General features: G+C 49.6%; 35 protein-coding genes and 3 pseudogenes (2 of these 38 cut by a window edge). 20 read left to right on the top strand and 18 right to left on the bottom strand.

Features of this window, described 5'->3' with window-relative positions:
• The 4 genes from AC27N8_RS00770 to AC27N8_RS00755 all read left to right on the top strand — a co-directional run.
• A protein-coding gene (locus AC27N8_RS00770; RefSeq protein ID WP_487067872.1) for an amino acid adenylation domain-containing protein crosses the window boundary here: on the top strand, positions 1–3779 show its 3' portion. 5377 nt of this gene lie to the left of the window's left edge; the window shows 3779 of its 9156 coding nt (coding positions 5378–9156); its start codon lies beyond the left edge, outside the window; its stop codon occupies positions 3777–3779.
• A gap of 98 nt (positions 3780–3877) precedes the next feature.
• Positions 3878–12886 carry an amino acid adenylation domain-containing protein gene (locus AC27N8_RS00765; RefSeq protein WP_487062964.1) on the top strand — a complete coding sequence of 3003 codons (9009 nt, stop codon included), beginning with the start codon at positions 3878–3880 and terminating at the stop codon, positions 12884–12886.
• The gene (locus tag AC27N8_RS00760) at positions 12879–17534 is read left to right on the top strand and encodes a non-ribosomal peptide synthetase (protein ID WP_487062962.1); all 4656 of its coding nucleotides are present in this window, start codon (positions 12879–12881) and stop codon (positions 17532–17534) included. The genes AC27N8_RS00765 and AC27N8_RS00760 overlap by 8 nt, the downstream gene beginning before the upstream one ends.
• Positions 17535–17648: 114 nt before the next feature.
• Positions 17649–19517: an ABC transporter ATP-binding protein gene (locus AC27N8_RS00755; RefSeq protein ID WP_487062960.1), complete on the top strand. Its 1869-nt coding sequence runs from the start codon at positions 17649–17651 to the stop codon at positions 19515–19517.
• A 12-nt stretch (positions 19518–19529) separates the two neighbouring features.
• Here the strand turns inward: AC27N8_RS00755 and AC27N8_RS00750 are convergent, their stop codons facing one another.
• On the bottom strand, positions 19530–20870 hold the full coding sequence (locus AC27N8_RS00750; protein ID WP_487062958.1) for a cytochrome P450: 1341 nt from the start codon (positions 20868–20870) through the stop codon (positions 19530–19532).
• Positions 20871–21457: 587 nt separating this feature from the next.
• On the opposite strand from AC27N8_RS00750, the gene AC27N8_RS00745 reads away from it, so the two are divergent.
• From AC27N8_RS00745 to AC27N8_RS00730, 4 genes are all read left to right on the top strand, one after another.
• Positions 21458–22039: a hypothetical protein gene (locus AC27N8_RS00745; RefSeq protein WP_487062956.1), complete on the top strand. Its 582-nt coding sequence runs from the start codon at positions 21458–21460 to the stop codon at positions 22037–22039.
• A 145-nt stretch (positions 22040–22184) separates the two neighbouring features.
• Entirely contained in the window at positions 22185–23969 is a 1785-nt protein-coding gene (locus AC27N8_RS00740) for a non-ribosomal peptide synthetase (protein ID WP_487062954.1), read from the top strand.
• Between the two features lie 99 nt (positions 23970–24068).
• A complete protein-coding gene (locus AC27N8_RS00735) occupies positions 24069–25820 on the top strand; it encodes an NAD(P)/FAD-dependent oxidoreductase (RefSeq protein ID WP_487062952.1) in 1752 nt (583 codons plus the stop codon).
• A gap of 19 nt (positions 25821–25839) precedes the next feature.
• On the top strand, positions 25840–27045 hold the full coding sequence (locus AC27N8_RS00730; protein ID WP_487062950.1) for a cytochrome P450: 1206 nt from the start codon (positions 25840–25842) through the stop codon (positions 27043–27045).
• 444 nt (positions 27046–27489) lie between these two features.
• On the opposite strand, the gene AC27N8_RS00725 is transcribed toward AC27N8_RS00730, so the two are convergent.
• Positions 27490–28173, bottom strand: coding sequence for a TetR/AcrR family transcriptional regulator (locus AC27N8_RS00725; protein WP_487062948.1), 684 nt, complete (start codon positions 28171–28173; stop codon positions 27490–27492).
• Positions 28174–28351: 178 nt separating this feature from the next.
• Between AC27N8_RS00725 and AC27N8_RS00720 the strand changes: the two genes are divergently transcribed.
• Positions 28352–29257: an alpha/beta fold hydrolase gene (locus tag AC27N8_RS00720; protein ID WP_487062946.1), complete on the top strand. Its 906-nt coding sequence runs from the start codon at positions 28352–28354 to the stop codon at positions 29255–29257.
• A gap of 109 nt (positions 29258–29366) precedes the next feature.
• On the opposite strand, the gene AC27N8_RS00715 is transcribed toward AC27N8_RS00720, so the two are convergent.
• The 4 genes from AC27N8_RS00715 to AC27N8_RS00700 form a co-directional block, all read right to left on the bottom strand.
• The gene (locus tag AC27N8_RS00715; RefSeq protein WP_487062944.1) at positions 29367–29972 is read right to left on the bottom strand and encodes a dihydrofolate reductase family protein; all 606 of its coding nucleotides are present in this window, start codon (positions 29970–29972) and stop codon (positions 29367–29369) included.
• A 244-nt stretch (positions 29973–30216) separates the two neighbouring features.
• The gene (locus AC27N8_RS00710) at positions 30217–31059 is read right to left on the bottom strand and encodes an alpha/beta hydrolase (RefSeq protein ID WP_487062942.1); all 843 of its coding nucleotides are present in this window, start codon (positions 31057–31059) and stop codon (positions 30217–30219) included.
• A complete protein-coding gene (locus AC27N8_RS00705) occupies positions 31056–31493 on the bottom strand; it encodes a MarR family winged helix-turn-helix transcriptional regulator (RefSeq protein WP_487062940.1) in 438 nt (145 codons plus the stop codon). Before AC27N8_RS00705 ends, AC27N8_RS00710 begins: the two co-directional genes overlap by 4 nt.
• A gap of 110 nt (positions 31494–31603) precedes the next feature.
• The gene (locus tag AC27N8_RS00700; protein WP_487062938.1) at positions 31604–31771 is read right to left on the bottom strand and encodes a hypothetical protein; all 168 of its coding nucleotides are present in this window, start codon (positions 31769–31771) and stop codon (positions 31604–31606) included.
• A gap of 142 nt (positions 31772–31913) precedes the next feature.
• Here AC27N8_RS00700 and AC27N8_RS00695 point away from each other — a divergent pair, with 142 nt between their 5' ends.
• Both AC27N8_RS00695 and AC27N8_RS00690 read left to right on the top strand, forming a co-directional pair.
• Entirely contained in the window at positions 31914–32132 is a 219-nt protein-coding gene (locus AC27N8_RS00695; protein ID WP_487062936.1) for a hypothetical protein, read from the top strand.
• Positions 32133–32964: 832 nt separating this feature from the next.
• Positions 32965–34176: a class I SAM-dependent methyltransferase gene (locus tag AC27N8_RS00690; protein ID WP_487062934.1), complete on the top strand. Its 1212-nt coding sequence runs from the start codon at positions 32965–32967 to the stop codon at positions 34174–34176.
• A 51-nt stretch (positions 34177–34227) separates the two neighbouring features.
• Here the strand turns inward: AC27N8_RS00690 and AC27N8_RS00685 are convergent, their stop codons facing one another.
• From AC27N8_RS00685 to AC27N8_RS00675, 3 genes and pseudogenes are all read right to left on the bottom strand, one after another.
• Positions 34228–36108, bottom strand: a complete 1881-nt coding sequence (locus AC27N8_RS00685; RefSeq protein WP_487062932.1) for an ABC transporter substrate-binding protein — start codon at positions 36106–36108, stop codon at positions 34228–34230.
• A 168-nt stretch (positions 36109–36276) separates the two neighbouring features.
• Positions 36277–37145: pseudogene (locus AC27N8_RS00680) on the bottom strand (IS982 family transposase).
• A 286-nt stretch (positions 37146–37431) separates the two neighbouring features.
• A complete protein-coding gene (locus AC27N8_RS00675) occupies positions 37432–38850 on the bottom strand; it encodes a glutamate-cysteine ligase family protein (RefSeq protein WP_487062930.1) in 1419 nt (472 codons plus the stop codon).
• A gap of 261 nt (positions 38851–39111) precedes the next feature.
• On the opposite strand from AC27N8_RS00675, the pseudogene AC27N8_RS00670 reads away from it, so the two are divergent.
• Positions 39112–40329, top strand: a pseudogene (locus AC27N8_RS00670) (IS110 family RNA-guided transposase).
• A 252-nt stretch (positions 40330–40581) separates the two neighbouring features.
• Here AC27N8_RS00670 and AC27N8_RS00665 read toward each other — a convergent pair.
• The 6 genes and pseudogenes from AC27N8_RS00665 to AC27N8_RS00640 form a co-directional block, all read right to left on the bottom strand.
• The gene (locus tag AC27N8_RS00665; protein WP_487062928.1) at positions 40582–41400 is read right to left on the bottom strand and encodes an alpha/beta fold hydrolase; all 819 of its coding nucleotides are present in this window, start codon (positions 41398–41400) and stop codon (positions 40582–40584) included.
• Between the two features lie 529 nt (positions 41401–41929).
• Positions 41930–42181 (bottom strand): annotated as a pseudogene (locus AC27N8_RS00660) (Tn3 family transposase); the annotation flags it as partial.
• Between the two features lie 1353 nt (positions 42182–43534).
• A complete protein-coding gene (locus AC27N8_RS00655) occupies positions 43535–43981 on the bottom strand; it encodes an RNA-guided endonuclease InsQ/TnpB family protein (RefSeq protein ID WP_487062926.1) in 447 nt (148 codons plus the stop codon).
• A 30-nt stretch (positions 43982–44011) separates the two neighbouring features.
• A complete protein-coding gene (locus AC27N8_RS00650; protein WP_487062924.1) occupies positions 44012–44806 on the bottom strand; it encodes an RNA-guided endonuclease InsQ/TnpB family protein in 795 nt (264 codons plus the stop codon).
• A 61-nt stretch (positions 44807–44867) separates the two neighbouring features.
• Positions 44868–45062, bottom strand: a complete 195-nt coding sequence (tnpA, locus tag AC27N8_RS00645; protein WP_487067870.1) for an IS200/IS605 family transposase — start codon at positions 45060–45062, stop codon at positions 44868–44870.
• Positions 45063–45228: 166 nt separating this feature from the next.
• Complete coding sequence (locus AC27N8_RS00640; protein ID WP_487062922.1) at positions 45229–45564, bottom strand: hypothetical protein; 336 nt, start codon at positions 45562–45564, stop codon at positions 45229–45231.
• Between the two features lie 499 nt (positions 45565–46063).
• Between AC27N8_RS00640 and AC27N8_RS00635 the strand changes: the two genes are divergently transcribed.
• Together AC27N8_RS00635 and AC27N8_RS00630 are read left to right on the top strand one after the other, a co-directional pair.
• On the top strand, positions 46064–46498 hold the full coding sequence (locus AC27N8_RS00635; RefSeq protein WP_487062920.1) for a hypothetical protein: 435 nt from the start codon (positions 46064–46066) through the stop codon (positions 46496–46498).
• A 149-nt stretch (positions 46499–46647) separates the two neighbouring features.
• Positions 46648–47940 carry a tetratricopeptide repeat protein gene (locus AC27N8_RS00630; RefSeq protein ID WP_487062918.1) on the top strand — a complete coding sequence of 431 codons (1293 nt, stop codon included), beginning with the start codon at positions 46648–46650 and terminating at the stop codon, positions 47938–47940.
• Positions 47941–48138: 198 nt separating this feature from the next.
• Here AC27N8_RS00630 and AC27N8_RS00625 read toward each other — a convergent pair whose 3' ends face one another.
• Both AC27N8_RS00625 and AC27N8_RS00620 read right to left on the bottom strand, forming a co-directional pair.
• Positions 48139–49092, bottom strand: coding sequence for a GNAT family N-acetyltransferase (locus AC27N8_RS00625; RefSeq protein ID WP_487062916.1), 954 nt, complete (start codon positions 49090–49092; stop codon positions 48139–48141).
• 356 nt (positions 49093–49448) lie between these two features.
• Positions 49449–50351: a response regulator gene (locus tag AC27N8_RS00620; RefSeq protein WP_487062914.1), complete on the bottom strand. Its 903-nt coding sequence runs from the start codon at positions 50349–50351 to the stop codon at positions 49449–49451.
• 446 nt (positions 50352–50797) lie between these two features.
• Between AC27N8_RS00620 and AC27N8_RS00615 the strand changes: the two genes are divergently transcribed.
• The 3 genes from AC27N8_RS00615 (at position 50798) to AC27N8_RS00605 (ending at position 53312) form a co-directional block, all read left to right on the top strand.
• Positions 50798–50947, top strand: a complete 150-nt coding sequence (locus AC27N8_RS00615; RefSeq protein WP_487062912.1) for a recombinase family protein — start codon at positions 50798–50800, stop codon at positions 50945–50947.
• A 1347-nt stretch (positions 50948–52294) separates the two neighbouring features.
• The gene (locus AC27N8_RS00610; RefSeq protein WP_487062910.1) at positions 52295–52915 is read left to right on the top strand and encodes a pentapeptide repeat-containing protein; all 621 of its coding nucleotides are present in this window, start codon (positions 52295–52297) and stop codon (positions 52913–52915) included.
• 67 nt (positions 52916–52982) lie between these two features.
• Entirely contained in the window at positions 52983–53312 is a 330-nt protein-coding gene (locus tag AC27N8_RS00605) for a hypothetical protein (RefSeq protein ID WP_487062908.1), read from the top strand.
• 625 nt (positions 53313–53937) lie between these two features.
• On the opposite strand, the gene AC27N8_RS00600 is transcribed toward AC27N8_RS00605, so the two are convergent.
• The gene (locus AC27N8_RS00600; RefSeq protein ID WP_487062906.1) at positions 53938–55248 is read right to left on the bottom strand and encodes a toll/interleukin-1 receptor domain-containing protein; all 1311 of its coding nucleotides are present in this window, start codon (positions 55246–55248) and stop codon (positions 53938–53940) included.
• 286 nt (positions 55249–55534) lie between these two features.
• On the opposite strand from AC27N8_RS00600, the gene AC27N8_RS00595 reads away from it, so the two are divergent.
• The 3 genes from AC27N8_RS00595 to AC27N8_RS00585 form a co-directional block, all read left to right on the top strand.
• The gene (locus tag AC27N8_RS00595; RefSeq protein ID WP_487062904.1) at positions 55535–56533 is read left to right on the top strand and encodes a toll/interleukin-1 receptor domain-containing protein; all 999 of its coding nucleotides are present in this window, start codon (positions 55535–55537) and stop codon (positions 56531–56533) included.
• 78 nt (positions 56534–56611) lie between these two features.
• Positions 56612–57484, top strand: a complete 873-nt coding sequence (locus AC27N8_RS00590) for a pentapeptide repeat-containing protein (protein ID WP_487062902.1) — start codon at positions 56612–56614, stop codon at positions 57482–57484.
• A 15-nt stretch (positions 57485–57499) separates the two neighbouring features.
• Positions 57500–57671, top strand: partial view of a toll/interleukin-1 receptor domain-containing protein gene (locus AC27N8_RS00585; RefSeq protein WP_487067868.1) — the start only. The gene runs 224 nt beyond the window's last position; 172 of the gene's 396 nt are visible here — the first part of the coding sequence; it begins with the start codon at positions 57500–57502; its stop codon lies beyond the right edge, outside the window.

Raw genomic sequence — 57671 nt, 5'->3', positions numbered from 1 at the left:
AGGATATTGCCATCGGCACTCCCATTGCCAATCGCACACGCCAGGAACTTGAGGGACTCATCGGGTTCTTCGTCAACACCCTGGTCCTGCGCTGCAATCTCACCGACGATCCCACCTTCTTGCAGGCGTTGCAACGAATACGTGAAGTCACGCTGGAGGCTTACACCCATCAAGATCTCCCTTTTGAACAGATTGTGGAAGAGCTGCAACCGGAACGGACGCTTGGACACAACCCTCTCTGTCAAGTCCTCTTTCAGCTCCAAAACGCTCCCTACCAACCATTAACCCTACATAATCTTACACTACAACGCCTGGACTCAGATAATCAGACGGCTCGCTTCGATCTGGCCTTCTCTCTGGTCGAAGCGAAAGAAGGTTTGCTCAGCCGTTGGGAATACAACACAGATTTATTCACAGAGCAAACAATTATAGATATGGCGACTCACTATCAAATGCTCCTCACCAATATCGTTGATAAGCCGACACATCCTTTATTGACACTCCCATTTTTAGGAGAAAGCGAACAACAACAGTTAATCATAAAACAGAATACGATTTCTCGCATATTCGCAGGCGAGTTCTACATACATCACCTTTTTGAAGAACAAGTACGCTTGCATCCAGACGCTATCGCGCTTGTCATCCAACAGACACATATCACCTATGGTGAACTAAACCAGTATGCAAACCGTCTGGCTCATCTTTTACGTCATCATGGCATCGGCCCTGAAAAACGCGTTGGAGTTTGCCTGACACGTTCATCTGACATGATTATTTGTCTGTTAGCAATTCTCAAGGCTGGAGCAGCTTACGTTCCGCTTGACCCGGATTATCCATCTGAACGGCTCGCATTCATGTTTCACGATGCAAATATCTCGCTACTACTCACGCAACTCCATCTACAAGATCATTTTACATCGTTTCACGAACAACAAGACAATATACCGATATTTTATACCGATGATCTTTGGTCCATGGTCATTCCAGAACAGACACCAACAACAAACATTCTCCTTCCAGTGATGACCAGCCTGCCTGCATACATCATTTATACATCCGGATCAGAGGGTCAACCAAAGGGAGTTGTGATTGAACATCACAGTTGTCTTGTTTTACTTACCTGGGCACGTGATACTTTTACAGAACTTGAACGAGCTCGGGTGCTTGCGACAACTTCTATTTGCTTCGATTTATCAATTTTTGAGATCTTTGTGCCTTTAAGCTGGGGAGGAATGATCCTACTTTGCGAGGATGCTCTCCATGTCCCCATTACCTACGCGAAGCATGGACCAACATTACTTAACACGGTGCCATCCGCAGCAACTGAGTTAATACGCATCAAAGGAATTCCCGATTCCATTCATACAGTTAATCTAGCGGGAGAACCTCTTCCTCAAGAGTTGGTGCAGCAGCTTTACGATAATGGACATATAAAGCGCGTCTATAACCTTTATGGCCCTTCGGAGGACACAACTTATTCAACTGCATCTTTGGTTCCTATGGATAGCCAGCGTCCCACGATTGGGAAACCAATTACAAATACACAGGCATATGTACTCGACGCAAATATACAATTGGTTCCTGTTGGTGTCCCTGGTGAGCTCTATCTAGGAGGAGACGGTCTTGCACGTGGCTATCATAATCGTGCGGATCTGACAGCTGAACGTTTTGTCCCTCATCCATTCAGCACAATACCCGCTCAACGCCTCTACCGCACCGGCGATCGCGTCCGCTGGCTCCCTACGGGTGAACTCGAATTCCTTGGTCGCTTTGATCATCAAGTGAAGATCAGAGGTTATCGCATTGAGCTCACAGAGATCGAAAGGGTTTTAATGCAGCACCCGGCAGTGCGAGAGTGCGTGGCAATAGTACGCAAGGATCAACCAGGAGACTCTCGCCTGGTTGCCTACATTCAACCTGGCACCGTGAATGCTCTTGATGCGCTCAAAATTTCGAGTACCTGGTTACAAGATCATGTTCATCACTGGCAAACAGTTTTCGATGAACAGATCGCAAGTTCTACGCCAAGCACAATTGATCCAGCATTTAATGTGTCAGGCTGGATCAGCAGCTATAGTGATCAGCCTCTCTCAGAACGAGAAATGAGAGCCTGGCTGGAGGATACCCTGGCTCCGTTGGAAGCGCTGGGAGCTCGCCACATCCTGGAGATTGGCTGTGGCACCGGACTGCTCCTCACCCGCCTGGCTCCTCAGGCTGAGGTCTATTATGGCACCGACTTCTCTCCTGTTGCCCTACAGCATTTGCAAACACAATTGACATCTCAGGGACCGTGGCGAGAGTATGTCCACCTCTTTGAACAGGCCGCCGATCAGGTGCACACGTTACCCATCGCCGCCGGCTCGCTGGATCTGATTATCCTCAACTCGGTTGTACAGTACTTCCCAGACGCTGCCTATCTGCGTCAGGTGCTCCAGGATGCCCTGACCCTGCTAGCTCCCGGCGGCGTGCTCTTCCTCGGCGATGTGCGCAGCCTGCCCCTACTCGCCACCTACCATACCGCCGTCCAGCTGGCACACGCCCCCGATACACTAACCCGAGCTCAACTCCAACAGCGTGTACAACGACAGGTCCTGGTAGAAGAAGAACTGGTGCTCGCCCCAGGCTTCTTTGTGCACTGGGCGCAGCAGCAGCCGGCGATTGCTGATCTGCAGCTCTGGCCCAAAGGCGGGCACGAGCACAACGAGCTGACCCAGTTCCGCTATCAACTCCTGCTGCGCACCCATGCGCCACAGGTTGCAAAAACAACGCCAGCCGAGCCAACACCGGAAGATCCGCAGGGGACCTGGTGGACATCGTCGCTCACGCCGCAGACCTGGCCTGAGCTGGAGCACACCTTGCAGGACCAATCACCCACCTGGTTGGGCATCCGTGATGTCCCCAACGCCCGTCTCAGTTCCCTGCTGGCGGCCAGGCGCTGGCTTAGTAGCACCTCCGGGCCGCAGACGCTGGGGGAATGGCGTGTCATGCAACGCTCCCAACCGGAGCCGGGCATCGAACCGGAAGCGCTACGAGCCCTGGGAGCACACCTGGGCTATCGGGTTCACTTCAGCTGGCTCTGCCATGATGAGCAGGGACGCTATGATGTCCTCTTCGTCCGTCCCACGTACTCACCTGAGCATTTATGGCGTTCTTCAGGCTCTCTACTCCCACCAAACGATGCAGATCTCCACCAATACATAAATAGCCCCCAAACAGGACAATTGTTACGAACATTGACTCCTCAATTACGTCAATATGCACAACGATATCTTCCAGATTATATGATTCCTTCCGCTTTTGTTATGATAACCTCCTGGCCGCTCACACCAAATGGCAAGCTTGATCGTCGTATGTTACCGCCACCCGAATGGTCCGAGCGCCCAATCTCAGCAGAGTCTCTCGTCTTGCCACGCACACCACTAGAAGAGGTTATGGCAGAGATCTGGCAGCAAGTGTTAGGTATCGAGCAAGTAGGTGTAGAGGACGACTTCTTCGCTCTGGGTGGTCATTCTCTGCTGGCTACCCAGGTCATTGCCCGTCTCCGCGAGACACTTCATATAGACATTCCTTTACGCACTCTCTTTGAAATGCCTACTATTGCGAGTATTTCGTCCACGCTGACAAGCATATATGCTCAAGAAGATACCGATCTCACCAGCTTAATTAGATCAATCAAGCAAAAAAAGACCGAGCAGATCTTCTCTCAATTAGAAGCTCTTCCAGAAGATGAAATTGATGCTCTACTCAGCCAATTATTGTTAGAGGAGAATAATGAATGAGTGAAATTTCCCCAAGAGACTTGAAGAAGTTATCCGTTTATGAAAAAAAATCTTTACTTGCTCGGATGCTCTCTAATAAAACGGGGAGTTCACGGGTCATGCCATTATCCTTTACACAACAAAGGCTCTGGTTCCTTACTCAGCTTGAGCCAATGAACCCTTTCTACAATGTACCAATTGCCTTGCGTCTTTCTGGTCACCTGCAAGTAGCAGAACTTGAAGGGAGTTTACTTGAGATCATACGCCGACACGAAGCTCTACGCACGATCTTTATTCAAGAAAACAAGCAACCACTGCAACGGATTTATTCCTTTGAGCAGCTACCAGCCTCGCTCTTGCGTCTGCATGATCTCAGCGCCTTGCCTCTATCTCAACGAGAAGAGCAAATGGAACGTCTCATCCAGCAAGAGGCCCGGCGTCCATTTCAACTCTCCCATGATCTTATGCTACGTGCCCAACTTTTGCGTCTCCATCCCCAGGAGCATGTGCTACTCTTAACTCTGCACCACATTGCCTCCGACGGTTGGTCTATTGGCATCCTTCATCAGGAATTGAGCACCCTCTATAATGCATCAATCTATGCGTTATCCTCCCCACTGGCTCCTCTGCCAATGCAATATGTAGACTTTGCACTTTGGCAAAGACAATGGCTAAAAACTGAAGAGTTTACCTCTCAATTGCGTTACTGGCGCGATCAGTTGTCAGGACTAAAGCAAATTGAGTTACCAGGTGATTACCCACGTCCTGCCATTCAGACATTTCGCGGTGCGTATCAACGCTTCAAATTAACGAATGGCCTTACAGAGCATCTCAAAATGCTCAGTCAACAGCAAGGTGTCACGCTGTTTATGACCCTACTAACCGCCTTTGCCACCTTGTTGGCACGCTATAGTGGGCAGCAGGATATTGCCATCGGTACCCCCATTGCCAATCGCACACGCCAGGAACTTGAGGGGCTCATCGGGTTCTTCGTCAATACCCTGGTCCTGCGCTGCAATCTCACCGACGATCCCACCTTCTTGCAGGCATTGAAACGAATACGTGAAGTCACGCTGGAGGCTTATACCCATCAGGATCTCCCTTTTATGAAACTAGTTGAGGAGTTGCAACCGGAACGGACGCTCAGTTACAATCCTCTCTGCCAGGTAATTTTTCAACTCCAAAATACCCCTCGACAGCCTCTTTACTTTAATGGATTAACACTCAAACATTTTGAAGCGGACAATCAAACAGCCCGTTTTGATATGACTCTCACAATGCTTGAAACGGAACAGGGTATTACAGGGAGATGGGAATATAATACGGATCTGTTCAGCGCACAGACGATCGAACGGATAGTTGAACATTATCAGACGCTGCTGACAGCGATTGTCGAGGAGCCCGAATGTCCACTTTCCCGACTCTCGATGCTCAGCGAGAGCGAATGCACGCTACTGCTTCAGGACTGGGGCCAGTCCTCTGTGCCCGCTCCCACTGCCTCGGAAGATCTCACGCAGCGCCTGGCGCTCCTGGTCGCCCGCCAACCCGATGCGATCGCCCTTGTCCAGGATGGACAGGCGCTCAGTTATGCGCACCTCCTGGCCCGGGCCACGCAGTATGCCCATCTGCTTCGTCTGGCCGGCGTCACCTCCGAACGCACCGTTGGCCTCCTGCTGCCTCGCTGCCTCGATCAACTCCTGCTCGTCCTGGCGATCCGCCTGGCTGATGGCATCTGTGTCCCCCTGGAGGAGCATCTCCCCCTTGAACGGCTCCGCTTCCAGATCGAGGACGCCCACCTGCACCTGCTCCTGACGCGACAGGAGACCCTGTCTACGCTCCCAGCCCTCCCCTGTCCCGCTCTCCTGCTGGAGCACATGATCACTGCGTCCTCCGCCCAGCCCACCACCCCCGTCCCTACCTGCTCCGATCCAGAGTCGGCCGTCTCCTTCTTCTACACCTCCGGCTCGACTGGCCAGCCCAAAGCCGTCGTGACGCGCCAGCAGGGACTCCTGCGCCTGAGCCAGGATCCCCTCTTTGCCGCGATCGGCTCCGGCGATCGGGTTCTGCAGTATGCTCCGCTGGCCTTCGATGCCTCCTCCTTCGAGTTCTGGGTCTGCCTGCTGCAGGGTGCCTGCCTGGTCTTGGCTCCGGCTGGCACCCTCTCCCTGGGGGAACTGGCGCGCCTGCTGCAGCGCGAGCAGATCAGCATCCTCTGGCTCACCGCCGCCCTCTTCCAGCAGATGATCCAGCAGGAACGAGCCTCCCTGCTCCCGGTGCGTCTCCTGCTGGCGGGCGGCGATGCCCTGGATCCCCAGGCCGTCCAGACCCTGCTGGCCCAGCGCTCTGATCCCCAAACCCGCCTGCTCAACGGCTATGGTCCCACCGAGAACACCACCTTTACCACCTGTGCCCTCCTGCAGCCTACCCCGCTCCCCGCTCCCCATGTCCCCATCGGCCGCCCCCTGCTCGCCACCAGCGTCTACGTGCTTGATGCCCAGTTGCAACCCGTGCCCATCGGCGTCCCGGGCGAGCTCTACACCGGCGGCGATGGGCTGGCGCGTGGCTATCTGCACCAGCCCGCCCTCACCGCCGAGCGCTTCCTGCCCCATCCCTTCAGCCAGGAACCCGGCGCACGCCTCTACCGCACCGGCGATCGCGTCCGCTGGACCACGCAGGGGGAACTGGAGTTCCTGGGACGGCTAGATCAGCAGGTCAAGGTGCGCGGCCATCGCGTCGAACTGGAGGAGATCGAGGCAACCCTGGCTCGCTCGCCGGAAGTCCTGACCTGTGTCGTCCAGCTCCAGACCGAGACCAGTGGCGATCCCCGCCTGGTCGCCTATCTGGAGCCCCGCCGCGAGGCTCGCGCCACGCTGCAGGATAGCCAGCAGGCGGTGGAGCACTGGCGTCATCTCTACGAACAAACCTATACCCCGAGCGGGACCCCAATCGACCCACGCTTCAACACCACCGGCTGGGTCAGCAGTTACAGCGGGCAGCCCCTCTCGGAGCAGGAGATGCTGGCCTGGCTGGAGGAGACGCTGTCCCCGCTGGAAGCGCTGGGAGCTCGCCGCATCCTGGAGATTGGCTGTGGCACCGGACTGCTCCTCACCCGCCTGGCTCCTCAGGCCGAGGTCTATTATGGCACCGATTTCTCCCCGGTGGTGCTGCAGCAAGTGCGGGCGCATGTGGCGTCGCAAGCAACCTGGGGAGACCGGGTCCAGCTCTTTGAGCAGACCGCCGATCAGGTGCGCACGCTGCCCATCGCCGCTGGCTCGCTGGATCTGATCATCCTCAACTCGGTCGTGCAGTACTTTCCTGATGCCGCCTATCTGCGTCAGGTGCTCCAGGATGCCCTGACCCTGCTGGCGCCCGGTGGCGTGCTCTTTCTCGGCGATGTGCGCAGCCTGCCCCTGCTCACCACCTATCATACCGCTGTCCAGGTAGCACATGCCCCCGAGACCCTGACGCGAGCCCATCTCCAGCATCACATCCAGCGCCAGGTGCTGCTGGAGGAAGAACTGGTGCTGGCTCCGCGCTTCTTTGTGCACTGGGCACAGCAGCAGCCGGCGATTGCCGATCTGCAGCTCTGGCCCAAAGGCGGGCACGAGCACAACGAGCTGACCCAGTTCCGCTATCAACTCCTGCTGCGCACCCATGCTCCCCAGGCTGAGGACAAAGTCAGCGCTGAACCAGCGTCAGACGATCCCCAGGGGACCTGGTGGACAACATCGCTCACGCCGCAGACCTGGTCCGTGCTGGAGCACACCTTGCAGGCCCCCTCCCGCACCTGGCTGGGCATCCGCGATGTCCCCAACGCTCGTCTCAGTTCCCTGCTCGCCGCCACCCGCTGGCTCAGCGGTACCACCGGACCACAGACGCTGGGGGAATGGCACGCGTCGCAGCACACCGACCAGGAGCCAGGCATCGAGCCGGAAGCGCTACGAACCCTGGGAGCGCACCTGGGCTATCGCGTCCAGTTCAGCTGGCTCCGCCACGACGAGCAGGGACGCTATGATGTCCTCTTTGTCCGTCCCACCTGCTCATCTGTTCCGGTCTTTCCGACGCTCCATCTGCGAGAGGACCGACTGGCAGAACAGCCAACCACCAACTTTCCTCAGGAAGGGCAACGCCTGCGCACCCTCCCACTGCGGCTACGACAGGACGCGCTGGAGCAGTTGCCCGACTATATGGTTCCGGCCACCTTTGTGCTGATGCCCTCCTGGCCACTCACCCCCAACGGCAAGCTGGATCGGCGTGCCCTGCCACCACCGCTCTGGTCGGAGCGTCCTGCCGTTGCCCAGGCCCTGATCCTGCCACGCACCCCGCTGGAAGAGATTGTCGCCGAGATCTGGCAACAGGTGCTGGGAATTGCCCAGATTGGCGTGGATGATGACTTCTTTGCCCTGGGTGGTCACTCGCTGTTGGCTACCCAGGTCATTGCCCGTCTCCGCGACGCCCTTCAGCTTGAACTGCCTCTGCGCACCCTCTTCGAGGCTCCCACCATTAGCCAGTTCGCCCAGCAACTGGACCGAGTAATCCATGCTCAGCACGGTATCAGTGCTCCTCCACTGCTCCCTATCGATCGGCGGCAGCCCCTTCCTCTTTCTTTTGCGCAGCAGCGGCTCTGGTTCCTGGATCAACTCGTCCCGGGAAACGCTTTCTACAATGTCCCGATCGCCTTACGCCTTGCGGGACCCCTCCAGGTGTCTGCGCTTGCCCGCAGTCTGCAAGAGATCGTCCGACGGCACGAGGCGTTGCGAACACACTTTGTCCTGGTCCAGAGTCTTCCGATGCAACAAATACGCCCGCTGGATCACCTCCCGACCTCGCTCTTGCGTCTGCATGATCTCAGCGCCTTGCCTCTGCCTCAACGAGAAGAGCAGATGGAGCGTCTCATCCAACAAGAGGCGCGACATCCATTTCAACTCTCCCATGATCTTCTCTTGCGTGCCCGGCTCCTGCGCCTCCATCCCCAGGAACATGTGCTGCTCCTGACTCTGCACCATATTGCCTCCGACGGTTGGTCCATGGGTATCCTTCATCAGGAACTGAGCACGCTCTATAACGCTTTTGAACAGCAACAGCCCTCACCACTTCCTCCCCTCGCGATCCAATACGCAGACTTTTCACACTGGCAAAGGACCTGGTTGCAGGGTGATGTGCTCCAAACCCATCTGGATTACTGGAGCACACAGCTACGTGGACTCCCTCCCTTGCTCCTCCCACAGGACTTCGCGCGTCCCACCGTGGAAACCTTTCGAGGAGCGCGTCAGCATATGCTGATTCCACACGCGCTGGTCACCCGGCTCAAAACGCTCAGCCAACAGCAGGGTGTCACACTGTTTATGACCCTGTTGACTGCCTTTGCCACCTTGCTGGCACGCTATAGTGGGCAACAGGATATTGCCATCGGTACCCCCATTGCCAATCGCACACGCCAGGAACTTGAGGGACTCATTGGGTTCTTCGTCAACACCCTGGTCCTGCGCTGCAATCTCACCGACGATCCCACCTTCTTGCAGGCGTTGCAACGAATACGTGAAGTCACGCTGGAGGCCTACACCCATCAAGATCTCCCCTTTGAACAGATCGTGGAAGAGCTGCAACCGGAACGGACGCTTGGACACAACCCTCTCTGCCAGGTCCTCTTTCAGCTCCAAAATACGCCTCGGTCAAATATTTCTTTTAATAAATTAACGCGACAGCACTTCGATGCGGATAATCAAACAGCTCGTTTTGATCAGGTCTTCTCACTTATTGAGACAGATCAAGGAATAGCAGGTATTTGGGAATATAATACGGATCTGTTCAGCGCACAGACGATTGAACGGATGGTTGAACACTATCAGACGCTGCTGACAGCGATTGTCGAGGAGCCCGAATGTCCACTTTCCCGACTCTCGATGCTCAGCGAGAGCGAACGCACGCTACTGCTTCAGGACTGGGGCCAGTCCTCTGTGCCCGCTCCCACTGCCTCGGAAGATCTCACGCAGCAACTGGCGCACCTGGTCGCCCGCCAACCCGATGCGATCGCCCTTGTCCAGGATGGACAGGCGCTCAGTTATGCGCACCTCCTGGCCCGAGCCACGCAGTATGCCCATCTGCTCCGTCTGGCCGGCGTCACCTCCGAACGCACCGTTGGTCTCTTGCTGCCTCGCTGCCTTGATCAACTCCTGCTCGTCCTGGCGATCCGCCTGGCTGACGGCGTCTGTGTCCCCCTGGAGGAGCATCTCCCCCTTGAACGACTCCGCTTCCAGATCGAGGACGCCCACCTGCACCTGCTCCTGACGCAACAGGAGACCCTGTCTACGCTCCCAGCCCTCCCCTGTCCCGCTCTCCTGCTGGAGCACATGATCACTGCGTCCTCCGCCCAACCCACCACCCCCGTCCCTACCTGCTCCGATCCAGAGTCGGCCGTCTCCTTCTTCTACACCTCCGGCTCGACCGGCCAGCCCAAAGCCGTCGTGACGCGCCAGCAGGGACTCCTGCGCCTGAGTCAGGATCCTCTCTTTGCCGCGATCGGCTCCGGCGATCGGGTTCTGCAGTATGCTCCGCTGGCCTTCGATGCCTCCTCCTTCGAGTTCTGGGTCTGCCTGCTGCAAGGTGCCTGCCTGGTCCTGGCTCCGGCTGGCACCCTCTCCCTGGGGGAACTGGCGCGCCTGCTGCAGCGCGAGCAGATCAGCGTCCTCTGGCTCACCGCCGCCCTCTTCCAGCAGATGATCCAGCAGGAACGAGCCTCCCTGCTCCCGGTGCGTCTCCTGCTGGCGGGCGGCGATGCCCTGGATCCCCAGGCCGTCCAGACCCTGCTGGCCCAGCGCTCTGATCCCCAAACCCGCCTGCTCAACGGCTATGGTCCCACCGAGAACACCACCTTTACCACCTGTGCTCTCCTGCAGCCTACCACGCGACCTGCTCCCCATGTCCCCATTGGGCGTCCCCTGCTCGCCACCAGCGTCTACGTGCTTGATGCCCAACTGCAACCCGTGCCCATCGGCGTCCCGGGCGAGCTCTACACCGGCGGCGATGGGCTGGCGCGTGGCTATCTGCACCAGCCCGCCCTCACCGCCGAGCGCTTCCTACCCCATCCCTTCAGCCAGGAACCCGGCGCACGCCTCTACCGCACCGGCGATCGCGTCCGCTGGACCACGCAGGGGGAACTGGAGTTCCTGGGACGGCTAGATCAGCAGGTCAAGGTGCGCGGCCATCGCGTCGAACTGGAGGAGATCGAGGCGACCCTGGCTCGCTCGCCGGAAGTCCTGACCTGCGTCGTCCAGCTCCAGACCGAGACCAGTGGCGATCCCCGCCTGGTCGCCTATCTGGAGCCCCGCCGCGAGGCTCGCGCCACGCTGCAGGATAGCCAGCAGGCGGTGGAGCACTGGCGTCATCTCTACGAACAAACCTATACCCCGACTGGGACCCCGATCGACCCACGCTTCAACACCACCGGCTGGGTCAGCAGTTACAGCGGGCAGCCCCTCTCAGAGCAGGAGATGCTGGCCTGGCTGGAGGAGACCCTGGCTCCGCTGGAAGCCCTGGGAGCACGCCGCATCCTGGAGATTGGCTGTGGCACCGGACTGCTCCTCACCCGCCTGGCTCCTCAGGCCGAGGTCTATTATGGCACCGATTTCTCCCCGATGGTGCTGCAGCAAGTGCGGGCGCATGTGGCGTCGCAAGCAGCCTGGGGAGACCGGGTCCAGCTCTTTGAGCAGACTGCCGATCAGGTGCGCACGCTGCCTATCGCCGCTGGCTCGCTGGATCTGATCATCCTCAACTCGGTCGTGCAGTACTTTCCTGATGCCGCCTATCTGCGTCAGGTGCTCCAGGATGCCCTGACCCTGCTGGCGCCTGGCGGCGTCCTCTTCCTCGGCGATGTGCGCAGCCTGCCCCTGCTCACCACCTATCATACCGCTGTCCAGGTAGCACATGCCCCCGAGACCCTGACGCGAGCCCATCTCCAGCATCACATCCAGCGCCAGGTGCTGCTGGAGGAAGAACTGGTGCTCGCCCCAGGCTTCTTTGTGCACTGGGCACAGCAGCAGCCGACGATTGCCGATCTGCAGCTCTGGCCCAAAGGCGGGCACGAGCACAACGAACTGACCCAGTTCCGCTATCAACTCTTGCTACGCACCCATCCCGCTCAGCCACTGGAGGAAGCAACAAAAGCGGCAGCAGACGATCCCCAGGGGACCTGGTGGACGACATCGCTCACGCCGCAGACCTGGCCTGAGCTGGAGCACACCTTGCAGGACCCCTCCCGCACCTGGCTAGGCATCCGCGATGTCCCCAACGCTCGTCTCAGTTCTTTGCTCGCCGCCACCCGCTGGCTCAGCGGTACCACGGGACCGCAGACGCTGGGGGAATGGCACGCGTCGCAGCACGCTGACCAGGAGCCAGGCTTCGAGCCGGAAGCGTTGCGAGCCCTGGGAGCGCACCTGGGCTATCGCGTCCAGTTCAGCTGGCTCCGCCACGACGAGCAGGGACGCTATGATGTCCTCTTTGTCCGTCCCACCTGCTCATCCGTTCCGGTCTTTCCGACACTCCATCTGCGAGAGGACCGACTGGCAGAACAGCCAACCACCAACTTTCCTCAGGAAGGGCAACGCCTGCGCACCCTCCCACTGCGGCTACGACAGGACGCCCTGGAGCAGTTGCCCGACTACATGGTTCCGGCCACCTTTGTGCTGATGCCCTCCTGGCCACTTACCCCCAACGGCAAGCTGGATCGGCGTGCCCTGCCACCACCGCTCTGGTCGGAGCGTCCTGCCGTTGAACAGGCTCTAATCCTGCCGCGTACCCCGCTGGAAGAGATTGTCGCCGAGATCTGGCAACAGGTGCTGGGAATTGCCCAGATCGGTGTGGACGATGACTTCTTTGCCCTGGGTGGTCACTCGCTACTGGCCACCCAGGTCATTGCTCGTCTGCGCGACGCCCTTCAGCTTGAACTGCCTCTGCGCACCCTTTTCGAGGCTCCTACTATTGCTGCGTTTACAGAACACATCGTACAGCAATTCTTGCAAAATATAGATGAAGATATGCTGGGCGATATTGAACAATTATCTATAGATGAAACACAAATTCTTCTTCAAAAGGAACAAGATATATTCGAGAAAGAGGACATGAATGGATGATATAACAAAACGCATAGGTAACCTCGATCCTGAAAAGTTAAAATTGCTTCTACTGAAAGCGAGTAAAAAGACAACCGCTAACGCGCTGCCCACGACCATTGTGCGCAGAAAAAATCTAGAGAGAGCGCCGCTTTCTTATGCGCAACAGCGACTCTGGTTTTTAAATCAACTAGCCCCTGCTAATCCCTTTTATAACGTACCACTTGTTTTACGTCTGAAAGGCCCAATACAGACACAAGCATTAGAACAGAGTATCTATGAAATATTACTGCGGCATGAAACATTACGCACAACATTTATCTATGATCAAACTGAGCTTGTGCAAAATATTCTCCCCTCAACAAGTCTCAACACTCAGCCCTTACTCATCTTAGATGTGAGTCACTTACCAGACAAACGGCGAGAGCAAGAAGTACAACATCTCATTCTCCGAGAAGCGCGTCAACCATTTGACCTGGCGCAGGATTTGATGTTACGCGCACGGTTACTACGCATTGGAGAACAAGAGCATGTTTTGTTACTAACGTTGCACCACGTATCCTGTGACGGTTGGTCTTTAGGGATTATTCATTACGAAATAAGTACCCTTTACAACGCCATCATAGATCACCAACAATCACCATTAACGCCATTACCTATTCAGTACGCAGATTTCTCGCAGTGGCAGCGATACACGTTACAAGGAGAAATTCTTACCTCTCACTTAGATTACTGGCGAAAACACCTATCACATTTACCACAACTTGAAATACCTTATGACTATCCTCGCCCAGCAATCGAAACCTTCCGAGGGGCTTATTGCCGAGTTCGTATTTCTCTATTACTAACGCAACATTTGAAAGAGCTCAGTCAACGATCAGGTACAACCTTGTTTATGACGCTTCTGACAGCCTTTGCGACGTTATTAGCATTTTATACAGGGCAGGTGGATTTAGCGATAGGGACTCCTATCGCTAATCGAACCCACAAAGAGCTTGAAGGTCTCATCGGATTCTTCGTCAATACGCTGGTCATTCGTTGCAACCTGACAGGTGATCCGACATTTCTTCAAGCATTACAACGTGTGCGAGAAGAGACACTTGGTGCCTACACGCATCAAGATCTTCCCTTTGAGAAAATTGTTGAGGAGCTACAACCGGAACGGACACTCAGTCACAATCCACTTTGCCAGGTCCTCTTTCAGCTTCAAAATACGCCTCGTCAATCTTTTGCGTTTAAGAATCTCAGTATACGAGCTTTTGATACCGATAATCAGACCGCACGCTTCGATCAAGTCTTCTCTTTATCTGAAAGCGATCAAGGACTCATTGGAAGATGGGAATATAATACAGATCTGTTCAGCGCACAGACGATCGAACGGATGGTTGAACACTATCAGACGCTGCTGGAAGCCATTGTCGCACACCCGGAGCATCCACTTTCCCAACTCTCGATGCTCAGCGAGGCCGAACGCACGCTATTGCTCCAGGACTGGGGCCAGTCCTCTGTGCCCGCTCCCACTGCCTCGGAAGATCTCACGCAGCGCCTGGCGCTCCTGGTCGCCCGCCAACCCGATGCGATCGCCCTTGTCCAGGATGGACAGGCACTCAGTTATGCGCACCTCCTGGCCCGGGCCACGCAGTATGCCCATCTGCTCCGTCTGGCCGGCGTCACCTCCGAACGCACCGTTGGTCTCTTGCTGCCTCGCTGCCTCGATCAACTCCTGCTCGTTCTGGCGATCCGCCTGGCCGACGGCGTCTGTGTCCCCCTGGAGGAGCATCTCCCCCTTGAACGGCTCCGCTTCCAGATCGAGGACGCCCACCTGCACCTGCTCCTGACGCGACAGGAGACCCTGTCTACGCTCCCAGTCCTCCCCTGTCCCGCTCTCCTGCTGGAGCACATGATCACCGCGTCCTCCGCCCAGCCCACCACCCCCGTCCCTACCTGCTCCGATCCAGAGTCGGCCGTCTCCTTCTTCTACACCTCCGGCTCGACCGGCCAGCCCAAAGCCGTCGTGACGCGCCAGCAAGGACTCCTGCGCCTGAGTCAGGATCCCCTCTTTGCCGCGATTGGCTCCGGCGATCGGGTTCTGCAGTATGCTCCGCTGGCCTTCGATGCCTCCTCCTTCGAGTTCTGGGTCTGCCTGCTGCAGGGTGCCTGCCTGGTCTTGGCTCCGGCTGGCACCCTCTCTCTGGGTGAACTGGCGCGCCTGCTGCAGCGCGAGCAGATCAGCGTCCTCTGGCTCACCGCCGCCCTCTTCCAGCAGATGATCCAGCAGGAACGAGCCTCCCTGCTCCCGGTGCGTCTCCTGCTGGCGGGCGGCGATGCCCTGGATCCCCAGGCCGTCCAGACCCTGCTGGCCCAGCGCTCTGACCCCCAAACCCGCCTGCTCAACGGTTATGGTCCCACCGAGAACACCACCTTTACCACCTGTGCCCTCCTGCAGCCTACCACGCGACCCGCTCCCCATGTCCCCATCGGCCGCCCCCTGCTCGCCACCAGCGTCTACGTGCTTGATGCCCAACTGCAACCCGTGCCCATCGGCGTCCCGGGCGAGCTCTACACCGGCGGCGATGGGCTGGCGCGTGGCTATCTGCACCAGCCCGCCCTCACCGCCGAGCGCTTCCTGCCCCATCCCTTCAGCCAGGAACCCGGCGCACGCCTCTACCGCACCGGCGATCGCGTCCGCTGGACCACGCAGGGGGAACTGGAGTTCCTGGGACGGCTAGATCAGCAGGTCAAGGTGCGCGGCCATCGCGTCGAACTGGAGGAGATCGAGGCGACCCTGGCTCGCTCGCCAGAAGTCCTGACCTGTGTCGTCCAACTCCAGACCGAGACCAGTGGCGATCCCCGCCTGGTTGCCTATCTTGAGCCCCGCCGCGAGGCTCGCGCCACGCTGCAGGACAGCCAGCAGGCGGTGGAGCACTGGCGTCACCTCTATGAACAAACCTATACCCCGAGCGGGACCCCGGTCGATCCACGCTTCAACACCACCGGTTGGGTCAGCAGTTACAGCGGGCAGCCCCTCTCAGAGCAGGAGATGCTGGCCTGGCTGGAGGAGACCCTGGCTCCGCTGGAAGCCCTGGGAGCACGCCGCATCCTGGAGATTGGCTGTGGCACCGGACTGCTCCTCACCCGCCTGGCTCCTCAGGCCGAGGTCTATTATGGCACCGATTTCTCCCCGGTGGTGCTACAGCAAGTACGGGAGCATGTGGCGTCGCAAGCAACCTGGGGAGACCGGGTCCAGCTCTTTGAGCAGACCGCCGATCAGGTGCGCACGCTGCCCATCGCCGCCGGCTCGCTGGATCTGATCATCCTCAACTCGGTTGTGCAGTACTTTCCTGATGCCGCCTATCTGCGTCAGGTGCTCCAGGATGCCCTGACCTTGCTGGCGCCTGGTGGCGTGCTCTTTCTCGGCGATGTGCGCAGCCTGCCCCTGCTTACCACCTATCATACCGCTGTCCAGGTAGCACATGCCCCCGAGACCCTGACGCGAGCTCATCTCCAGCATCACATCCAGCGCCAGGTGCTGCTGGAGGAAGAACTGGTGCTCGCCCCAGGCTTCTTTGTGCACTGGGCACAGCAGCAGCCGGCGATTGCCGATCTGCAGCTCTGGCTCAAAGGCGGGCACGAGCACAACGAACTGACCCAGTTCCGCTATCAACTCTTGCTACGCACCCATCCCGCTCAGCCACTGGGGGAAGCAACAAAAGCAGCAGCAGACGATCCCCAGGGGACCTGGTGGACGACATCGCTCACGCCGCAGACCTGGCCTGAGCTGGAGCACACCTTGCAGGACCCCTCCCGCACCTGGCTAGGCATCCGCGATGTCCCCAACGCTCGTCTCAGTTCTTTGCTCGCCGCCACCCGCTGGCTCAGCGGTACCACGGGACCGCAGACGCTGGGGGAATGGCACGCGTCGCAGCACGCTGACCAGGAGCCAGGCTTCGAGCCGGAAGCGTTGCGAGCCCTGGGAGCGCACCTGGGCTATCGCGTCCAGTTCAGCTGGCTCCGCCACGACGAGCAGGGACGCTATGATGTCCTCTTTGTCCGTCCCACCTGCTCATCCGTTCCGGTCTTTCCGACACTCCATCTGCGAGAGGACCGACTGGCAGAACAGCCAACCACCAACTTTCCTCAGGAAGGGCAACGCCTGCGCACCCTCCCACTGCGGCTACGACAGGACGCCCTGGAGCAGTTGCCCGACTATATGGTTCCGGCTACCTTTGTGCTGATGCCCTCCTGGCCACTCACCCCCAACGGCAAGCTGGATCGGCGTGCCCTGCCACCACCGCTCTGGTCGGAGCGTCCTGCCGTTGAACAGGCTCTAATCCTGCCGCGCACCCCGCTGGAAGAGATCGTCGCCGAGATCTGGCAACAGGTGCTGGGAATTGCCCAGATCGGTGTGGACGATGACTTCTTTGCCCTGGGTGGTCACTCGCTACTGGCCACCCAGGTCATTGCTCGTCTGCGCGACGCCCTTCAGCTTGAACTGCCCCTGCGCACCCTCTTCGAGGCTCCCACCATCATTGGATTAATTCAATCTTTACTCACAAATGAAACAGTCTCTGGTCAGATAGAAAAAAGGGCAGCAATTTATCAAAAGGTAAATCGCATGTCAGAAAGTGAAATTAAAATGCTACTGCTGCAAAAAAAAGCAAAAAAGTAACCTTCTCTTCGCATGCGGAAACGTAATTTCTTCTATCCGTTAAAATAAATCATTAGAAGGGATAAGAGTAAAACTGAATCCAATGGTAGGATTCAGTTTTATAGATCAACAGTCATGATCAAAACATTCAACCAAACCAACAATACAAATAATAACGCCAACCGACAAACAGGTGAAACCTTTACCATCAAAAAGGTTTTTTTAGCTTTTGCAGGTATCCCTCGCGTTGTGGGTATCGTATGGTCTGCTAGTGCACCTCTCACGCTCGGCATGGCTTTTTTTACTTTCATTGGAGGGATGACGCCTCTGGCTAATGCGATTGTCGCCCGCTTGCTCCTCGATAACGTTATTTTATCGTTTACGCATCACACCATAAATAATATCTGGTTTCCTGTCATATTACAGATGGTAATCAATATCCTTGATCGGGTTTGCAGCATACTCAACACACTACTACAAACGTTATTGCAAGAACGAGTTGCTGCATACATTCAGTTGCTTATCTTACGCAAAGCAAGTACATTGGATCTGGCCTTCTTTGAAGATGCGGAATTTCATGACAAATTGCGGCATGCCACACAGGAATCTTTGAGCAAGCCGCTCATGATGATATCGCAAACATTTAATCTTATAAGAGCTGCAATTACACTTATTTCAATGGTTGCTCTTCTTTTCCATCTCGTATGGTGGTTAGTACTTGCAGCAATTATCATTCCCCTACCTTCATTTATCGCCAATAGCAAATATGGCTTACAAGGATATTGGCTTATGCGTTGGCAATCGCCTGAAAAGCGGCAGCAAGCATACATCAATCAGCTTTTGACACTTGACGATTTCAATAAGGAGATCAAGCTTTTTAATCTAAGCAACTTCTTTATTAAACGCTATGAGAAACTAGCAGAAAAATTCTATTACGAAGATAAAAATCTGCAAGCAGCACGTAATTTCACAAGCGTGTTCTGGGCCATCTTATCCGTACTTGCCAATTCATCTGTGTATTTCTATGTCGCCCTTCAAGCAGCATTAGGGAATATTACTATTGGATCTCTCTCTCAATACACAATCGCAGTCAATCAAGTTGGACAAAGCGTCCAGGGAATTTTAGATGGAACATCGAATATGTATGAAAATAATCTTTTCGTCAATACAGTATTTGAGTTCTTAAGCTATAAACCGCGCATCACTTCACCCATTAATCCTCTTTCTATCGAGCTACCTCCCTCTAGCAAGGGCCTGACGATTGAGTTTAAAAATGTCAGTTTTACTTATCCGGATAAGTCGGAGCCAGCGTTAAACGACATCAGTTTTAATCTACGCGCGGGGGAGACAATTGCCATAGTAGGAAGCAACGGTGCAGGAAAAACAACCCTGGTCAAACTATTAACTCGTCTCTATGATCCTGATCAAGGGGAGATACTGATCTCAGGGCAAAATATCAAGAATTACGAACTAACCGCATTGCGTGACCAGATTGGTGTTATCTTTCAGGATTATGTACGCTATGCCTTAACGGCACAGGATAATATTGGCGTAGGACGCGTAGAGGATATTACTAACCTGGAAATGATCAAAAATGCAGCGCATAAAAGTGGTGCGGATACTATCATTAACAAATTACATGATGGCTATGAAACAATGTTGGGACGCTGGTTTTACAAAGGAACACAGCTAAGTGGTGGCGAATGGCAGAAAATTGCTATTGCACGTGCATTTATGCGTGAAGCACGTATTCTTATCCTTGATGAGCCTACCAGCGCACTGGATGCGCAGGCCGAATATGATGTCTTTAATAGCTTCCGTTCACTTTCCGCAGGAAAAACAACCATCTTTATCAGCCATAGATTCAGCACTGTTCGCCTGGCTGATCGAATTTTCGTTATCGAGCAGGGAAAGATTATTGAAAGTGGTTCTCATGCAGATTTAATGAGCCAGCAAGGAAGGTATGCAGAACTCTTTAATCTCCAGGCCGATGCATATAGGTAATAATAAAGATTTTTAACCCTTTCTGTGTGAGTGCTCTCTTTTGCCAATGACTTTGAGGTGGAGATTTTTTTCCAGTAAACCGAGTGGTTCATGTACAGAAAATGTATAGTCAGGTGGATCTATTGCCAGGCGATAATTTCTCAAAATTGTTGCCACAATCACCATAATCTGTACCTCTGCAATACCTGCTCCTAAACAGGTATGGTCTCCCAAGCCAAAGGGGGCATACACCCCACGTTGCCGATGCTCATTACGAGGAGCGTGAAAGCGATCAACATCAAACGTTTCTGGTTCTGGAAAAAATTCGGGGAGAAAGTGTGGGGCGGTCATTGGAACAAAGACATTATCACCAACAACCAGTTGGTAGCCAGCGAAGGTAAATGGTTTGATTACTCGTGCTACATGTGCATTTGCCACCGGGTAGAGGCGTAATGTTTCCATTGCAGCCCCTTGAAGCGCCTGCATTCCCTTTAAGATATCCCAGGTAACTGACCCTTGTTCAAATGCAACGTCTATCTCGTCCAGGATACGTGCATAGACCTGAGGATTTTTTAGTAATGCGTAAAAGATAGAACAACAAGTACGTGCCGTTGTCAGCCCTGCGAGAAAAGGGGTAAGCGCTACACTATAGAGTATTTGATCCGGATAAGCGTCAGGATATTTTGCCGCATCCGCTAAAAGATCATCCACCAGATCATGCTTTCCATTTTCAGGGGGGGGAGTACGATGTTTCTCAAGAATTTGAGAGCCTAATTGGGAGACACGTTTCTGAGCATGGAAATATTCCTGAGAATGAATTTCTTCGGTTTTAGGTTGACCAATAGCTGTACCCAACTTTTCCAAATAAAAAATGATGTCTGGAAAATATTCACCAGGCCCATGCCCCACCAGAAACAGGCCTAATTGCTCAACAACAATCCTTTGTATACGAGATAAAGCCGTAAAAATTTCCCCTTCCTTCCAATCCGCAAATTGTTGTGCAACTTCTATCATACGAGGAATATCGTATATCACCCGTGTCCGTGAATAATAACGGCTACTCCTCGCTCGATGGGCACGATTTGCCTCTCCATCTCGAATACGTGCTACCTTACCAGATTCTAGATTATCATATAAATCTTGCCAGTGTTCCTGCGTTGTAAAATAGTCATTTTCGTAACGTGAAACGAATGTATTTGCATCAGGCCCCATCATAACAACCAATGGGGCCTTACCAATACGAGGAAGACGAAAAATAGGCCCCATTTTTCGATAATGCTCGACGAGAATATGAGGAGACATTCCTTTCCGCTCACCTTCGGGAAGATCGGGCGGGAAAGAAACGTAAGAAGTATCATCTTGCTGTAAATCCATTTTCGTGATTTCGTAACGCTAGTCCTCCTTTGCTTTCACAAAAGAGTAAAAAGGCTACTACTCCTTTCGTATGTATGATCGCTGCTCGTATTGGCTCTAAGAGATTGGGAACCGTTGATCAAGAAGATCGTAACGATATACATCCATTCTGTTCATCCCGGCGACCATTCATCAATGCAGATAGATACCATTCAAGAGATTCCGGTAGGTCTTTCCCTTCATGCACAAGTGAATAGAAAAGCACATATACATATATATGATAATTAAATTTCGTGAATTGTCAATATTCAGTGAGTATAAAATTATTGAAGATTCTGATCCAATAAAATCACCAGGCTGTAAGAAATTACAGAGTTTCAGGAAAAGAGATTGCTTTATTTGACCTGATAAATTGTTTTGAGTTATACTTCTATAGAGTTATAGTGACAGAGGTTATTAATCACTCAAGAACAATAAAGGCTCATTTTCAGTGATAGCGTCAAACTTCCAGTTGGTTGGTGCCTGCTAACTGCATTTCGTTGCAGACATTCTTGTAGATTGTACATATTCGTTGTCACAATTTTGTTGACCTGAGGATGGTAAAAACTATGGAGCAAAAAAAAAACATAGAAGTTATTCACTACTACAAAGACCATTATCCATTTCGCTCATGGGTGAGCGAAACCTTAGGAGTAGCAGATCTAGAGCAGCTTCATAAGAACAAAGAGTGTGAGCAGTTTACAAACCATCTTGAAAAAATAGAGCATTTTCGTGCTATGTTGAAAGCAAATTTTGACGAAATCCTCCCTACTTTTTTACGATTTGTGACCCGAGAACTCTCTCCACAATGGGGAAAAATCCGCTTATACCAGAGCCCTCCCACATTCCGATTGCATTTTGATGGCGATCCGACCGTTTCAGCGTTTCACAGAGATCGAGATTTTGGCATGCCGACCGACTGGTTAAATGTGTGGCTTCCTGTGACGCATGTCTATGGCAATAATACTATCTGGGTTGAGACGCATGAAGGATCAGAAGATTTTGAGCCGGTTGAGCTTGAGTACGGCGAGGCTCTTGTCTTTGATGGTGCTAATTTACGGCATGGCAGCTTCAAAAATGATTCTGGCTCAACCCGCATCAGTATGGATTTTCGTTTTCATCCCGATGAAATAGTTTTGACGCCCAATTAATGCCTTCACTTGCGGAGGAATAAAACAATTCTTCTCTCATCACCGCTATGGGACATGGATATTCTTTTATCTGGGTTTCTCGTATCACGGGATAGGTCTTCTGGAAATAGAACGCTTTTTGAAAAGAAAGGAAGAAGCAATTCCTATGCAACTTGAAGGACAATCTCTTATCCACAAACTTTTTGAAGCACAGGTACAACGTTCTCCTGACGCGATCGCCGTCTTATTTCAAACAAGCGCTCTAACCTATCAACAACTTCATATCCAAAGTGATCGTCTGGCCTGCTATCTCCAACGTATCGGTGTCGGACCTGAAGTGCGAGTGGGCCTTTACTTCGAACGTTCTCTGGAAGTTGTTGTAGCGATATTGGGCATACTCAAAGCCGGGGGAGTGTATGTGCCATTGGATCCTCATTATCCTCAGGAACGGCTGGCTTTTATACTCACCGATGCTCAGATATCTTTTGTAGTCACTCAGCCACATCTGAGTGACTACATCGCTCTTTATAATATCAAAAGTATCCTTTTCAGCGCGTTTGAGGATACTGAAGCACCAAAATCATTGACATATCATATAGAACCGCACAATGCAGCTTATATCATTTATACATCCGGTACAACAGGTCACCCTAAAGGCGTTGTGATAGAACATCGCAGCCTCTGCGCTATCATCGATGCTCAGATACAAGGCTTTCATATTTCTCCAGATCAACGCATCTTACAATTTGCGTCAATAAGCTTTGATGCGTCTCTTTCGGAATTCTTTACAGCTCTCTGTTCTGGCGCGACACTGGTAGCATTACCGGAAGAATTCATATACATGCATACATATTTTCCCGATTTTGTACGTGAAGAAGCAATTACAACGATAACATTACCTCCATCAATCCTGACAGCACAGCAATCCCTCACAAATTTTTCAACCATACATACTCTTATTGTGGCGGGAGAAGCATGTTCAATAGATATTTTTGAACGTTGGGCAGAGACAGAGCGAACTATTTTTAATGCGTATGGACCTACTGAAGCCACTATCTGCTGTACAATCAATCGCTGGCTTCCAGGAGTAAGCGCTCGCTGTATTGGAGAGCCACTTCCTGATCTGTATTGCTACATTTTAGACGAGTTTTTACACATACTCTCTCCTGGATCTATCGGAGAGCTTTACATAGGAGGAATCGGGGTGGCTCGGGAATACCTTGGCTTACCATCTCTGACCGCCGAGCGTTTTATCCCTGATCCATTTGGTCGTCATGGAGCACGTCTATATAAAAGTGGGGATTTCGGACGCTATCTCGCAGATGGATCGCTAGAATTTGTCGGACGTCAGGATCAGCAAGTCAAGTTTCATGGATTCCGTATTGAGTTAGGCGAAATTGAAGCAGTGCTTTTGCATCATCCGTTGATACAAGGAGCGGTCGTTCAATTTCATGAAGAGGTCCATGGAAAGCAGCAACTTTTTGCATATATCACCGTACTTCCCGGGTCTGATGACTGCTCTCCAGATGAATTGCGCAGCTACCTTGAAAAGTATCTGCCTGCATATATGATTCCATCTGGTTTTATTTCTATGTATGCCTTCCCCCTGACACCAAACGGAAAAATAGATAAAAAATCCTTATATGTTCTAAAAGCTCTCAAAGAAAAAGAGGATGGAGAAATCGTGTCTCCACGCTCTCCGCTTGAGGTGGCCCTGGCTGAGATTTGGAAGGTGGTTCTCAGTATGGACGATGAAGAGCGTTTCAGCATCTATGATAACTTCTTTGAATTAGGAGGACACTCGTTAAATATCACCAGTCTGCTTTTACAGATCAAACAGGTCATCCATATAGATGTAAGTATTTCTGAGATTATCAATGCACCAACTGTGATTGAATTGTCTGAATTAATCACAGATAAAAAAAGAGAAATATACACGGGTAGCGACTGACATAAAAATCAGAGATGGAATCCGCGTCTATTCATTCAGGATAATGGTAGATATTTTTTTATGGTCGTTGTATAGGTAAAAGCATGGTCAGGAGCAAAGATGGATTCTGAATATGATGTTGTCATTTGTGGTGCCGGGATTGCAGGGCTCACTATCGCTCGACAAATCAAGAAAGAGATACCCGAATCCTCCTTACTTGTGATTGAAGGCCTGGGGGATAAGTCTCGCACTGGGGCGATACAAGTAGGTGAATCAACCGTGGAGGCTTCCGCACATTATCTCGCCCATGTGGTTGACCTGCATGAGTATCTTGAAGCGACTCATTACCATAAGTGGGGATTTCGTTTCTTTTTTGGAAGTGGGGCTATTCCCCTACAAGAAAGATCAGAAATCGGCATATCTCAAGCTTCTCCATTACCCTCGTACCAGTTGGATAGAGCACTGTTCGAGTCGGATGTAAAACGTTTGAACACAGCAATCGGCATTCGTATGGTCACAGAATGTAAGGTTGAGCGTATTGATCTTGCAGAAGATGGGGGACTACATGAAGTCTTCGTGCATCAAATATCGGCAAATCAGAAGTACCGAATTAGGTGCCGCTGGATAATTGATGCGATGGGAAGAAGGCGTTTTCTACAAAGACAATTGGGAATCGCAAAGACACATAATCCTCTTCATAGCGCTGCATGGTTCAGGCTCAAAGGCCGTATTGATATTTGTGATCTGGTTCCCGCAAGTGAACAAGCATGGCATACACGCGTCCCTGATCATAATCGTTATTATTCAACCAACCATTTAATGGGTGATGGACGTTGGGTCTGGCTTATTCCTCTAGCATCAGGACAGACCAGTATCGGTATTGTTGCACGTGAAGATTTTTTCCCTTTTACAAGCTACAATACCTATGAAAAAGCTTTACAGTGGCTGGAACTTCATGAGCCAGTACTCTGGCATGCGATCCATCGGCAGCAGCCCGTGGATTTTCAATGCCTACGCCATTATAGCTATAGTGCTGAGCAAGTCTATTCTTTACAACGTTGGGCCTGCACAGGTGATGCTGCAACCTTTTCAGATCCATTTCTCTCGCCAGGTATTGATCAAATGGGATTTGGCAATACGCTCATTACTGAAATGATTAAGCGTGATCGCGTACACACATTAGATCATAGCCTTATCCAACGATTTAATGCTACCTATTTAGCCTTCCATGATGGCACTGCACTGATTACTCAATCAACCTATCCTTTTTATGGAAATGCTCTGGTCGCGGGTACAAAGATTCTCTGGGATATTGTACGAGGATTTTCTTTGAATGCTGCTGCCAGATTTAACCGCACGTATCTCGATGAGCATAAATCAGAGGCTTTACAAATGCTTTTGTCCCGCTCCTTTTTGCTTACTGTACGTATGGAAACGTTATTTGCTGAGTGGGCAAAGCGTACCAAAAATAGTTTTCACTACAAATTCATCGATTATTTCTCTGTACCCGGGCTGAAAGAGTTGTATCTACGGAACTTCCACGTGTATGAAACGGTTGAAGAACTCGTCCACATTCATCAGATGACGTTGGAGTATCTTGAAGATTTTGTCCAGATGATTTTCATTGTTGCCCTTGCAGACACCATGCCTGAAATGCTTCCTTTATTGCCTTCACCACTCTGGCTGAACGCCTGGGGTGTCAGTTTACATCCAGAACGTTGGATGGCCGAGAAGCTTTTCTTTCCTCTCTCTCAACCTCGTCAGTTAAAGCTTCAAGCATTTACTGATCTATTCGAAGATATGGTGCTTCCCATTGATGTAAGCTTCCAACTTCGTGCTACGGTTACACCAGACAAAAAAGACATATTATAAATGCAGAGGTGCAACACATATGAATACACTTCCTAATCTTTCCAAGCTGCGAAGGTATTATACCAATCCACATCCTTTATATCAAACATTACGTACACACGATGCCTGTAATTTTGATACGATCAATCAATGTTGGTTGGTCACGGGGCTAGCCGAGGTAAAGGCTATTCTGCGAGATAAGCATTTCTCTTCAGAATTAACACCTGCATCTACCGCATCAGAAGAAACACATTCCTACATGCAAACACTTGTACGTCGACAGTTTCTTTTTTGGGATGGAGAGCTGCATCTTCAGGCTCAAAGACTATTACAAAAACACCTTGCCTTTATTGCGAAGAATGATGAAGAAAAGATCAAAGATATTGTAAAAATCGTGTGTGCAAATTTACAAGGGAAATCTGAGATTGACATTGTAAAAGATTTTGCCTCTCCAGTTTCTCTTCTTGTTATTGCCCATGTCTTAGGTATTCCAGAGGAGGATCGAGCACAACTCCTCCAATTAGAGCAGTACTCAGATATATTTAGCGATATAACAAGTGGTTATTTTCGAGGGAATCTCCAAGAGGTTGATTATCTCGCAACCTATTTTCGTGATTTAATTAAGCTAAAGCGCCAAAGACCATCTGGCGATCTCATAAGTGCTCTTATTGCAGCAGACAATGTTTTTTTTAATGATGACGATCTTATTGCAAACTGTATCATGATTTTTAGTGCTGGTCGTGTTACAACCAAAAAACTTTTAGGTAATGGTATTCCTATACTTTTACCTCAATGGGAGTATTTATATTTTACTGCCATGAAAAGCGCATCTGTAATGAAACAAGTAGAAGAGGAGCTCTTTCGCGTTATTTCTCCAACACGCTATCTCATCAGGCATGCGAATGATGATGTCAATTTGAATGATCAGGTTGCAGGGAATCATCTCATTCACAGAGGCGACAAAATCTTTCTTTTCCTGGATGCTGCAAATTATGATCCGCACTTTTTTGACCTGGCAGAGCAGTACAAACCGGATAGAGGTCCAAACAAACATATTGCCTTTGGATATGGTTTTCATCAGTGCCCCGGCGCTTTTTTAGCAAGAACAGAGGTAAAAATAGCACTAGATGTTTTTTTGTCATCATTTCTTATTGCACCAAGGCCTCATGGTCATCCTACATGGAATCCCAATCCTAACCTTGGTGGCTTTGCCTCCTATCCTGTATCCATTGATACTAGAAAATGACACCTGAGCCAGTCTGTGTTCTCGCCTCAGTCGTGCCATCTCCAAGTAAAGCATACACTAATATCACGACATTTTCTGTTATATTTTCCTCATACTTTGGGTCGACAGGAAGATTGTGAGAGCAGAGAAGCTCAAGAAAAGCAAGAGGAAAGAACAAGTGGGGGTGCAGCGCCACACGAACACACGATATCTTGTTCGCATCGCGCTGATTAGAACAGAGAGTGTGTACAGGCCTGAAGTGGGCTGGCACTTTGTTACGACATTCCCAAACACGCTCTATGACTTCTTGATCATCTGCCAAAACGAAAGGACTGCTTTCAGGCAAAGAGAGGACAAGTCCAATCATAATAGGACCATCTCATTCCCTGCTTATCAATACAGGCATGTGTCATTGATCGTGAACCACGCGACAGAGATTGTCGCTGCCCTGTGTTCCTCGCATGCTCAATCGAGAAGCTTCTGTCCTGTGGACCCCTTACCCATCGGTGAGGAGTGGGAATCGTTTACGCTCTCTGCTTCCGTGACATCAGGAGTCAAACTGGAATATTGCACGCACAGTGCTGGAAGCACCACTCCGTCAATGACGCGCAAGACGAGTTTCTCATCGACGGAACGTCCCAGTGCTGCGGCAGAATGAAAGGCAATTCCGGGGAAAACTTCACTAATGGTATCGATGTCGATGTCTTTCGCGACCAGACCACGGGACACTGCACGAGTGAGCACCTGTTCAAACAGCCTGTCGAAGGGGGAGCCTACCGTGTCGCGTGCAGCGGTTCGCAGAGTTGGGTCATACCGTGCAGCAGTCAGTAGGCTTGCCAGTGCCGCCTGGCTTCGACCATCTTCCTTCATGTAGGCACGTCCGCAATCCAGCAAGTCCTCTCGCAGGTCTCCGGTGTCCGGCACCAGGGGAACGGGAAAGAGGGCTGCAACCGCAGCCACCACGAGTGCGACTTTGCTTGGCCAACGCCGATAAATGGTGGCTTTGCTTGCGCTACATCGTTTTGCGACAGCATCCACGGTCAAACGCTCGAATCCCTCCTCGATGAGGAGGTCCTGAGTGGCACGAAGCAGACTCGCTTGAACATCCGCATCTAAAGGGCGACCCGGAGTACGGGAATGGGAACTCATATGTTTCTCATCCTTTTATGAATAGAGATACTAGACAATTTCTTTTTTTCTTGCTACAATGAGTACTGTACGGTATCGTATTTATATTGTAACGGCTTGACGACCTTCTGTCAATACGATTACTTCCATGAGAGAACATCTCATGGGTTTGTCTACAAAAAAGGAGTTCGACATCTCTATGGATGATCCAACGAAAACGCAAGGACCTCTGCTTTCGGCGAGTTTTCGCACGACTTTTCAAGAGCACTTTCTTGATGTCAACGATGTACTTTTCCATTATGTTCGTGGTGGCACCGGACCTGCACTCATCTTGCTCCACGGCTGGCCCCAAACCTGGTACGAGTGGCATAGCATCATGCCCGCATTGGCTCAGCACTACACCGTTATTGCTCCTGATCTGCCTGGGTTAGGAGACTCGTCGGTCTCGGCATCGGGCTACGAGAAGCGAACGGTGGCTGAAGAGGTCTACCAGCTTGTTCACGCACTCAATTTTCCAGAGATTAGCCTGGTAGGTCATGATGTTGGCGGGATGGTAGCTTATGCTTATGCAGCAGCCCATCCCACTCAGGTTCGCCGACTTGCCATCCTAGAAGCCCCGATTCCAGGAGACTTCTTCTATCACTTGCCGCTCCTCTCTCCTCATTCACCAACAGGAGAAGCTCTGGGATGGCATTTTGCCTTGCATGCGGTTCCTGATCTTCCAGAAGCGCTCGTCACGGACCATGTTCCAGTCTACCTCTCCTGGTTCTACGACCATCATGCGTTCAATTCTGCCGCGATCTCACAAGCCCACCGAGAAGAGTACGAGCGTCACTATACGGTTCCTAGCAGTCTGCATGCAGGCTTTGAATACTATCGCGCCTTTCCGCAAGATATTGAGCAGAACAAGCTCTCCGCTCAAAGTCCCTTGCCGATGCCAGTGCTGGCGATGGGCGGAGATCATGGGGCCGGTGACCTGGGCGCGACGTTGCTCAAGCCGTTAGCCTTGCATCTGCAAAGCGATCTGGTTCCACAATCGGGACATTGGGTGATCGAGGAGAACCCGGACTATGTGACCCAGCGCCTTCTCACCTTTCTTCAATAAAGAAGAGACGACGGCGCTGTTCACCACTCTGCTAATTTTCCCCGTTTGCACATGATGCGCGGTCGAAGCACGTGTGAGTTTGGGAAGGCTCCTTACAACCCCAGGAATATCAGCTTCCGGACAGCGAGCCGGTTATCACTGCGCCGGCACGTTCGTAATTCACGAGAATGATGCCACTTGGGGAGACCTGGCTCTCTGTCACCTTGAATGCCGCCGGGATGGTGCCATCGGCAAATAACCGTTTTCCACTGCCCAACGTCAGTGGAAATATTTTGAGCCAGAACGCATCGACCAAATCATGCTTCATCAGCGTCTGCAGGAGATGTGCACTGCCGTACACGTGCAAATCCGGCCCCGGCTGGTGCTTGAGTTTGCTGACTTTTTCCGCAATGTCTCCGCCTAAAAACACGGAGGGCTGCCATTCACTAGTAGTCATAGTATTCGAAGCGACGTACTTGGTCGCTGACATGACACCAGGCCATCCGTCCGCATGTTGCGGCCAGTACGGTGCCCAAATTTCAAAGGTTTTGCGCCCTAACAACAGATCAAACGGCAGGTTCATCTGCTTATTCATGACGGTTCCGACAACATCGTCGTCATAGGGAGCCATCCACCCGCCATACGCGAAGCCACCACTGAGATCTTCCTCTGGCCCGCCTCCGGCTTGTATGACACCATCAAGAGTGACGAATTCGAGGACAATCACTTTTCTCATAACCGTGTTCCTCCAACATCTGGAGACCCTGGGTGCTGATCATATGCGTTCATAGATGTTTCCTTTCTGTTCTTTCCCTCTATATTTGAGATGACTGATGGAGAGCGTCAATTTTCTTGCACGATGCATGTCTCTCTATTCTATTGGCAGAGCAAGAAAAAAACTTCTCGGATCTTGCTCAAATCCTCGGTCCGACTTGCCAGGCCCGCCCGCAAGATCGCGCTTCTCCAGAACTCCCGTAGGATCACCCCTGGAAAAACGCCGCGACCAATGCCGCCACCCCTTGCGGATCTTTCTGATCGATGCCGAAGTGGTCGAGAACCGAGAACTGGTGCGTCTGGAAGCGCGAGATGACTGCTCCTAGTTGCTCGGCCTGGATCTTGACCCAGCGGGAGCCAGTCTTGCCACCGGTCATGTGGAGGACGGAGGCGGTGATCTCACCATAGTTTCGGTAGCTGTTGTCATAGCGACCAACTTCTCGATGTTCGCGCCCATTTTCAGTCAACAGGGTCAGCATTTTCTGGAGTTTCGCTTTTTTGACGAAGAGCGGCAGCATGAGCCTGGTCAGCCCGTGGGAAGCATTGTGCATGGCATCGGGACCAAGGCCGAGGGAAAAGCAAGTAAAGGCGTCAAGGTGCTTTCCCTGGGCCAGATACCGTTCATAAGCGGGGATCCAGCTCATATTGATAGAGCCATCGATAGAGACGCCGGGCTCATAGACTGCGACTTTGCACAGGCTGTGGTTGTGACGGGCGGTTTCGAGGGCGACGAGGCCGCCGAAGCTGTGACCGACGAGCATAGTGGCTCCGGTCACAGCTTGCAAGGCGTTGACGTCCGCGATCTCTGTAGCCAAGCTGTAGGCTGGCCCCTGCGGGGCACTGAGGCCCCGGCCCCGACGCTCGATGGTATGCACGGTGAAGTGCTTGCCAAGAGTGCTGGCAAAGACAGCATAGTCCGAGGCCGTGGAAAGCGCGCCGGTAATCAGGATGACGGCGGGACCTCGGCCCTCAGTCAGGTAGGCGATGGTGCTCCCATCTGTGGAACAGAACGTGTGATTGGTCGCGGTGGTAAGGGTGGTGATGCTCATGATGGTCCCTTCTGTGTTTTGACGGCAAGTGCTGCCAACAAACGGCGGGTCATGTGTTGCAATTGCTGGTCATCCACCTCGGCGATCTGCACGAGTTCGTCGAAGTGGGTATCAAGGAGATGGCGACCTGTGTACGCAAGCTCAAGCCCGCGCGGGGTGATTCGCACCAGGCGCTTGCGTCCGTGGTCAGGATCAGGGGTCGTGGTAACGTATCCATCTTTGACCAGCTCACGCAGCATGGTACTGACTGCAGGATCGCTATACCCCAGGGACTGAGCCAGCCGATGCTGAGTGACGCTTTCCTGATGCTGAAGCACAAAGAGAAATAGCATGCGTCGATACGAGATGCCGAGCCGGGTACGCAACAGATGCTCGGCCTCGCTCTCTAAGAGCGTGACAAATTTTCCTAAGAGGGAGGAGGTTGATTCTGCCATAGATATGTTAGCTCCTTAATATTAATATCCTAACATAGAGATGGGGAGTCGTCAAGTATTTGTTGTACATGAACATGCATTCTGGAGAAACAAAGAACTCCAGTTGCATGCTAGCGAGGATCAGTCGAAGGAGGAGGGAGCAGAGAAACAACAAGCGTCGTCATCGAAGGTTCTTGATCGAAGAAGCGAATACCATGAGATTGCGCATGAATCTCTCCAATGGATTGATGCTGCTGCGAGAGGGCGAAGGGGACCCAGACATTTCCAGCATCCGTCAACGTCGTGATTTCCCAGAGTTGCGAAAAGTGAGTGTAAACTTAAAAAATAAATGGTTCTCCACCATCTTCCGTGCAGGGAAATGTGGTATAATAGAGAGAAAGCTCCCCTCCCGACATTTCCAGTTTTCCAAGAAAAGAGTTCATGTCCCTCAGCATATTATTACCCGATCTTCCTGGTTGCTCAGTGGAGCACGTGAGACAAACCGAGGAAGCCATTCTGATCACAGCTTGTGCCACGACGCCAGATGCCTATTGCTCTGATTGCCAACAGGTCTCGTCTCAGATTCACAGCACCTATACGCGTTCGCCCAAGGCACTTTCATCTTCTGGGCGACCTGTTCGTCTCCTGCTCCAAGTATGAAGATTCCGTTGCTCCAATACGCTCTGTAAACGACAAACGTTTGCAGAGCCATTTCCACTGGTGGTCGCACCTCGTGCTCAGCGGACCTGCTCTGCACAAGAACTACTGCCGAAGCCGTCTCCACATGCTACAGTCGCCTTCCTCTTTCGAGGTTGAGGGTAAGTGGAGTGTGCAGAGAACATTCCATCAGTTCTCACAACGATGTTGCACTCAGGATCTGCAGCTGAAGCGGCGCACGGGTAAAAATGTTGGGACTCCATAAGCTCATCCTGCACGGAAGATGACGCAGAACCTTAATTCCAAACTTTACACATTGATTCTAAGAGGGAAGTGTAATTTGCGCCAGCAACTTGGGTACTGGGATAGTTTGGACCCAGGATGCTCTCAAATATGGTTAGAGCACGCACCTACAATAGCTCTGCCTCCGCATATTTCCCTGATTTTGATACAACGATGCGAGATTATGCAGATGCAATGCCAGGATGGTGGTTTCTGCAAAGAAATGAAAACAACACTCAGGTTTTCATTGGGCACTGGTAGATAGGAGTAAAATGCTGAACGTGGTAAGCAGCGTTAGAAAAGAAGGTAACAGATAACAAAAGCTATTTCATACTTCTTTGTAGGCAAAGCAAGTACTATATTGAATTTTTATGTAATATATGTTAATTATATATAGGCACCTTGAAGCGCACAAATTACTCTTTAGTCAAAGTGTGAAATTTTACGGATGATGTACTGCTTATTTGCGAACATATTTTTGCTCGTAGCGCTTCTTCGTTGCTCGACGGGAAAGCGCTCACTGAGGTCCCTTTGAATGAAAAGGATGTGAGCCATGCATTTCAACACCTTCGTCGCAACTTTTTGTAATTCTGAGACTAGCAATGCATCGCTACTGGAAATGATGAAAAATGCTATCTTTTACAGTAGTGACGTTCCCTCAAATGGCTCCTTGCATAATACCCAGACTATGGCTGTTGTCACCAATGGAGAGAAGAGACAATGGACTCTTTTACCTGTACAGAATTGTGTGCAATCAGTTCCTGCTCAACTTCTCTCAGGGAAACGCGTTATATATGTTCTCGAGGGGAAAATCTATTATCATGAGTATGAAGGAGATGAGCAATCCCTGACTAGGACACAGACCTATTTATTAGGCAAAGGTGAACTGCTTGTGATCGATTCTGGGTATATACATAATGTTACTCTACATAAAGACCATGCTGAGGCTCTTTTATTAGATGTTCGGCTTGCAGACACTCAGCATGTTCCTACCCAATCGTGGGTAAATTTTACCACAGCATCCATCATTGATCAGAGTTATCAACCCAAGGACTATTATTTCGGGTACGATCTACGATACCAACAAGTATATCAGGCAGGAGCTCCACTTTGGGAAACAGACGCTCCAAATGAGATGCTAGTAGATTTCCTCAGTCATTATCAGCTTTCCCTACAAATGACAACATTCATTGATTTAGGATGTGGGGAGGGGAGAGATACTCTTTATCTGGCAGAGCAGGGGTTCCGGGTCTTAGGAGTTGACGTTTCTCATACTGCCTTAGAAAAAGCTCGCTTTCTGGCCAAGCAAAGGCAATTATCTTGCCAATTTCTAGAAAGAGATGTCATTTATCTTCGAGCCATCGAAAATGCTAGCTATGATGTGGCAATCAACATGGGATGTTTACATATGCTACCCGATCCAGATCTGCGTATTCGTCACTTATGTAGAGTTTACGAGATTCTTAAGCCTGGAGGACTCTTTCTTTTAAGCCATTGTCGAGAAAAATGGTTCAAAGATTTTTATTCTATTCCTAACTATGAGGATGTAGGAGAAGTCGCTCCGGGCGACGTTCTCAACAGGCGTGTTCGCACGGAAAATGGGAGCATTGTGCTTCCTCTTGTGGTGCTTCCCTTCAAAGAAGCAACAGAAAATGAACTGGCATCGCTGTTAGAACTAGCAGGTTTCCAGGTAATTGATTACACAAGCAAGAAAACGTATGCATTTGGAAACACTGCCATTCTAATAGGGCAAAAGCCTTGGTAATAGAAAATTTCCCCGTTTTCCAGGCGTGCAAGTTTGGAAAACGGGAAAAACCTATCCATTATCGCAAGTTGTGGGCAAGAAGCAGCCCAACCAACTTTCCATAGAGGTTTGTCCGTTGGGCTGCAAACTCAAAAGCTCTAAAGCTTTATTAACGGGGTTACCATCTGGTCCAAGCGAGATCCAACCACTTGCCCCTTGAATTCCCTTATCCCCATGCAGTTGCATCAGCGCCTGTTGTAAATCAACAGGAGTAAAATTTGTTAGATCTTGTTCTGGGTGCTGCGTAATGGCAATATTACTGGCTTCAATAAGGACCAAGGTCGCATCGTAGGAAAGAATACCCGCTTCGCTGGTTCGATTGTAATGATACTTTTTATTGGTTAACGGTCCAGGGCAAGCGGTGTCGGGATCGAAGGCCAACGAATATTCACAAAAAAATCGCTGAGGGTTCTGACCTATTGTCTGCCAGGAATCGGGATAAGCGAAGACGGAAAAGTAGAGACGTCCATAGACAGCTGGAGGAAAGTCCTTGGTTGTATAACTTCCCGTATCGTATAGGGCATCCCCTCCCATCAATTTCAGGTCCGGGTACAATTGCATTGATGGAAACCTATCTATGAGAAGAGAAGCGTCGCCAGCATATCCAGCAAAGTAGACCAGATCAAGATCTGGAGCTTGTCTGAATGCATCGCTCAAATAAGCTCCCATTTCTTCCTCACTGGTCTTCCCGATAATGTAAAACTCTTTAATTACTTTAGCTTGCGGCATGACCTGATCGATAAAACTTTCCCCTAAACTACTACTGTAGGGATCAGAGACATCGTAGAAGACTGCGATTTTCTTTACATGCAGCTTATTCAATGCATACGAAGCGTCTAATTTTGCTTGATAGGTGTCTGGTGGGACAACACGCCAAAAGTATGAAGTTGAGGAAAGAGAATTGCTTGAGGCAGTTTCCGACACCATGGGAATCTGTGAGGATCCAAGTATCTGAACTGCGTTTGCTGTCTGACCACTCAATGGCCACCCCATCACTCCTTTAATATGATACTGACTGGCTTTCTGGACAATCAGATTCGCCAGAGTGCTGGCGTTGAGTGCTCGGTCCAGAGTTCCACTACCCGAACCAGTGTTAGCAACTAATAAACGCACCTGTATGCACTTATTCAGTTCACAAGAGGAATTAGCTTCCTCCTGAGCTACATATGCTCCTTGCAACTCGTCTCGCCCCAGCTGATAGTATGCTCCTGTAAGCATAGCGGTAACAACAATATTGACATAGGGAACATGTGAGTTGAGCACGCGCTGATCCTCAAAGTAGATAAGCATTTCTGCATCATTGGTGACGTGGGCTGTTTTCCACAAGGCCAAAGCTTGCTCATCATGACCCGTTTTCAATTGCTGCAAAACGTTTTGTTTCAGTTGCAAGTAGTTATTGTTACGCTCTACTAAGGTGGTGTCGAATGAAAATGCCCCATCACTAATACCAATGCATTCACCACTCTGCGCTAATTGTACTGTTGTATCAGAAGGAGAAGATCCAGGAGGGGAGGTGATAAGGCTCGAGAGACAACGGTCCGCAGCCGGTGAGGGAGTCAACACACGAAAAGCGGCATTAATTGTAGAAGATAGCAAAAGGATTACAGCAACAATAAGCAATATAGCTGGTGAAGTTAGACTAATAATTTTGTGAAATTGGGGAGGTTTAAAGGATGGGAAATGTGTTTTTATATCAATGTTGACTGAAGCTATAGTTTGAAAAAAAGTAAAGGCAGCTCCTGCAACAGCCATTGTAATGCTGATAATATTATAGAGAGATCCTGAACTACTCAAGATACCAATAAGAGCTGAAAGGAAAAAGAATAAAATCGCGACAAAACTTACCCGAAGACGTGTTTTTGATCCCTGGTTATTTGGTTGATTGTTTGACATTCCCAGACACTCCTTTGGTATTTCAAATACTTTTCAGCCTCAGAATAGGCGTAGCTTCTTATGTTATAAACGAATAATTAACATTAATTGTAAAATATGTCTGTTGTTAGTAAATAAAGTATTCAAAAATACCATTAATATACGTGAGTTCTGGATAAGCCAAACGGATCAAGCAACCAGGAGAGCATGTTGATCGAGATGCAAGCCTGGTTTTTTGTCTTGATGGCTGTAGGCGATGAGCCCAGCAATCAAATGAACGACAAAATTGGCGGGGCTGCGATGACGAGAATGCTCAATCTGTGAAATATGCTTGAGCTGATCGATGATCGACTCTATAATCGCCCGTTTGCGCAACAGGAGCTTGTATGAGAGATGCATGAGTTGATTTTCATATTTTTGTACAGCCTGGTCATGAGCTGGAGTCCTTGTTCAAAGAGCAGCTGCGTGAGAGGAGCGGAAATGTAGCCACGATCTCCAAAGAGCTTGCCACGCAGTTTTTTGACCATCGAGGCAACAGGCTTGCGATCATCGACATTGCCTGGAGTCAGGCAACAGGCCCGCAACTCACCTCGATCGTTGACCGCCAGGTGCAGCTTGAAGCCAAAGAACCAGCCCATGCTCGTCCTGCCCCGTTTGGCATCAGTCGCAAAGACCCGATGCTGGTTGATCCGTTTAGGATCACAGACGTGCAACGACGTTGAGACGATGAAGCTGATGCCTGTACAGGCACCGTAGCGGGTCTGCACATAGGAAAGCAGCGGAAGCATCATCTGCGGGATGAGTGCCACAAAGCGCGAATAACTCACCAGGGGAGGGAATTCCTTGGTGAGATGGACCTGGACATGTTCCGTGTAGTACGCCTTGAATGTTCGATAGTGCGAGTGGTGAAAATGGATCAGAATCGTCATCACCTCACTTGGACAGAGTTGTCCTCTACGCTCTCGCTGCTTGCCTGCTGCGAGGTGGCTTGCTTTCCACTGTGGCTCAAAGTCGAGCCACCAATCATCGATATCACAAAACAATTCGAGTACACTCATTGGTAGATCCCCCCGATGAATGAATAGAAGCTCTTCGTCTTGCTCCTATTTTAACTCATCGAAGAGGATTCCTTATCCAGAAATCACGTTAATATGCATTTTTTAAGCAAGATAGAAATATTCCCTAATAGTAGAAAAATACCTTTTCAGCCGCGAATAGTCATGTAACACTGCAATTCAGGGACCTTTTCTTTATTAACGAGCTGCTCATCTCATTGCCAGACAGGCGCAACAGCGATGAGATGAGCACGCAAACCTGAGGAGATGAAGAAATCGAAGCATTTGTTTAATATGAGCGCACATAGTTTCTCATATCATAGTGTTTGATCAAAGCCTCAACCCCTCCCTGCGAAAAGATTTGCTCTGCTTCATCAGCAGGACATTTCCCTTGAGCAAGCCGCTCATAGAGAGGCACTAGATACTTCTGCTCACCGAACCCTCGCATATTCAGGCCCTTATGTGCAATAGAGAGTAAGCGGTTAAGATACTCGTGTACATTTACCCCAGGATAAGAAAAAGCAAGCCCAGACGTACAAGCCTGCATCCGAATATTGCGCCATTGATCCAGAGAGAGTTCTTCACTCAAACTAATCAATTCATCCGAGTTCTCTACCAATCCAATGCTGAGAGCTGCTGCACTAAAGTGGCTCTGGGGTGGCTGCTGGCAACTTATCCGATCCTCAATTGTTCCATAGCTTGGCTGCAACCGACTATCAAACCATGAAAAGCCGCACTGAACCTTGACGTCATCTTCGACGGAAGGATACACTCGTTCGTTCTTTCCATTCAGATCAATGCCCATTTCGCCCTGCTTATTGAGAAAGAAATGACGAAAAGCCTTATTGTGATCAATACGATAGAACTTTCCCCCTCTCCTGACCTCTATTCCACCAAAATCAAAGAGATAATCAAGATAATGCTCGATACTCTGAAAGCGGGGCGGCACACCAAACTGCTGGCTCCTACTTGGCCAGCACCAATCCCAGAAAAGCTGGCGAATTGCCTTATAATTAGATACTTGATTTTTCCATACAGAGGAATTTGCTAACAAAGCGATGCGTAACCCAGAGGTTGCATTAAAAGCGTTGAGCACGCCAATGGCTTCTTCCATGGAAACCTCAACCTGGGTATGGCATGATGCATTGATACAATGTACATCGCAGGTATACTCATTCGAGTTCTGACTACTCTCATCAACGCGGGTATCAAAAAGTAATTCATATCTGCTTTTCCAACCTAGATAATCGCGGCTGGGAGCAACGAGTGGTTGCACTCCATAGCCAAGTAAATACGTATCGTACTCTTGTAAAATGGAGGTAACTAGTTCCAGTGACTCTCGCAGATGCTTTTCTCCCTCAGAAATAGACTGAGCTGGAGCGATATCGATTTCCAATGTTGAATAACCAAAGTCCGTAGTGATGACATCGAAACTGTGTGTTTTTCTCCCCTCCAGATCAGGTCGGACCCGGCTAACTGCGTTAATCTTATGCGAAATATCGTCGTGTTCAGCGACCCAACCAGAGTCTATAAGTTTCTTCCACAATTGATGAAGGACAGCCGGGCTGATAAGTTTTCCATCCGAAGATATCATCAGGTACTCGTTTTCCAGGCCAATCCACCTGGACTCAATATTTCCATTGCTCCTGGCTAGGAAGCCAGAACGAAAAAAGCGCGTAGCATCCTCCATGGTTAATTGTTGTGGCATAATTATCTCTCTTATCCAGTAATGTATTCACTGACCCTCTCGACAAAGGATCTCAGCAAGCGATAGATTTGCTGGTGTTATGTTCCGAACACGCCGGAGAAAGCGCCGTTCTCTCATCAGGCTCGACCTATTAAGAAAGATCTGGCTTTTCTGGCAATGTTCCTGGGTGAACCGACCATTAGGAGATTGTGCCTTCGCTGAGCACCACAGGATAAGAACACGCTTGCCCCAAGAACCCTGTCGGAGAGAAAGGAGTCGCCCATGTTCTACGCTGGTATCGATTGGAGTGATAGCCACCATGATGTTCTCGTCATTGATGAAGCCGGTCGCCAAGTGAATGCCACGCGAAGCGGGGCTCACAGTCCTGAGGGGTTGGAAAAGCTGAACGCATCTCTGGAAGCCATTGTGAGTCCTACTGACAAAGTGAACTTGGCTTGCATCGTTGAGACTTCGCATGGCCTGCTTATCACTTTTCTGCTGGAACAAGGCTGGCCGGTGTATCTGGTTCACCCTACAACTGTGGATCGTCGCCGCGCCGTTTCTGGAGCAAAGACGGATCAGATTGACGCCTATTTGCTGGCCAAAACCAGGCGTGCCGACCATGCAGAATTGCGTCGTTTGACCCCAGATGGCGACCAGATCGCTGAACTGAAAGCGTTGACCCGCGACCAGGATGCACTGATTCAAATGCAGACCAGACTGGTGAACCAACTGACAGCATGCCTCAAGGTGTACTACCCGGTAGCTGTGGACCTTTTTGCGAAGCTTCAACAGCGTTCGCCCCTGACCTTTTTGCACATGTATCCTACCTTCTAGGCAGCTCGCGCCGCCTCGATTGAGCAGATTGCAGAGGTGCTCAAAAAGGCCGGACATACCTCGGCAGCAAAAGTCGCTCCCAAGCTTGTAGAGACCTTGCATCAGCCCCAGTTGGAGGCCAATAGGGTGACAACGCGCACGAAGTCGCGTCTGGCGCTGGCTCTGATCACGTAGTTGCTGCCCTTGGTCGCGCAAATTGCTACGTACGACAAGGATATTGAACAGCTTTTTTTGAGTCATGCTGACAGCACAATCTTTGAGAGCCTGCCGCGAGCCAGAAAGCGCTTGGCTCCTCGACTGTTGGCAGAAATTGGTGATAACCGGCAACGCTATACCGATGCGGCGAGCTTGCAAGCCCTGGCAGGCACCTCTCCAGTGGTCTTTCAGAGCGGGACGTATGCCCGCATTCACCACCGTTATGCCTGTGTTAAGCCGCTGCGCAATGCTCTGCATCAATTTGCCTGGCAAACCACCCAGAGCGAAGCCTGGGTATTGGAGTACTATCAACGCAAGCGGAAGGAGGGCAAAAGCCATACCGTCGCCGTGCGTGCCCTCGCCAATGTGTGGGTCCGCGTGATCTATGCAATGTGGCAGAAGTCGAAGCCATATCAGTCGGTGGTCTTTGCAACGACACAGCAACAACACGCTCGTCGAGCGGCTTGAGGAGTTGCTCATCCACCAGAAAGACGAAAGTATCTTTGGAGCAGCAAAAAATCTTTTCCTTTTTGCGCTTTCAACTGGGCATGCCTTTTTTTGACCACGCAAGCGGAAGGTTGTCAAAGGAAGCGAAGCGGCTTGACAGCTTTTCGTAGCGTGGTACACTCCTTCATGCTCAGTTGAAGCCCCCCATTGGTTCAGATCTTTCATTCAGTTCCTCCTGATGAGCTTTTCACTATTGACATAGGAGATCTTTCTTTATTGTCTGGTCAAACAAATCCCCTCTTGCATGGTCAAATTTTTGATCCAATTTTCTAGACATGCATAAAATGAGTTTTCTGCATCAGCCATCACCCAATGTCCTGCTCCTTCAAACGCAGTATTGGCTAAAGCATGTTGCTCAAGCAGCTGTTTTGACTCAACAGAAAACTCCTTCGTACCATAGCAATACATTCTGGCTAGAGAGAGATTCGCATACACTTTTCCTAAATACGCATCCTGTGAAAGTCGGACAAGACTACGACATACGGCACAAAATGTTGGAAGGTGAGTAAGTTGTAATCCAGCGTAGTATGAACGGAGTATATGCTGATTTACTCCTTTCAGATAGATCTGCTCACTCCACTGATTGAACCAGTCTTCAAAGCGTTCTGACTCTGTTGCCGATAAACTCAGGAAACAATCAGCTTTTGTAAGATTTCCTTCAATGTTGACCAATCCGACCAGTCCTACTAAGTTATTGTTGGCGAGCAACGTTGAAATAACCCCTCCCATCGAGTGTCCCACCAGAACAATTTGTTTATCCTGGACTGTATCCTGGATTACCTCCTTTAACCAGTCAGCTAATTGCTCAACACCCCATGCATTCTCGTCAACTGCAGGGGTTCTGCCAAAACCAGGCAGGTCCACTGTATACAAATCCCAATTCTGCAAAGTGGGATGGAGGAAGGCTTGCTTCCATACATTAGACCAATCTCCTAATCCGTGAACAAACCAGATCACCAACTCGCTGCGGCCGGGCCGACGTTGCAGATAGAAAGGCTGCTTCTTCTTCCACCGTATCTCCGATATAATCATATTATATGCTCCTTTTCTTTCTCTATATTTCCTGGTCTAATACGTTTAATATATTAAATATATTAAGTAATTATATAATACTCACTATTTTATGCAGATATTATTGGCTTTTTTGCTAAATAAATGTACTATACGTCCATATTCTTGGCAAGCTCGTCTCTTGCCAAGAATATGGAAAATGCTCTTTTATGTTAGCTGAACCAATCCATCATGGAGACTTCCATCCTCGGCGCGAGATGATGGCATGGAATTGCTAAGCTTACCGAAAGATACCTTGGAGCTTAGCGCCGTTTTTCGTTTTGTAGGTTCCGCAGAGGCCATTATCCAGGCTATTGATGCATGATCTATTTCTGCAAGTATAATCGATCTCGAACAGAAAGGGAAGATGAGGAGGATTTGTTTCAGGCAAATCCATATAGCTTAATTCAACAAACGATCTGAAAACAGACAACTCATCTTTTCTCTTGTCTGCTTGAGGAGAGAGATACGAGGAAAAGATTCCCTCTCCTCTGAGTTCATCACACATTGGTCATGCTGACAGTGGCTCTTCAATCTCGATGCGTTCGGAAAGATCCAAATGGAACATCCCATAGGGCGTCACATGGCTATAGATGAGAGGAGTCAGTCCCCGTAGGTCTTCTTGCTGCATGTGTTGGAACTGTTCGGGTTCTGCCAAAACTCGTTGAATCAATAACGTATTCACGTAGACCAGATAACTTTGCAATAAGTGGAGAGATAATGCCGCGAGCTCCTGCTGATCCAGGCGATTGGTGGCAAACTCCTGATCTGTTGCATCACACCTTGTTATTTCTGAGCTTGCCCCACTTTTATGGCTCTTCCACAACTCTCGTGCTTTTGGGAATTCCGACAATTCTTTTTCTCTTTCAATCCGCTTTGCAAGCGAAATTTATGACATCGCGTATGAATTGCTAATAAGCTTAGCACGAAAGTTGCGCGAGAGCCATGAAAGTGGGTCAAGGTCAACCTTTACCGCCATCCAAATGGGGGGGGATACTTGGGTAGCACTTGGAAATTTTAGCAATGAATAGTTTCTCTGTGTATGTGATCCGCGTGAAGAACTGGTTGCAGATGCTCCAGCATCGATCACGACAACGAGTTTGAATGCTTTAGATGAGAGACACTGGCTTGTCTTCATTGCAGCCTCAGCCGAGTATCTCTGTACACACTATGCGATTGCTTGCCCTCCCTGAGCTTTGCACTCGCGCTATCGATTGGTCACTCCCTGGTATGATGTGGTGTATCTGGATCAAGAGATCCAGACGTGGTTGGAAGAAACCACGCTTGAACCATTTTAGCGTCGGAACATTCATTGTGAGAATACGGTCTTTTTAGACAAGTGCATGGTCGTAAATACGCTTGCTATTCAACCAGATGCTGTGGAAGGACGTGTCTTTGGTTTTGCCAAGGGCGATGTTCATTAATACCCAAGGGATATGCTACTGGCTTCTTATCGTTTTCTCTCTTTTAAAGAGGATGGATTATATTGGGACTCTTATGCATACGACTGCAAAAAACGCGTGAATGATGATGTGCGAACCAGGAGTGCTGATCGACTGAGCATGAGGTTTGCGGAAGAAGCTCAAACAAAAGGATGCGCTTGTCAAGCGACCTCAACGTCAATGGATGGATGCAGGGAGGGCAAAAATGGAAGAAACAGAGGCGTGAAATGATGCACTGGAAGGAGGTTCGCGCATCTGCTACAATGGAGCTAGGCAGCAGGCTCTTGTATCCTGCCGCAGTTGCATCGTCTCTTCGGCGGCGGTGAGGATTGAAACGTCCTGGCGTTGCGGTTACTCTAAGATCGCTTCAAGCGTTGCATCATCTCTTCGGAGGCGGTGAGGATTGAAACCTGCATCGCAGGCTCATCTCCCTTTGTATGAGCAATCATTATGCCTAATCGAGCTGACGAGGCCATAACGATTGCTCATACATGCTAACTACTCTTGGCCAACAACAAATGTTAGATATCCATCAACATTTACAGCAATGATGCTAGAATCAGGCAAGATATAGGTTGAATGCGTTCCTTCTTTTTCCTTCGTGCCTTCTGGTAATACTGCTCTCAAGGCAGCATCAGGCCCGTGAAGTACCCCATGCATAAATGCAGGGCTTCTCAAGAGCGCGTCTCTTGAAGATCTCTTCCAGACCTGGGTTCCTTTGGTTCTGGACGGAGCTTGAGACCATCTTGCCATACGGCTAACACATTGAGAGCCGCGTTGACATCATAGTTACGATCCAGAACCACCCCACATGCCTCACACGTATGAACCCGCTCGTCGAGATCTTTATGCGGTCCTTCGTAGAGGCATGCGCTGCATACTTGGCTCGTTTTGTAGGGGTCAATCTTGTGGATCTGTACCATACCGGCGCATGCTGCCTTGTATTCACACAGAGACACAAAGGTTGACCAACCAGCGTCAAGGATGCTTTTATTCAGACCTGCTTTTTGACTTGTCCCATTGGGCAGATACTTCCCGTTCTCATCTTGTTTGGGCTTCGGACGTTTTGACATGTTGGATGAAGCAAGATCCTCGAAGACAATGGCTTCGTAGGTGTTCACCAGACGGCGCGACCACTAATGGAGGAAATCTCATCGTTGGTTACGCACCTTTCGATGCGCTTTGCTCAGGCGCTTGACGGCCTTTTTGCGCCGCTTGGAGCCACGTTTCCTGCGCGAAAGTTCCTGTTGAAGCCCTGCAAGCTTCTTTTCGGCTTTACGATAGTGCCTTGGGTTGTCAATAATGTCACCACTAGAGAGGGCGGCAAAGTGATAAAGTCCCACATCAACCCCAATTGCTTGATCGGTGTAGGGTGTGTGCTTCTCCTGGCTTTCCTCTATCTCACACGAAAAGCATGCATACCAACAGTCTCCTTCTCTTTTTATGGTACAGGTTTTCATCTTTCCCTTGACGGGACGATGAAGCTTCACCTTGACATGCCCAATCTTGGAGAGGATCACTTTGTTTCCTTCAATGGCAAAGCCACCCTGGGGAAATGTGAAAGAATCGTAGCGATCCTTTCCCTGAAATCTGGGATACCCTGGCGTTTGACCATCGCCCACGCGACGAAAGAGGGCTTTAAATGCCTTATGGACCCGCTTGAGTGTCTCCTGCAATACCTGAGAATGGATGTGTTTGTACTCTTCTCGCACTTCTTTGATCGCAGGTAGTTCGTTGATTTGATCGTAGCAGGCGATAGCATGTTCCTTGACCAACTGTTTCCGTACCTGCTCGTCATAAAAATGCTCGTGTCGTTTGATACTATTCCACGTATCACGTCGTTGTTGTAACGCTGCGTTGTAGAGTTCCCCTGCTCTATCGAGCGTCCACTGCAATGCTGATGCTTGTTTGCGTGTTGGATACAGGCGATACTTGTAGGTACGCATATCAAAGAAATCCCCTTTTGGCTCTTAACATAGCTTTTCATCATTTATAACGTTAAAATACTCAAAATTTTACATCACCCGTTGTAACTACATAGTAACTATTATTCCACAGAGAAGGGAGTTTCTTTTTACGTGTGAGAAACTCTTGCCTCAATTGGTGGCTTGTCGAGTCTTTGATCAATCGAACAAGTTTGTGGATATCAAATTGCGGGTCATACCCGACCAAGAGATGAATATGATCAAGCGTAACCTCCATTTCCACAAATTACTGCTTCCAGGTTTGAATAGTTTCAATGATGAGTTCTTTCAAACGTGTATTAATTGGATCTGTAAGAAATTTTCTTCGATATTTGAGAATTCATAACACGTGATAGTGGCATTTGTAGATAAATTTTGATTTATCTTTAATTATGTATATATGCTCATAAAATAACATAGAAGAGTAATTCATGCAATAGATAAAATTTCACACCAGCAACGATAAGTGAGTTGAGATCTGACCTTCGAACCTGAATAAGCTGAAGCGTTATTATCTCTTTCGGCATATGAAGCGCAAATTGCTGCTGTCTGGCTGCCTCGTACCGAAGAATATCGGGATCAGCCATCTTGGAATAACCGTCACCATCACACGACCAGCACACCGTATAGCGCTGACCGTCAATTGTAGCGGTCCCCCATTGCCCGTCATCATAAGAAACCTTCTCAGCCCACACCAAATCATTGCTCCCAATGTGAACCCAGCGAATATATTGTGGCATATTACTATCATTCCTTTCTTAATTCGCTTTTTCAGCGCCTAATACAATTTCAAGAGATAAAGATCTTTCTAGACACGTGAAGAAATAGGGCATCTTATTTGGCCTTCCTCGACTATTCACTTTTCTAATCGATGCTTTCCTCGCGGTATCTCTTGCTGCGTATAAAAGTTCCTGAAATTCGTCAGGATCGACGTGAGCCGCATTGTACAAGTTATAGGCCCTTGTGATATTGGAGATGACGTGGTCGGCGTCCCCACAATCTCTGGAGAAATCCTCCATAAGTTGTCCGATAAAAAGTGGTCCTTCGTGCTTGTCTCTTTTTGTGGGCAAGTATCGAATATTGCCAAGATTATTTTCAGATGAATGTATCTTTCGAATAGTCTTTTCTTCTAAGGTTTCTTCTCTTAGTTCGTTCTTCGATCGATAGGATTGATATTCCCCTCCATTAGCCACCTTGTTGCATCTGCCAGAGCGCGAGGCCAGGGAGCAGGTCATCACTGTGCAAGCAGTGAAAACTTGGTTGCAGACCCATCGTGATTGGCTGCTTGTTCTAGACAATGCTGACGAACTAAGCATTCTTCCTGACTTCCTTCCACCGAGTCTGGGAGGGCATTTGCTCTTGACTACACGGGCAGCGACGACTGGACGGTTAGCCCAACGGCTGGCAATTGAGACCTTATTGCCCGAACACGGTGCCCTTTTCCTCCTCCGACGTGCGGCTCTCATTGCTCCTGATGCAATCTTGGAGCAGGTATCCCCACCAGATCGGGAATTGGCTTTGCAGATGAGCTGCGAACTAGGAGGGCTGCCTCTGGCTCTGGACCAGGCTGGGAGCCTACCTGGAAGAGACGGGAACAAGCCTCTCCAGTTACTGGCAGATCTATCAGCAATATCGTGCCGATCTTTTGCACCACCGTGGAGGATTAGTAGCTGATCATCCTGCTGCAGTAGCTACAACTTGGTCCCTCTCCTTTCAGCAGGCTGAGGAGAAGCATCCAGCTGCTGCCGACCTATTATGTCTCTGTGCCTTTCTCTTTCCAGATGCCATTCCTGAAGAAATCTTGACAGCAAGGAGCATCGTTCTTGGGACCCACACTTACCCCGGTGGCTGAGAACGCTTTCCGACTCAATCAAGCCATCGAAGCCTTGAGAGCCTATTCGCTAATCCGACGCGATCCCAAAGGCAAAACCCTCTCCGTTCACCGACTCGTACAAGCAGTGCTTCAGGATCAGCTTTCAGACGAGCAAAGACGCTTGTGGGCAGAGCGGGTAGTGCTTATGGTCAACGCGGCGTTTCCAGAGGCAGAGCGCAGCTCTTGGCCGCAGTGTGAACGTCTGCTTCCACAGGTATTGATAGCAACGCAGATCATTGAGCGATATCAGGTCATCGACGGGAATGCAGAGCGTTTGCTCTATCAAGTTGCGTCGTATCTCCACCGGCGTGCACGCTACCAAGAGCCGGGATTGCTCTACCAACGAGCCCTGCATATTAGGGAGCAAATCTTGGGACCAGAGCATCCCAATGTGGCCTATCTGCTCGCTAACTTGGCAGATCTCTACTATGATCAGGGTAAGTATACTGAGGCGGAGCAACTTTTCCAGCGAGCCCTACGCATCTATGAGCAACAATTGGGGTCGGAGCATTTTGGTCTAGCCACCCCACTTACCGGCTTGGCGGACCTCTACCGTAAGCAGGGCAAGTATGCCGAAGCAGAGCCTCTCTATCAACGAGCTTTGCGGATTAGTGAACAGCAGTTAGGACCTGAGCATCGTAAGATGGTTGCTCCACTTACTGGCTTGGGGAGCCTCTATCGTGAGCAGGGTAAGTATGCCGAAGCAGAGCCTCTCTATCAACAAGCCCTACGTATCTATAAGTCGTTCTCGGATGTCGAGAACTCCGGTGGGGCTTATCCTCTCTACAATCTGGCGAGACTCTACCATGAGCAGGGCAAACATGCAGAGGTGGAAATGCTCTTCCAACAGGTCCTACAACTCTGGGAACAATACGTAGGACCTGAACATCCCTATGTGGCCTATGCTCTCACCAGCCTGGCGAACCTCTACCGTGAACAAGGCAGATACGGGGAGGCGGAGCCGCTTTTTCAGCAAGCACTGCACATTCGCGAACAAGCCTTAGGACCTCAGCACCCAGAAACAGCTGAAACTTTGGATGGTCTCGCGCGGCTTCGCAGTGCTCAGGGCAACAGCGTAGAAGCTAGAGTTTTATATGCTCGTGCGGTGGTAATTCTGGAACAGGCACTTGGTGCCCAACATCCCAAAACTATCGAGACACGCGCCAGCTTTATTTCCTTGCTTTACGCAATGGGACATTATGAGGAAGCAGTCCAACTTGAGATTGCTCAGCTTGGGCCATGATGCCTGCGGGGAGATACTACAAGCCGATATGAGAAAAAATGTCTTTGAAAATATGATCACATTTTGACATATCGGAACTCCCTCAACTTTGGTGAACACTGCCTGTCTGTCAGAATAGAGTCATCCTGATGTACTCATCACCAAGAGATTTTTGTATTCAAATTCTTTGTCAAGAATGAGGTGTTAGATGGAACGGTTTCACCTCTCCTCACTCAAAACCTTTTTCATGTTGAGATATTCGTGTGTTTTTCGCATCCCTGCATGCTGATAGAGCCTGGTTGCTCCTGTAAGATTGTGAGAATCAACGGCAAGACCGACTCTATGCAGATCACGACGATACAATTCGCCCAGGGTGTGTTGCAGAAGAGCCAAGCCGAGTCCTCGGCCTCGAAACGCTCTCTCAACGGCCAAGCTATTGACCCAACCTGGCGGACCAGCATGACACAGCGCACCACCAACCGGCTGATCGCCCGCCCAGGCAATAAAGTAGAGCGAGGGATCAAAATCGGCCTGCTCGATGGCCCAATGACGATACTGAGTAAAATCTTCGGCGATCTCACCCCAATGATCCTGAAAGGCCCTTTTGAACAGTTCAAAGACCGCGTGATCATCTCTCTCAGAGACAAAGGGCCGCAGCTCTACACCCTCTGGCCACAAAGGTTGCGCAGGCAATTCGTTGAGCTCAATCTCCATCCGCCAGTTGCGGCGTACTTCCTGAAAACCTGCCCTCTTATACGATTGGAGACTCTCCTGATCAATTGAGGAGATCCAACTGGAGAGCGTTATCTCTGCTGCTCGTTGAGACAACGCCATTCTCGCCCGTGCTCTCAGCATCGCTCTATTCAAGAGATAGTCGCAGAGATGCGAGTCCGGCACAGGAGGGAAGGCGCAGATCGTCACCTCGAAGGCGGCGGCCCCACTTTGTTCTAAGAGCATGGAGCCGACGAGCTGCCCAACTCGATCAAAAATCAGGCAGGTATCTCCTGCGAAATCGAGCGAGGGCAGGGAATATGTCGCCTGGACATAGGCCAGAATTTTGTGTGTATACCCATAGAGCGCACGTTCATGAGACTGGAGCAGGCCATAGATCGATGGCACATTGGAGCGTGTGGCCGGACGGATGGTGAAACCCTCTGGTTTGATAGCGTTCAAGTTCTCCTCGCTTCTTTTCTTTTTTGAGGAGTATATCAGTATTGTTCGCTTCAAGCAGACAAGCTCTATTCACCAAAGCTGACGGAGTCTCAATTTATGAGTCAAATGACAAAAAGAGATTGATCTGTGCTCAAAAAATGGGCTCACTTGAAAAAATAAGCTCATCATTCGCCAACGTTGTGGAAGATCCCATAACTTTTTGTTTCAGGTGAACGCAAAGTTGTAAGTGCGATAATGAAATGGTGGCAACGTCGTACGAGGAGCTGAGGCAAGAGAAGGAGTTCTTTGGCTGCACCAGTGTAATTCTGTCGGCTTATAAAGGAATGTCAGCAACTAAAAAGGAAATCGCATGGACGTTATGAAAAAGTTTTTCCATAAAGGCGACGTATCAACGCGCGGACACGCACCTGTAGCACCCGATAATGATATGGCTTCGTAATATAGTCATCCGCGCCAATATCAAAACCATGTAAAGTTGCCTCTACCGAGCTCTGAGCTGTCAAAAAAATAAATGGGATCTTATACCCCCCAGCGCGCAGTTTTTCTGCAAGCTGGAAACCATTTATATGTGGCATGGTAATATTTAGTATCAATAAATGTGGTTCACGCCTTTTAATCATCTGTATTGCAATACGTGGATCACCCGTAGCCTCCACTTCATACCCTTCTTTCGCAAGCACAAACTGCGCCAACTTATTCGCAAAACGGTCATCATCAATGAGAAGAATATAGGGAGCACCATTTTCACGATCGAATGGTGGCGAGGGTACAGCTCTCAATTCCTCAACTGTCCGAGTTTCAAGAAGTAATTTAGTCACCTCAGTAATACCCCTTGCCACATTCTGAAACGCTTCGTCACGGTTGCGCCATGTTGTGATAGGTTTCCCATTGATTGGTAAAACTTGCAAGTCACCAATGGGTGTCTCTTTCCAATCAACAGGACGGAGAATAATGGGAATTACCCATGCATCACCTGCCTTGTGTCTCTCAAGTGCTCGATACATCTCCACACCGTAGCAATAATTTGAGCACATGAAGTTGGGGCTAATAAACAAGAGAAGAATATCAGCAGTATCCAGGTGGGTGTTAATTTCAGGCTTCCATTCTACCCCTGGTAGAATTTCACGATCATACCATATGGTAATCTGCCCTGAGCGTCTCAGTGCTTCCAAATGGCTCTCCAGTGCCTCTCGCAGCAATTTGTCTTTACGAGCATAGCAAAAGAACACTTTGATGGCTTTCGCCGAATGTGTTGCCATCACTCACCTTTTTTCTTTCCACCAAATTTCAAGAAATGACTCTTGTAGCTTTACATACTTCTATGATTTTATCACCATTTCATCATTGCATTGACATAAGAATAAGAAGATCATAGATTTGCAGTCTTCAACTACTTTTTAGATCTCTTTTTGCTTTACCCAGCGCCGATCTCCCTTTGGAGGTGGGCGTACACGCCTCGGAGCGATGGAAAATAAGACCAATCGTTGGGCGATATGAGGATACGGAGTGCGCTGCAGGTTAGATATTTAACATGGGGTGGTACCAGCTTCTTTCAAGAAGCTGGGTATGAGAAATGGTTTGTGGACAAGATAACCGAGTCAAAGGTGGAACGAAGAGGACGAGGTGAAGTGCTGGCATATGTGGCAGGTAGGAGATACATTCATTGTCTGGAAACTAGACCTGAGCAAGGCGCTCCTTAACCCATTTGATTGAGCAACTCAAAAGTCTCCAAGAACATGGCATTGGGTTCATCAGTTTAACTGAGCAGATCGACACGACCATTCCTAATGGCAAGCTTACCTTTCAAGTACTAGGAGTACTAGCAGAAATTGAGGCAAGAATGGGATCAAAATAAAAAACTATCACAACCTGCTAGCTTCACTCGTGGGATGTTTGAAAACTCTACATGTTTGGATCGTCTTTCTTACCAATCTTGTTTACACCAGCATATGTTCCTACTGCTGCAAGAAGGGTGGTAAGCATGTTACCATCACCAGTTTGGCAATAATGAAAGATCGCTACGATAAGATAGGTCAATACGACCAAAGTAAACAATGCTGTTTTATGATCGCTAGGAATCATCTTAATGAAAAGATTTTTGAGGTTATGTTTCTCATCACCATGAGAAGGGGAGGAATTTTGGGCACGCTGAAGTAGGTTACCAGTACCTATTGTTTTAGAAGTGGTATAGGCGCATACTCCTGCGCCTTTTATCGCGGCGGTATTTTGTCAATTTAACATCTCACTCTAACCCAAAAACTTTCAATACTATACACTTATTATGGCATACATGTGATTTGTATTGCAAGGCTGGTTTAATAGGTGGTAGAAATATAACGTTTTTAAATATCCCACAAGTGAAGCTAACAGGTTGTGATAGCTTTTTCCAGTGATCCCAATCTTACCTCTTCAAAAGATGGAAAATTTTTGTGAAAGAGTGAAAAAAATAAGACGATCCACTGGAGACTTTGGTTAACGACCACGGTGCCAGCCAGACAGCGCATATATGACGAGGTCCAAACGACATAGGTGGGGCACGGCAACTCACAATGGCCATTCAAAAAACGACAGACTCTTAATAAAGAAATCTCTGATGAACCCTTTTCATACCTAATATACTCTTCCTAAGTATTGTACATTCCGTACGTCATCTATGATAGATAGCCCGTCGAAGAATACTCAAGAAACTCCATGTTATAGAAAAAAACACACTATATAGATCCATATAAGGAATGAAAGGAAAACAGTGGCAAATCAAGAGCAGCTTGAGAATACCAAGCAAGGAGTGGAGGTGTAGAACAGGTGGAGTGAGAAGCAGCGTAGTATGCGCAGGCTGTGCCGCTATTGGCGCGAGCGCTGACGATCAGAGAGCATAACCTAGGACAAAACCATTCTACCATCAAAACAGTTCGGCAAAATTACGCATTTCTCCACAAAAAACGGAATATGGGAGGAAACGCATAGATCGGAAAAGATTTTTTTGCCTGTTTCGACGGTGAGTGTCCATACGTCTCTCCTGCTTGCTTTGTACAAGAAACGTCGTGTACCTGTTCTTTTTGTATGTGTCTATAGTATATTTAGTATTGTAAACATCCAGAAATATATCATTTTTCATTGCAAAGAGTAGATTTTTTCAACTCTACAGTATGTAGGAAGTGTGGTAGACAAAAAGTATGATTCTTGTGGGAAAGAAGGACACCGTATGGCGAATCAAGAACATCTCGACATCCTTGGATACGGGGTGGAGAAGTGGAACCTGTGGAGAAAAGTTCATCCAAAGATACGACCCGGCCTGAGAGAAGCAAATCTTGATCAAGCAAAGCTCTGGGATATTGATTTTTCCAAAGCCGATCTAAGGAGGGTGTATCTTAAGGATTCTCTACTGGGTGGCGCCTTGCTTCAGGACGCTAATCTGAGGGAAGCTGACCTTACTGATGCAAGTTTTGCTGTTGCTAATCTTAGTCATGCAGATCTTACTGGAGCCCAGCTCATCAATGTTAAATTTGGCGGAGCAGAACTTAGCGGAACCAACCTCAGCTATACGAATCTCAGTGGAGCGTTTCTGAATGGAGCCAGGTTAGTCCGAACAAATTTAATGGGGGCAACCATGGTCAATTGCTCTGTGTATGGAATATCTGTATGGGATGTACAATTGCAAGGAACAAAACAAGAGAACCTAATTATCACTCTCCATCCACCAAATATCACTGTTGACAATCTTGAGGTTGCACAGTTTATCCTATATCTTGCTGAACAACCAAAAACTTCGAGATGTAATAGATACTATCACCTCGAAAGTGGTTCTCATCCTTGGCCGTTTTAGTCATGATCGCAAATCTGTTCTTGATACGCATAGGGACGAATTACGTAAAAAAAACTATTTGCCGGTGATGTTCGATTTTAAGAAACCGATCAGCCGTGATCTAACAGGCACTATTAGTACTCTTGCACACTTAGCACGCTTCATCATTGTCGACTTGACCGATCCGAGTAGCGCGCCACATGAAATCGCAACCGTGATTCCTCAAACTGTCGTTCCTGTACAGCCTGTGATTCTCGATGGAGAGAATGAGTACAGTATGTTCCGTGACCTGAGGCAAAGATACCATTGGGTGTTGCCTACGTACTTTTACACGGATCAAGCCCATTTACTCGCGACGCTTAAAGAGCACATCATCGAACCAGCTGAACGGAAGGCGCAGGAGTTAAAAATGCGCTAAGGATGAGACATTACTGTTGATTTTCATGGACCTTTCGTTGCAATGCTGTACAAAGTCTCTCTAACAGGAAAAATGTTCTGTTATATACGCTTTCAATTTGACAACCGTAATGCTACAGTTCACGCGTTCTTGCTGAAGTCTGTGATAGCGCGATTCGAGTTCAGCGCTCTGATTGTAAAATTGTTCAACCTCTATTTATACTGCCCGCGCCTGGCGTTTCGCTTTGTTACGTTTAGCACAAGATTTATGCAAGAGTTCGACCAAGCGCCGGCACTTGTACTCAAGCAGTGGATCGCGTGCTAGCTCCTTGATCTTGCAAGAAGTTTCCTGACCTTTTCTCGACTTTCGTGCTCTTCCTCTTGAGGCTTCGTCTGTTGTTTTTGTTGTGCCGTTGATGTTCAAATGGTGGATATACACTATATTCATCCGAGATTGGCTACCGCAATGCGATAACTACCTTCAGCCATAATCAGAGTGAAGGTTTGCAACGTATTTTCCTCATGGAAAACGATCAGGACAGTATTCGAGTGCCCGTAGGATCATTAATTAAAAGTTCTTGCTTCTAAGAATACACAGCGTAAAAATATGATTGTATCGTTTTTTTACAAAACTAGAGCAATCCTCGTTACATCGTTTTCACTTTGAGGTGGCGTAACAGCTCTGCGAAGCGTTGTTGATAGATCACATCATCCTGCCAGCTCGTGAAGTCGCCAATGTGTCGGCTCTCACGCAACCTTGCTGCCCAATCTTCTTTGGCAAGTAGCACCGCCTCATCAAGTCGGAGCGGAAAAAGAAGATCGCATCGTTCACGTGCCTGCCGATTCAGCGTCGTTTCTACTTCATAGGCGACCCAATTGCTCGCAACTGCATACTCAGAGAGAAGTAAAATCACTGTTTCGTGAATCTGAATGGCCTTTTCAATCCCACGGTGAAACAGCGTGCCTGGTCGCAAATCATGGGGCGCAAACCAGCAACGAACCCCCCTGTCTTGCAGATCCTTGTAAAGACGTCGCGCCAAAACTTTATCCTGATGGGCATAGCTAATGAAGCAGGATGCATATTGGATCGCAGTCGTAAACAATGAGTCGTAGTAGTCGATAAACGTATCTGAGAACCCTGAGCCCTGAAGAAAGTGGATGCGTGTGTCACCTTCAGGAAGGTGCACACTATTGATATTGACCATTGAAGGGCCATCATGGATAGCAGTACCAAGCCTCTTAACAACACAAAGGTCAATCCCCTCAAAGATGGTGCCGCCCAGATGCGTTGCATGAAAATCGGCATCTTGGAGATCAGCACTGCTGAGATTTACCTCACGAAGATTGGCCATATTGAGATCGGCACCACGGAGGTTTGTCTCGCTGAGATTGGCATGACGAAGGTCAGCAGCGTTAAAATTGGCATGGCTGAGATTCGCACCCCTAAGATCAGCCTCACAGAGGTTGGCCTCTCTCAGGTCAGCGTAGCTCAGGTTAGCCTCTCTCAGGTCAGCATGGCGGAGATCTGCGCTTCTCAGGACAGCACGATGAAGGTTAACATGGTTAAGTTTAGCATTGCGCAGTTCGGCCAAACTGAGATTCGCAAAGCTGAGATGGGCACGTTTTAGACTGGCATCATTGAGGCAAGTATTCCAAAGGCTGGCCCTCCCAAGATCGGCAAAGGTAAAGATTGCACCACTGAAGTTAGCCTCACTAATGTCAGCATGGCGAAGGTCAACACCCCTCAAGTCAACATGACGGAGGGTAACCCCCTTGAGGTCGGCAGCATTAAGATCAGTACGACGAGAGTCACCAACATCAAGGTCAGCATGGAAGGGATGAGCGGTATCAAAGTTGGCATCCCCAACATCTAACCGGACATTATTATGCTTCTCCCAATATATATTCCACTGGGTTGTTCCTTGCTTCAGCAACGCAACCTGTTCTTGATTGTCCATGAGCTTCCTTTCCTCTTCCCGGGTATTCTTGCGTAATACTAAGCCGCAAGAGGTAAAACAAGATGCAACTTTGAAAGCAACCTGGATATCTGTTGAGAGCATCAATCCTTGTACCGTGGTGCTCTCTGAGAGGCTATATTTATATTTGTAAAGTATACTCCTTTTACGTTATATGAGAGAGAACAATCTCGTAAAGATATTCTGGAAAAAGAAGTGACACAGGCGACGATGAAGAGATAGACGAGTGCGTATGGATAGTGCCTGATGCGTGAAGGGAACGATGAGCATGACTGAACCCAAAAAAGCGAGCATCACTATCAGCAAAGCCTTGGTGCACATTTTATTGAAGACGATCGAGGCCATTGGCAGTGTGATGGGCATTCCCCCGGTTGCCGGAGCAATGGCTCTGCCTGCAACGATTGCCGCCTCTGAAGCTGTACGTCTCTTCCTGACACAAAAAAATGAAGAAGTGTCTGAACTCTCAGCACCACACTGGTGGTCAAGTAATGCAGAGTCCTGGCAAGCCGTGTGTGCTTTTATAGAACGTCGTTTTCCTCTGACTATGGATGCGGTTATAAAGCAGGTCCAATACCTGCCAACGCATACTAGTGTGAAGCACACGCTTATTCCGGCGATCTCTCAAACCATGCCGACATGGGAGACTCCATTTCAAGAACGAGGTATGATTGCTACCTATCTTGCGTTGCTCATCCTGACGAAGGGAACGGAAACTCTCAAGCTACTGCTCGATCAGAAGCAGAAAGATTACCAGATAGAGCTGATTGTGAAAATTTTTAATCTGCTTGACACAGCTCAACAGACAGCCCCCCTGCCCCTTCTCACTTCTCTTTCTTCTCGAAATCATCCAATACCTATTGGGTCATTCGTTACAACGATCCTTGATCAGAAGATGCAACAAGCAGTCGATGATACGTATATCTGCTACAACGAGGAAGATGAGGCCAAAGTCTTTCCCATTGGAGAGGCTCTCAAGGCAAAAGGTATCCCGCCCTGGTTCGACTTTCTTAGTAAACCTGGAATAGTGAGAGCAAAACAACATGGATGTATGATTATAAGCATTTCATCTGCAGCTGTTTTTGTGGGGCAATATGCCATTGCACGCTGGCAAGAAATACACATATATGCCTTTTTGGAACAAATTGTTCCGTGTGAGTGCTTCGTCATCTCCCTCTTACTCAAAAACGCTCCGTCAACATCGAAGTTGTCTCTATTTCTTGGTATCTCGTCTGGGTTGATTTCCATCGCTCTGCACCTGACCCTCTGACATACTTGATCTGGAGATTAACAATTGAGCAGAGTGATGATGATGAGTAGGCATATATTTTTCAGGAGCTTCTAATCAATGGCAAATAGAGGACACGTAGCACTACTTCAAAAGAGTGTTAAAGCATGGAATCGCTGGCGAGGTAACCACCAAGACACCCCCCCGGATCTCAATAACGCCGATTTTAGTATGTTCAAGCTTAGCCTTGCTGATCTTAGGGGGGCCAAGCTTAGTAATGCCGATCTCAGCAGTACAGATCTGAGTGGTGCCGATCTCAGCTATGCCGATCTTACCAATGCCGATCTTACCAATGCCAATCTCAGCCATGCCGATCTTAGGAGCGCCACTCTTTGGGATGCCGATCTCAGGAATGCCTATCTGAGTGGTGCTGATCTCAGTGATACCACTCTTTGGGGTACTAATCTCGGCCATTCCGATCTCAGGGGGGCTGCTCTTTGGGATGCCGATCTCAGCCATGCCGATCTTAGGAGCGCCACTCTTTGGGATGCCGATCTCAGGGATACCGATCTGAGTGGTGCCGATCTCAGGGATGCCGATCTGAGTGGCGCCAAACTCCGCAGTGTCAAGTTCAAGGGTGTCGATCTCAGGGATGCCGATCTGAGTGGCGCAGATCTCACCCGTGCTGATCTCAGCGACGCCGATCTCAGCCATGCCGATCTGAGTGGCACCACACTCACCAGTGTTAATTTCATTGGTGTTGCTCTCAGTTCTACTATTTTTGCACAAGTAGATCTGTGTTCAGTTAAAGGCCTTACCATGATTAAGCATGGCGGCTCTTCCAGAGTTGAACTCCATAGTATCCGCCTTCCTCCGGATGGCAGTGCGTTCCACTTTTTACGTGGTGCTGGCATTCCTGATGAATGGATCGATTTTTATTATGCCATGATGATGCAGCCCATTCAGTATTATTCATGTTTTCTTAGTTACTAGAGTGGTGATGATTTCATTGCTCAACGCCTCCATGCGGACTTGCAAGCTCATGGTGTCCGTTGCTGGTTTGCTCCACACGATCTTAAGCCTGGGAATTATATGCGGAAAGAGATTGACCAGGCCATTCATCTGCAAGAAAAGCTTCTCCTTATTCTGTCTGAGAGCTCTGTCAACAGTGGATGGGTTG

The sequence above is a fragment of the Dictyobacter sp. Z7_2 genome, from assembly GCF_057551105.1.
Note: the sequence above shows the minus strand (reverse complement) of the source record. Positions and strands in the feature narration are given on the sequence as shown.

Excerpts from the sequence above, each read along its gene's own strand:
- AC27N8_RS00730 (WP_487062950.1), top strand. The coding sequence starts at position 25,840 with ATGAATACACTTCCTAATCTTTCCAAGCTGCGAAGGTATTATACCAAT.
- AC27N8_RS00735 (WP_487062952.1), top strand. The coding sequence starts at position 24,069 with ATGGATTCTGAATATGATGTTGTCATTTGTGGTGCCGGGATTGCAGGG.
- AC27N8_RS00755 (WP_487062960.1), top strand. The coding sequence starts at position 17,649 with ATGATCAAAACATTCAACCAAACCAACAATACAAATAATAACGCCAAC.
- AC27N8_RS00665 (WP_487062928.1), bottom strand. The coding sequence starts at position 41,400 with ATGATTATATCGGAGATACGGTGGAAGAAGAAGCAGCCTTTCTATCTG.
- tnpA (WP_487067870.1), bottom strand. The coding sequence starts at position 45,062 with ATGGAGGTTACGCTTGATCATATTCATCTCTTGGTCGGGTATGACCCG.
- AC27N8_RS00600 (WP_487062906.1), bottom strand. The coding sequence starts at position 55,248 with ATGGACAATCAAGAACAGGTTGCGTTGCTGAAGCAAGGAACAACCCAG.
- AC27N8_RS00620 (WP_487062914.1), bottom strand. The coding sequence starts at position 50,351 with ATGGCAACACATTCGGCGAAAGCCATCAAAGTGTTCTTTTGCTATGCT.
- AC27N8_RS00715 (WP_487062944.1), bottom strand. The coding sequence starts at position 29,972 with ATGAGAAAAGTGATTGTCCTCGAATTCGTCACTCTTGATGGTGTCATA.
- AC27N8_RS00640 (WP_487062922.1), bottom strand. The coding sequence starts at position 45,564 with ATGCCACAATATATTCGCTGGGTTCACATTGGGAGCAATGATTTGGTG.
- AC27N8_RS00685 (WP_487062932.1), bottom strand. The coding sequence starts at position 36,108 with ATGTCAAACAATCAACCAAATAACCAGGGATCAAAAACACGTCTTCGG.
- AC27N8_RS00610 (WP_487062910.1), top strand. The coding sequence starts at position 52,295 with ATGGCGAATCAAGAACATCTCGACATCCTTGGATACGGGGTGGAGAAG.
- AC27N8_RS00675 (WP_487062930.1), bottom strand. The coding sequence starts at position 38,850 with ATGCCACAACAATTAACCATGGAGGATGCTACGCGCTTTTTTCGTTCT.
- AC27N8_RS00740 (WP_487062954.1), top strand. The coding sequence starts at position 22,185 with ATGCAACTTGAAGGACAATCTCTTATCCACAAACTTTTTGAAGCACAG.
- AC27N8_RS00705 (WP_487062940.1), bottom strand. The coding sequence starts at position 31,493 with ATGGCAGAATCAACCTCCTCCCTCTTAGGAAAATTTGTCACGCTCTTA.
- AC27N8_RS00765 (WP_487062964.1), top strand. The coding sequence starts at position 3,878 with ATGCCATTATCCTTTACACAACAAAGGCTCTGGTTCCTTACTCAGCTT.
- AC27N8_RS00590 (WP_487062902.1), top strand. The coding sequence starts at position 56,612 with ATGGCAAATAGAGGACACGTAGCACTACTTCAAAAGAGTGTTAAAGCA.
- AC27N8_RS00725 (WP_487062948.1), bottom strand. The coding sequence starts at position 28,173 with ATGAGTTCCCATTCCCGTACTCCGGGTCGCCCTTTAGATGCGGATGTT.
- AC27N8_RS00760 (WP_487062962.1), top strand. The coding sequence starts at position 12,879 with ATGGATGATATAACAAAACGCATAGGTAACCTCGATCCTGAAAAGTTA.
- AC27N8_RS00745 (WP_487062956.1), top strand. The coding sequence starts at position 21,458 with ATGGAGCAAAAAAAAAACATAGAAGTTATTCACTACTACAAAGACCAT.
- AC27N8_RS00595 (WP_487062904.1), top strand. The coding sequence starts at position 55,535 with ATGACTGAACCCAAAAAAGCGAGCATCACTATCAGCAAAGCCTTGGTG.
- AC27N8_RS00650 (WP_487062924.1), bottom strand. The coding sequence starts at position 44,806 with ATGCGTACCTACAAGTATCGCCTGTATCCAACACGCAAACAAGCATCA.
- AC27N8_RS00710 (WP_487062942.1), bottom strand. The coding sequence starts at position 31,059 with ATGAGCATCACCACCCTTACCACCGCGACCAATCACACGTTCTGTTCC.
- AC27N8_RS00695 (WP_487062936.1), top strand. The coding sequence starts at position 31,914 with ATGTCCCTCAGCATATTATTACCCGATCTTCCTGGTTGCTCAGTGGAG.
- AC27N8_RS00720 (WP_487062946.1), top strand. The coding sequence starts at position 28,352 with ATGGATGATCCAACGAAAACGCAAGGACCTCTGCTTTCGGCGAGTTTT.
- AC27N8_RS00690 (WP_487062934.1), top strand. The coding sequence starts at position 32,965 with ATGCATTTCAACACCTTCGTCGCAACTTTTTGTAATTCTGAGACTAGC.
- AC27N8_RS00750 (WP_487062958.1), bottom strand. The coding sequence starts at position 20,870 with ATGGATTTACAGCAAGATGATACTTCTTACGTTTCTTTCCCGCCCGAT.
- AC27N8_RS00605 (WP_487062908.1), top strand. The coding sequence starts at position 52,983 with ATGTTCGATTTTAAGAAACCGATCAGCCGTGATCTAACAGGCACTATT.